This window comes from Nitrospirota bacterium (genome assembly GCA_040755395.1).
Lineage (GTDB): Bacteria > Nitrospirota > Nitrospiria > Nitrospirales > Nitrospiraceae > DATLZU01.
Map to the genome: position 1 here is coordinate 1 of JBFMAX010000010.1, position 57,671 is coordinate 57,671.

At 61.7% G+C, this 57,671-nt stretch carries 54 protein-coding genes (1 of these 54 running past the window's edge); 7 read left to right on the forward strand and 47 right to left on the reverse strand.

Annotated features, from left to right (window positions below; all coding sequences use genetic code 11):
* Positions 1–168: 168 nt before the first annotated feature.
* Together AB1555_13890 and AB1555_13895 are read right to left on the reverse strand one after the other, a co-directional pair.
* Positions 169–894 (reverse strand): methyltransferase domain-containing protein, encoded by a 726-nt coding sequence (locus AB1555_13890; protein MEW6247784.1) that lies wholly within the window; start codon positions 892–894, stop codon positions 169–171.
* Entirely contained in the window at positions 894–2,348 is a 1,455-nt protein-coding gene (locus AB1555_13895; GenBank protein ID MEW6247785.1) for a glycosyltransferase, read from the reverse strand. The genes AB1555_13890 and AB1555_13895 overlap by 1 nt, the downstream gene beginning before the upstream one ends.
* Before the next feature lie 202 nt (positions 2,349–2,550).
* On the opposite strand from AB1555_13895, the gene AB1555_13900 reads away from it, so the two are divergent.
* On the forward strand, positions 2,551–3,498 hold the full coding sequence (locus AB1555_13900) for a glycosyltransferase family A protein (GenBank protein ID MEW6247786.1): 948 nt from the start codon (positions 2,551–2,553) through the stop codon (positions 3,496–3,498).
* 76 nt (positions 3,499–3,574) lie between these two features.
* Here the strand turns inward: AB1555_13900 and AB1555_13905 are convergent, their stop codons facing one another.
* From AB1555_13905 to bamA, 35 genes are all read right to left on the reverse strand, one after another.
* On the reverse strand, positions 3,575–4,600 hold the full coding sequence (locus AB1555_13905; protein ID MEW6247787.1) for a class I SAM-dependent methyltransferase: 1,026 nt from the start codon (positions 4,598–4,600) through the stop codon (positions 3,575–3,577).
* Between the two features lie 2 nt (positions 4,601–4,602).
* Complete coding sequence (locus AB1555_13910) at positions 4,603–5,931, reverse strand: hypothetical protein (protein ID MEW6247788.1); 1,329 nt, start codon at positions 5,929–5,931, stop codon at positions 4,603–4,605.
* On the reverse strand, positions 5,931–7,781 hold the full coding sequence (locus tag AB1555_13915) for a carbamoyltransferase (protein MEW6247789.1): 1,851 nt from the start codon (positions 7,779–7,781) through the stop codon (positions 5,931–5,933). The genes AB1555_13910 and AB1555_13915 overlap by 1 nt, the downstream gene beginning before the upstream one ends.
* A gap of 84 nt (positions 7,782–7,865) precedes the next feature.
* Positions 7,866–8,528 (reverse strand): hypothetical protein, encoded by a 663-nt coding sequence (locus AB1555_13920; protein MEW6247790.1) that lies wholly within the window; start codon positions 8,526–8,528, stop codon positions 7,866–7,868.
* Between the two features lie 140 nt (positions 8,529–8,668).
* On the reverse strand, positions 8,669–9,484 hold the full coding sequence (locus AB1555_13925; GenBank protein MEW6247791.1) for a hypothetical protein: 816 nt from the start codon (positions 9,482–9,484) through the stop codon (positions 8,669–8,671).
* Between the two features lie 78 nt (positions 9,485–9,562).
* Positions 9,563–9,715 (reverse strand): DUF5989 family protein, encoded by a 153-nt coding sequence (locus AB1555_13930; GenBank protein MEW6247792.1) that lies wholly within the window; start codon positions 9,713–9,715, stop codon positions 9,563–9,565.
* Positions 9,716–9,829: 114 nt separating this feature from the next.
* The gene (locus AB1555_13935) at positions 9,830–10,237 is read right to left on the reverse strand and encodes an SxtJ family membrane protein (protein ID MEW6247793.1); all 408 of its coding nucleotides are present in this window, start codon (positions 10,235–10,237) and stop codon (positions 9,830–9,832) included.
* Positions 10,234–11,115 (reverse strand): glycosyltransferase, encoded by an 882-nt coding sequence (locus tag AB1555_13940; protein ID MEW6247794.1) that lies wholly within the window; start codon positions 11,113–11,115, stop codon positions 10,234–10,236. The genes AB1555_13935 and AB1555_13940 overlap by 4 nt, the downstream gene beginning before the upstream one ends.
* 87 nt (positions 11,116–11,202) lie before the next feature.
* A complete protein-coding gene (locus AB1555_13945) occupies positions 11,203–11,694 on the reverse strand; it encodes a methyltransferase domain-containing protein (protein ID MEW6247795.1) in 492 nt (163 codons plus the stop codon).
* The gene (locus AB1555_13950; protein MEW6247796.1) at positions 11,694–12,587 is read right to left on the reverse strand and encodes a glycosyltransferase family A protein; all 894 of its coding nucleotides are present in this window, start codon (positions 12,585–12,587) and stop codon (positions 11,694–11,696) included. The genes AB1555_13945 and AB1555_13950 overlap by 1 nt, the downstream gene beginning before the upstream one ends.
* Before the next feature lie 80 nt (positions 12,588–12,667).
* Positions 12,668–13,126, reverse strand: coding sequence for a hypothetical protein (locus tag AB1555_13955; protein MEW6247797.1), 459 nt, complete (start codon positions 13,124–13,126; stop codon positions 12,668–12,670).
* Positions 13,108–13,464, reverse strand: a complete 357-nt coding sequence (locus tag AB1555_13960) for a hypothetical protein (protein MEW6247798.1) — start codon at positions 13,462–13,464, stop codon at positions 13,108–13,110. Before AB1555_13960 ends, AB1555_13955 begins: the two co-directional genes overlap by 19 nt.
* Before the next feature lie 29 nt (positions 13,465–13,493).
* Positions 13,494–14,528, reverse strand: coding sequence for a putative lipopolysaccharide heptosyltransferase III (gene rfaQ, locus AB1555_13965; GenBank protein MEW6247799.1), 1,035 nt, complete (start codon positions 14,526–14,528; stop codon positions 13,494–13,496).
* A gap of 132 nt (positions 14,529–14,660) precedes the next feature.
* Positions 14,661–15,074 (reverse strand): HEPN domain-containing protein, encoded by a 414-nt coding sequence (locus AB1555_13970; protein ID MEW6247800.1) that lies wholly within the window; start codon positions 15,072–15,074, stop codon positions 14,661–14,663.
* Positions 15,071–15,562 (reverse strand): nucleotidyltransferase domain-containing protein, encoded by a 492-nt coding sequence (locus AB1555_13975; GenBank protein MEW6247801.1) that lies wholly within the window; start codon positions 15,560–15,562, stop codon positions 15,071–15,073. The genes AB1555_13970 and AB1555_13975 overlap by 4 nt, the downstream gene beginning before the upstream one ends.
* Positions 15,563–15,673: 111 nt before the next feature.
* Positions 15,674–16,777 carry a glycosyltransferase family 1 protein gene (locus AB1555_13980; protein MEW6247802.1) on the reverse strand — a complete coding sequence of 368 codons (1,104 nt, stop codon included), beginning with the start codon at positions 16,775–16,777 and terminating at the stop codon, positions 15,674–15,676.
* A 161-nt stretch (positions 16,778–16,938) separates the two neighbouring features.
* The gene (locus AB1555_13985) at positions 16,939–17,709 is read right to left on the reverse strand and encodes a glycosyltransferase family 2 protein (protein MEW6247803.1); all 771 of its coding nucleotides are present in this window, start codon (positions 17,707–17,709) and stop codon (positions 16,939–16,941) included.
* A gap of 79 nt (positions 17,710–17,788) precedes the next feature.
* Entirely contained in the window at positions 17,789–18,634 is an 846-nt protein-coding gene (locus AB1555_13990) for a hypothetical protein (GenBank protein MEW6247804.1), read from the reverse strand.
* A 60-nt stretch (positions 18,635–18,694) separates the two neighbouring features.
* Entirely contained in the window at positions 18,695–19,498 is an 804-nt protein-coding gene (locus AB1555_13995; GenBank protein ID MEW6247805.1) for a glycosyltransferase family 2 protein, read from the reverse strand.
* Positions 19,471–20,013, reverse strand: a complete 543-nt coding sequence (locus tag AB1555_14000; protein ID MEW6247806.1) for a sulfatase-like hydrolase/transferase — start codon at positions 20,011–20,013, stop codon at positions 19,471–19,473. The genes AB1555_13995 and AB1555_14000 overlap by 28 nt, the downstream gene beginning before the upstream one ends.
* 215 nt (positions 20,014–20,228) lie before the next feature.
* The gene (locus AB1555_14005) at positions 20,229–21,332 is read right to left on the reverse strand and encodes a glycosyltransferase (GenBank protein ID MEW6247807.1); all 1,104 of its coding nucleotides are present in this window, start codon (positions 21,330–21,332) and stop codon (positions 20,229–20,231) included.
* Positions 21,329–22,369, reverse strand: a complete 1,041-nt coding sequence (waaF, locus tag AB1555_14010) for a lipopolysaccharide heptosyltransferase II (GenBank protein MEW6247808.1) — start codon at positions 22,367–22,369, stop codon at positions 21,329–21,331. Before waaF (AB1555_14010) ends, AB1555_14005 begins: the two co-directional genes overlap by 4 nt.
* Before the next feature lie 236 nt (positions 22,370–22,605).
* Entirely contained in the window at positions 22,606–24,336 is a 1,731-nt protein-coding gene (gene waaF, locus AB1555_14015; GenBank protein ID MEW6247809.1) for a lipopolysaccharide heptosyltransferase II, read from the reverse strand.
* A gap of 27 nt (positions 24,337–24,363) precedes the next feature.
* Complete coding sequence (gene lpxK, locus AB1555_14020) at positions 24,364–25,482, reverse strand: tetraacyldisaccharide 4'-kinase (GenBank protein ID MEW6247810.1); 1,119 nt, start codon at positions 25,480–25,482, stop codon at positions 24,364–24,366.
* A 17-nt stretch (positions 25,483–25,499) separates the two neighbouring features.
* Positions 25,500–26,879 (reverse strand): 3-deoxy-D-manno-octulosonic acid transferase, encoded by a 1,380-nt coding sequence (locus AB1555_14025; GenBank protein ID MEW6247811.1) that lies wholly within the window; start codon positions 26,877–26,879, stop codon positions 25,500–25,502.
* A 147-nt stretch (positions 26,880–27,026) separates the two neighbouring features.
* Entirely contained in the window at positions 27,027–27,608 is a 582-nt protein-coding gene (locus AB1555_14030; GenBank protein ID MEW6247812.1) for a lysophospholipid acyltransferase family protein, read from the reverse strand.
* A 68-nt stretch (positions 27,609–27,676) separates the two neighbouring features.
* Positions 27,677–29,416, reverse strand: a complete 1,740-nt coding sequence (gene msbA, locus AB1555_14035) for a lipid A export permease/ATP-binding protein MsbA (protein ID MEW6247813.1) — start codon at positions 29,414–29,416, stop codon at positions 27,677–27,679.
* Complete coding sequence (lpxB, locus tag AB1555_14040; GenBank protein MEW6247814.1) at positions 29,413–30,543, reverse strand: lipid-A-disaccharide synthase; 1,131 nt, start codon at positions 30,541–30,543, stop codon at positions 29,413–29,415. The genes msbA and lpxB overlap by 4 nt, the downstream gene beginning before the upstream one ends.
* Before the next feature lie 98 nt (positions 30,544–30,641).
* A complete protein-coding gene (locus AB1555_14045; protein MEW6247815.1) occupies positions 30,642–31,595 on the reverse strand; it encodes a Gfo/Idh/MocA family oxidoreductase in 954 nt (317 codons plus the stop codon).
* 97 nt (positions 31,596–31,692) lie between these two features.
* On the reverse strand, positions 31,693–32,520 hold the full coding sequence (lpxI, locus tag AB1555_14050) for a UDP-2,3-diacylglucosamine diphosphatase LpxI (GenBank protein MEW6247816.1): 828 nt from the start codon (positions 32,518–32,520) through the stop codon (positions 31,693–31,695).
* A gap of 34 nt (positions 32,521–32,554) precedes the next feature.
* Complete coding sequence (gene lpxA / locus AB1555_14055; GenBank protein ID MEW6247817.1) at positions 32,555–33,364, reverse strand: acyl-ACP--UDP-N-acetylglucosamine O-acyltransferase; 810 nt, start codon at positions 33,362–33,364, stop codon at positions 32,555–32,557.
* A gap of 79 nt (positions 33,365–33,443) precedes the next feature.
* Positions 33,444–33,902: a 3-hydroxyacyl-ACP dehydratase FabZ gene (gene fabZ, locus AB1555_14060; protein MEW6247818.1), complete on the reverse strand. Its 459-nt coding sequence runs from the start codon at positions 33,900–33,902 to the stop codon at positions 33,444–33,446.
* A gap of 129 nt (positions 33,903–34,031) precedes the next feature.
* Complete coding sequence (locus AB1555_14065) at positions 34,032–34,574, reverse strand: OmpH family outer membrane protein (GenBank protein MEW6247819.1); 543 nt, start codon at positions 34,572–34,574, stop codon at positions 34,032–34,034.
* A 161-nt stretch (positions 34,575–34,735) separates the two neighbouring features.
* A complete protein-coding gene (locus tag AB1555_14070) occupies positions 34,736–35,335 on the reverse strand; it encodes an OmpH family outer membrane protein (protein ID MEW6247820.1) in 600 nt (199 codons plus the stop codon).
* A gap of 23 nt (positions 35,336–35,358) precedes the next feature.
* Positions 35,359–37,746: an outer membrane protein assembly factor BamA gene (bamA, locus tag AB1555_14075; protein MEW6247821.1), complete on the reverse strand. Its 2,388-nt coding sequence runs from the start codon at positions 37,744–37,746 to the stop codon at positions 35,359–35,361.
* A gap of 273 nt (positions 37,747–38,019) precedes the next feature.
* Between bamA and galU the strand changes: the two genes are divergently transcribed.
* The 6 genes from galU (at position 38,020) to AB1555_14105 (ending at position 45,215) form a co-directional block, all read left to right on the forward strand.
* The gene (gene galU / locus AB1555_14080; GenBank protein ID MEW6247822.1) at positions 38,020–38,913 is read left to right on the forward strand and encodes a UTP--glucose-1-phosphate uridylyltransferase GalU; all 894 of its coding nucleotides are present in this window, start codon (positions 38,020–38,022) and stop codon (positions 38,911–38,913) included.
* A gap of 138 nt (positions 38,914–39,051) precedes the next feature.
* Positions 39,052–41,556: an endopeptidase La gene (gene lon, locus AB1555_14085; GenBank protein MEW6247823.1), complete on the forward strand. Its 2,505-nt coding sequence runs from the start codon at positions 39,052–39,054 to the stop codon at positions 41,554–41,556.
* A gap of 5 nt (positions 41,557–41,561) precedes the next feature.
* Positions 41,562–42,614 carry a thiamine-phosphate kinase gene (gene thiL, locus AB1555_14090; GenBank protein ID MEW6247824.1) on the forward strand — a complete coding sequence of 351 codons (1,053 nt, stop codon included), beginning with the start codon at positions 41,562–41,564 and terminating at the stop codon, positions 42,612–42,614.
* 9 nt (positions 42,615–42,623) lie between these two features.
* Positions 42,624–43,118 carry a DUF2062 domain-containing protein gene (locus tag AB1555_14095; GenBank protein MEW6247825.1) on the forward strand — a complete coding sequence of 165 codons (495 nt, stop codon included), beginning with the start codon at positions 42,624–42,626 and terminating at the stop codon, positions 43,116–43,118.
* A gap of 20 nt (positions 43,119–43,138) precedes the next feature.
* On the forward strand, positions 43,139–44,563 hold the full coding sequence (locus tag AB1555_14100; GenBank protein MEW6247826.1) for an HD domain-containing protein: 1,425 nt from the start codon (positions 43,139–43,141) through the stop codon (positions 44,561–44,563).
* Between the two features lie 292 nt (positions 44,564–44,855).
* Complete coding sequence (locus AB1555_14105) at positions 44,856–45,215, forward strand: aspartyl protease family protein (protein MEW6247827.1); 360 nt, start codon at positions 44,856–44,858, stop codon at positions 45,213–45,215.
* A gap of 141 nt (positions 45,216–45,356) precedes the next feature.
* On the opposite strand, the gene AB1555_14110 is transcribed toward AB1555_14105, so the two are convergent.
* The 10 genes from AB1555_14110 to arc form a co-directional block, all read right to left on the reverse strand.
* Positions 45,357–45,743 (reverse strand): hypothetical protein, encoded by a 387-nt coding sequence (locus AB1555_14110; GenBank protein ID MEW6247828.1) that lies wholly within the window; start codon positions 45,741–45,743, stop codon positions 45,357–45,359.
* A gap of 1,158 nt (positions 45,744–46,901) precedes the next feature.
* A complete protein-coding gene (locus tag AB1555_14115) occupies positions 46,902–47,147 on the reverse strand; it encodes a DUF2442 domain-containing protein (GenBank protein ID MEW6247829.1) in 246 nt (81 codons plus the stop codon).
* A 208-nt stretch (positions 47,148–47,355) separates the two neighbouring features.
* Positions 47,356–47,922, reverse strand: coding sequence for a hypothetical protein (locus AB1555_14120; GenBank protein MEW6247830.1), 567 nt, complete (start codon positions 47,920–47,922; stop codon positions 47,356–47,358).
* Between the two features lie 542 nt (positions 47,923–48,464).
* On the reverse strand, positions 48,465–50,285 hold the full coding sequence (locus AB1555_14125; protein ID MEW6247831.1) for an ATP-binding protein: 1,821 nt from the start codon (positions 50,283–50,285) through the stop codon (positions 48,465–48,467).
* A 515-nt stretch (positions 50,286–50,800) separates the two neighbouring features.
* Complete coding sequence (locus tag AB1555_14130) at positions 50,801–51,751, reverse strand: M23 family metallopeptidase (protein ID MEW6247832.1); 951 nt, start codon at positions 51,749–51,751, stop codon at positions 50,801–50,803.
* A gap of 32 nt (positions 51,752–51,783) precedes the next feature.
* Positions 51,784–53,160, reverse strand: coding sequence for a Pup--protein ligase (gene pafA / locus AB1555_14135; protein ID MEW6247833.1), 1,377 nt, complete (start codon positions 53,158–53,160; stop codon positions 51,784–51,786).
* 95 nt (positions 53,161–53,255) lie between these two features.
* Positions 53,256–53,942 (reverse strand): proteasome subunit alpha, encoded by a 687-nt coding sequence (prcA, locus tag AB1555_14140; GenBank protein MEW6247834.1) that lies wholly within the window; start codon positions 53,940–53,942, stop codon positions 53,256–53,258.
* Positions 53,943–53,944: 2 nt separating this feature from the next.
* On the reverse strand, positions 53,945–54,763 hold the full coding sequence (gene prcB, locus AB1555_14145) for a proteasome subunit beta (protein ID MEW6247835.1): 819 nt from the start codon (positions 54,761–54,763) through the stop codon (positions 53,945–53,947).
* A gap of 70 nt (positions 54,764–54,833) precedes the next feature.
* Positions 54,834–56,309 carry a depupylase/deamidase Dop gene (gene dop, locus AB1555_14150; protein ID MEW6247836.1) on the reverse strand — a complete coding sequence of 492 codons (1,476 nt, stop codon included), beginning with the start codon at positions 56,307–56,309 and terminating at the stop codon, positions 54,834–54,836.
* Positions 56,310–56,348: 39 nt separating this feature from the next.
* Positions 56,349–57,671, reverse strand: partial view of a proteasome ATPase gene (arc, locus tag AB1555_14155; GenBank protein ID MEW6247837.1) — the 3' portion only. Its footprint extends 351 nt past the window's final position; the window shows 1,323 of its 1,674 coding nt (coding positions 352–1,674); its start codon lies off the right edge, out of view; its stop codon occupies positions 56,349–56,351.

The following is a 57,671-nucleotide window of genomic DNA, read 5'->3' on the forward strand; positions in this document are numbered from 1 at the left end:
TCTCGGCCCCGAAAAATCCTCAACGTATTCCAGCGAATACGCCTCCGGTTTTTCGCGGCCTGCGGCCTTGCATCTGCCGGCACCTCCTTCGCCTCGTCACGAACGGCAATGTCGGACAGGCTCCTAGGAAGCCATGCAGCTCGTCCGGCTCTCGACAACGCACACGGTTCAGATCCCCGCTTCCAATACGACAAGAATCCGAAACGCCAGAAACCTGGCGAATCTGTCCAATGCTCGCTCGAGCGCGAGCAACGGCTTGAGCAAACACAGTGGCAGCAAACAGGCATGGTCGAATCCTCCGCTCAGCGGATAGGCAAAGAATGCAAGCCTCCGAACGGTTAGCATCTTGAAATGCGGATACGCGTTTTGAAAGTCGCCGATCGACCGTTCAAACAGCATCGTGGCCACTGCTTGGTTGGCATCAAAAGGCTTGCGATCAGAATCGGGCGATCGGACGGAAAGCGGGTCCTGCGTGAAATCCACCGCCTCGGGATGAAGAAAGCGGTAAACCGGCCACGATAGCCATGAAATATATGGGTCCATGACGATAATCCGACCGCCAGGCCTGAGCACGCGCACCGCTTCGTCAAAGAAGAAACGAACATTTTCGATATGGTGGAGCGAATCAACGAGCACGATATTCGCCATGCTGCGAGAGATAAAAGGCAGGCGCTGAGCATCGACGACCGCGTCCAGCCACGGCAGTTTGACCACATCGGTGCAGAGCACACAGGGGAAACACTCCTTCAGGTTTCCGGTTCCACCGCCGACTTCCAAAGTACGCCCAGGCACAAGGTAAGACACGATCTCTTCATACCATTGTGCGTACAGGGTGCGAAGAATAGGCTTTTTCCTCCAGACCTCCTGGTGGTGACGAAGAACGGCATCGGACATCACACAGCCTTTAATCTGAAAAATCCGTAGACCGTCATTTTCAACAGTAGCCAACCATGCGCAAATCGCCGGATGTTCGTCGTGCCATAGCTGCGCTCCTGGTACCGAATCGGAACTTCCAGGATTTTCAGATTGAGTTTCGACGCACCGAATAACAGATCAAAATCTCCAAACGGATCGAATTCGCCGAAATAATAGCGATTCGCGGCGATGCGCAAATAATCCTCGCGAAACAGCACCTTGGTTCCACACAGGGTATCCTTGATACGCTGATTCAGCAGCCAAGAGAAGGCCATACTGAAAAATTTGTTTCCCAGGAGATTAAGGAATTGCATCGCCTGTTGTTCCAGCGGATAGATCAGCCGCGAGCCGTTGATGAATTCTCCCTTCCCCTGCGCAATCGCCTCATAGAATTTGTGAAGATCCTCCGGCGGCACCGTCAGGTCGGCGTCTAAAATCATCAAGACCTCGCCGGTTGCGTGGGCGAATCCCTTGCGCACGGCATCACCCTTCCCTTTTCCGTCCTGAATCAGTAGACGAATCCGGCGTTCCGGATGACAGGCAATCACGCGCTTGATTTCGTCTTCCGTTCCGTCCGTCGAATGTCCTTCGACAAAGATGATCTCCTGTTCTTTTCCGAACTTGGGGAGTCGTTGGACGGCAGCTTCGATGTTTCCTCGTTCGTTGCGGCAGGGGATCACAACCGTCGCCGAATATTCCCGCTCTTCTCGGCGCAGGAGGGGTCTGGCCACGATGTATTGGCATAAGCACGCGGCGCGGAAACCAGGGAGCGTGGCCAAAAGCCGATTCATGAACGTAGAGAGAAGAGGGATATGCTTCGGGAACAACAGCCGTTTCTCGATCTTGACGACATCAAAATCCGTCAGTCTGAGCAGATTCAGGAGATCCCCTGACGTCAGCCAATTCTGCTGCTGCTGAGGCATCTTTAAACCGACTCGCTCAGCAAGCTGTAACAAGGGCTCCCAGAGAAAGTTGTAGTAAGCGATGATCAGGCGTGTTCGCGCCGTGCAGGCGCGGCGTAGATTCCTTAACGCCACTTCAATGTCGAGCAGATGGCCGAGCACGTCGGCGAGGATGATCACGTCAAACGGCTCATCCAAGTCCAGCGATTCCGCATCATCGACTCGGAACTCCAGATGCGGATGCCGTTTGCGCGCTTCCTTGACCATTGCTTCGCTGAGATCGATACCCAGTCCACGAGCGGGCTTCACCGCGGCAAGAAGATCGCCGAGGCCGCATCCGATTTCCAATACGCGCAGGCCTTCGGGCACCAAGAACTGGAAATACCGCCGCTGGTCCTCGTAGTAGTAGCGGTTCTTTCGCTGCCAACGATCCCGATCCCTCGCTAAGCAGTCGAACCGCTTCCTCAAGGCAGCCTTCTTACCTTCGTCGCTGAAACCTTTCATGGCCGCACGCGGACCCGGTCCGTCCATCAACAGCTCAAGGTGAATACTGGGTTCGCACCTTCGCTCGAAAAGTCACAGTTATGATACATGCAAGACCTCAATCGACCAAGCTTCTCCTTAATGTGCATCGTCCGCACGTACGGCCCGGTCATTCCTCAGCATGAACCCAACCGATTGACACTTGCCTACCCTTGTGGTACCGCTTGGCACGATCTGCCCCGTATTCGTTATGCCCCTCATCACGGTTGTCATCCCCGCTTACAACGGCGTCTCCCGCTATCTGGAGCAGGCGATCCGGAGCGTGCTGGCGCAGACTTACAAAGACACCGAACTGATCGTCGTCGATGACGCCTCCACCGACGACACGGCCCGGCTGGTGCTCCGTTTCCCGAGCGCCCGGTATTACAAGCGAGCCACCAACGGCGGCCAAGCCGCGGCACGCAACGACGGCGCCCGCTTGGCCAAAGGCGAGTTTCTCGCGTTTCTCGACCAGGACGATCTCTGGGAGGCGACATTCCTGGAGGAGGCAATCGCGGCCTTTCCTCTCTCCCCCCCCTCTCCCGGGGTGCCCATTGTCCTTGGCGATGCAATGGGCCATGGAGAGGGACAGGGTGAGGGACGCCAGGTCGCCGTCGTGCACTGTGACGGCTACCAGGTCAACGAACGGAACGAAATCCTCGAATATGACAGCGCGATGAAGCACACGGCCAGCATCACCCAGATGCTGCGCGGCGGCCATGACGTGGCGACTTCAGGCTCGTTGTTCCGCAAGAGTTGTTTCGATGCGGTCGGCGGGTATGATGAGAGCCTTCCTGTCTGGGAGGATATCGACCTGGCGATCCGGCTGTACCAGCGCTTTCGTCTCGTTCACGTGCCCAAACCGCTGTACCGTCATCGCCTGTACGGACACAATGCGTCTCGAGAGATTCCTTCGGAACGAGCCTTGCTCGGTCGACGGCGCTTTCTCGAGAAGCACGGTCCGTCATGCCGGCCCGGCACGCCCGAAGCGCGCGCACTCGCCCGAGACTGGGCGCAGTATTACGGCGATCTGGGGAAATCGCTTCTGCAGGCCGGGCAAACCCGAGAAGCCCGCCACGCGTTGTGGCAAGCCGTTCGTTTCCACCCGACCAACCATAAAGTCATCCTCAGGTTGCTGCGCTCGTTCTTCCAGGGGTAAGGGGGGCAGCGGGGTAAGGGAAGGAAACGGGTCAGTGGGAGTGGTACTCCGTCACTCCTGTATCCCCTTATCCCCATTACCCCTGTACCCCGGTACCCTCTCTTTTTACCGCATGCACCGTGATCTCGGTTCCGTACCCGAGATGGCCCGCGATCAGGCAGAATGGCCGCGCGATCAGCTTTTCGACCAACCGACGCAACGGAAGGGCGCGGCCAAACCGGTGCATCCAGAACCGTTCGAGACTAGCCATGAAAAAGAGCGAGCCCACCGCGGTCCGCGCCCAGCACACCTGGAAGCCGGCTTTCTGCAGCAGCCTGGTCAGCGTGGCCTTGTCGAAGTGGTACAAATGCCTCGGAATCTCCCAAGGGAACCACCAGCGCCCGAAGATCCGCCTTTCCCAACTCTCGGCGTTGGGAGCCGCCACCATGAGCCTGCCGCCTGGTTTCAGCAATCGCCACGCGCGAGCGAGCGCGTCGCACGGGCTGCACATATGCTCCAACGAATGGCTGAACAGAACGACATCGAAGGACGACTCCGCGAACGGCGCCGTTTCCAGGGTGCCGGTGTGAATCCGATCGCCCACCCTCGCCCGCGCCTGCGCCGCCGCAGTGTCACTGAACTCGATGCCGTAGACGTCCCACCCCTGGCTCTGCAACGTGGCGAGATTGACACCCGGCCCGCAGCCCACATCGAGCAGGCAGCCTTCTCCGACCCAGGGGAGCACGTCGCGTCCGCTCAACACCCGGCGGGTCTTCTCCGGCCACAGCAGCGCCTTGCGGAGAAACCGGAGCGGTCCGTTCGGCGCCGAACCGGGATAGCCGTAAAAATCCTCCCTGATCCATCGCTTGGTGTTCTCGGACAGGCGCTTGAGCAGCCGCTCGACGCCGGTCCTAGACTTGGCCGGCGCAGACGAGAAGTATTGCGGGGGATAATACCTGCCGATTTCCTCCGGGCTCGGCCGGGGATGTGTGTACAGAAGGCCGCACTCCTCGCAGCGCACAATCGTGAACTCGTCCTCGGTGACATGATGGGTCATGTCCCGCAGACGCGTGACTTCACTCGCCCGGTGGGATCCGCAGAGCTCGCATGCGACGGTTTGCATGTTCACGACTTCCGACCAAGGGCCGGAATCCCCAGCGCGCCCGCCACGAAGTCCGCCACGGCCTCATGCCCGCGCTCGCCCAGATGGGAGTCGTCCCGCCACCACAGCAACTCGCCGGAGGCCTCGTACAGCCGGCGCGCCCGTTCGACGAGGAAGGGTTTAGCGTCCAGGCAACGGAACCGCGCCCGTCCGCAGGCCCTCAGGACCGCTTGCGCGAAGCCCGATGGGGCCGCGTCGCTCGGCGACGGCCGTCGCTGCTCGAACACCCATCGATAGACTTCCCCCTTGGTAGGCAGGAGCACGATCACGGCCTCGATCCCGCGGGCATCCAGCGCGGCTCGCATCGCGGCTAGCGTGCGCTCAAGCTTGGCAAAATTGGGATGCCGTTCGACCTCCTCCTTCGCGCGTAAGCCCCAGGCTTCGTGGCTCGCGTAGAAGAGCATCGGGCGGCCGTCCGGCAGCGCCCGCCGGAGCACAATGTTCGACTCGTCCCCGAACCGCAGCCGCACCCCCTCCATCAGCCGGTTGAGCGGAGAACGGTTGCGAAACGTCCGGTACGTCACAGCCCATTGGCCGACAGCCGACCGCCACGGCAACTCCGACAGATTCCATGTCTCTCCCCCAGCGTCGTCCAGATCGTTGCCCGCATAAAAGGTCCAGACCAGACGCGTGGCCGGCGACAAACCCAGTCGCGGGCTCTCAATCACGAAGTCGAGGTACTGGTTGTAAGGGCCGCCTGGGTAGGATAGGTTGTATACGCTCCGCCCGTACCTGCTTTCCAGCAGGCGCGCGTAGGTTTTGTCCTGCGTGGTTCCCCATCCCGCCCCGAAGGAGTCGCCCAGCACGAGCAGATCAATCTGCGGCGGGACACGTTCGTTGCGGAAGCCGGCCTCATCCGTGACGAACCTGATCCGGCGCGGTTCCCGGAGTGCCCGATCGCCGGCGAGGGCGGCTAGGTCGCCGTACAACTCGTCCTCCAAATCGAGGCGCGCATCCCATCGTCCGAGGATCGGCAGGCGCGGCAATTTGTGGGCGGAGACATTCAACGGCGTATAATTGAGCCGCCGCTCCATGACCGGACGCAGCGCCAGATCGAGCCCGGAGACCGCGAGACATGTAGCCGTCAGCACCACGAGCAGATTCTGCAACCGCACGACTTGGGTCTGGGCACGTAGATACAGCCCAACAGGCAACAATAGCAGTCCCTCGATCCAGCCGTTCTTCAGGACGCCTTCGGCATAGAGGGTGGCCGTGGATGCGGCCGCGACCAGCGCGAGTCCCCATCGACGGGCCAGCAGAGTTGGCCAAGGATCGGACGCGGGTACGCTCATCAGTCCAATTGAAATTCCGACCGCCAGTCGGTGTCGTCCGCCAATGCGGGCTGCCGCTCTTTGCGAAGGAGGCAGTTCCCGAGCACCAGCGCATCCATCTCGGTCCGCATGAAGCAGCGGTAGGCGTCTTCCGGCGTGCAGACGATCGGCTCGCCCCGCACGTTGAAGGAGGTGTTCACAAGAACCGCGCACCCCGTTTGGGCTTCGAACGCCGTAAGCAGCGCGTGGAACCTCGGGTTCGTCCGTTTCGAGACAGTCTGGATTCTGGCTGAATAGTCCAGATGGGTTACGGCCGGAATGTCCGAACGGGGGCGGTTCAGCCGTTCGATACCGAACAGATTACGGTCCTGCTCAGGAATCGGGAGCCGCCGCGACTCTTTCACAGGCGCCACCAGCAGCATGTAGGGCGACGGCTCGGTCAGTTCGAAGTAGTCCGCGACCCGCTCCTCGAGCACAGCCGGCGCGAAGGGCCGGAACGACTCCCGGTATTTGATCTTCAGATTCATCACCGATTGCATCTTGGGCGAGCGGGCGTCGCCGATGATGGATCGGTTGCCGAGCGCCCTCGGCCCGAACTCCATCCGGCCCTGCACCCACCCGACCACGGCTTCCCTCGCGAGCAACTCGGCTGTCATGTCGAACAGCGCGGCATCGGACAGGCGCTCATACGGATAGCCGTGGCGATTCAGGAAGGCTTCGATGTCTTCTTGCGAAAACTTTGGCCCTAGGTAGGAGCCCGCCATCCCGTCAGGCTCATCGGAATCGAGCCGGCGGATGCCGCCTGCGTGCAGATAATAGGCGGCGAGTGCCGCACCGACCGCGCCGCCGGCATCCCCCGCCGCCGGTTGGATCCACAGACGGTCGAACACGCGCTCGCGGAGCAGCCTGCCGTTGGCGACGCAATTGAGCGAAACGCCTCCGGCCATGCAGAGGTGTTTCATGCCGGTCTCGCGGCGCACGTGCCGCGCGATCTTGAGCACCGCCAACTCGATCACGTCCTGGATCGACCGGGCCAGATCCATGTCCCGTTGGGTCAGAGGCGATTCCGGCCTCCTCGGCTCGCCGCCGAACAGCCGGTGGAACCGGTCGTTGGTCATGCGCAAGCCGGTGCAATAGTCGAAATAGTCCAGGTTCAGCCGGAACGATCCGTCGTCTTTGAGATCAATCAAATGGGTCAAGATCAGATCCACATACTTGGGCTCGCCGTACGGCGCCAGTCCCATAACCTTGTACTCGCCTGAATTCACCTTGAAGCCGGTGTAGTAGGTGAAGGCGGAATACAGGAGCCCCAGCGAATGGGGAAAGGTGATGTCCCCTTGCAACGTGAGCGAGGAGCCGGAACCGACTCCGAAGCTGGTCGTGGCCCATTCCCCGACGCCATCCATGGTCAGCACCGCAGCCTCCTCGAAGGGAGAGGGGAAAAAGGCAGAGGCGGCGTGCGAGAAATGATGTTCGGGGTACAGGAACGGCCCGGACCAGAGTTCGCCGCCCAACTCAGCGGCGACTTGGGCAAGCTCGGACCGGAGCAGTCGCTCGAGAAAGAGTTTTTCCTTGAGCCAGACAGGCATGGCGGCGACGAACGAGCGCCAGCCCCGTGGCGCGAACGAGAGGTAGGTTTCCAGGAGCCTCTCGAATTTTAGGAGCGGCTTGTCGTAGAACACGACCCGGTCCAGATCCCGCAGCGTGAGACCAGCCTCGCGCAAACAGTAAGCCACGGCGTGGCGGGGGAATCGCGCATCGTGCTTCTTCCGGCTGAAGCGCTCTTCCTGTGCCGCCGCCACGATCCGCCCGTCCACCACCAGTGCGGCGGCGGAATCATGGTAGAAGGCTGAGAGGCCGAGAATACGCATGGCAGATAGCTTGCTTGCTTGCTTGTTCCTGTTGATCCAGTTGATTTCGTTTGTCTAATTCATCGTGGTTCGACCGGTCTCGCTTCAACTGCCCTTCGCCAACGCTCCCTCACTTTTCTCCCCTCCCACTGGAGGGTGGAGGGGGAGCGTAAGGGGACCTTGTCCGGCCCCCTCTATCTGCCTTTGGAGCGCCGGCAGGATGATCCTTGCGGCCAGCTCGTGGCCGGCCCGGCTCCAATGCGGATCGTCAGGATGATACAGCCGCCGGACATCCGTCTCTCTCCGGAATACCGTCAGTAAGTCCAGGCAGCGCACGTCGTGTTGCGCGCACCAGGCCAGCAGGAGCCGCTGCGGCTTCTCAAAATCATACCGGTCAAGGGGAAACCCGACCGCGACCAGGTAGTCGTGCATCAACGCCCCGTCATGCTGGACCTGGTCCGGAATCAGCACCACGAGGAGCGGAATCCCGCGCTCTTTCAGATACTCAACCGTCGCTGTCAGGACCTGCTGCGTGTGGCGCCAATGATACAGGAATGTGTCGGTCTCATCCTTCAAATAAATTTCGCTCCGCTCATCAATATCTCTCAGGTAGGCCGGATGCGTCCGCAGGACCGGGGCCGCGTCCGCATGGCCGGCTGTTCGGACCCGCAACGCCGCGGCGGGCCCGGCGCTGGTGAATCCACCGGCAGGCGGCCGCTCCAGCAGCCGTTCGATTCGCGCGCGGCCGACCCGCAGCAGGTAATTCAAATTGTGGTAGAGATACCACCTTCGCAGCCCAAATGGTCGTGCACCCAGTTGCCGTTGTGGTGGACGTAATAGCTCTGTCCGGCCACGACGACGGCTTCTTCCCCATCGGCTCCCCGCCGGCGCATGATGTCGTTGCCCACCTATAGGGCCAGCACGACCACGTCAGGCCGCAACCAGATGCCGTAGCGCTGCAACAGGTGGAAGTAATGGTCCGGCTCGAAGCCCGGCACTCCCAGGTTGATCACCTCCGCGCCGGGATGTGTCTGCTGCAGCGCCCGCTCGAGCAACGTGGTGAATGTTTCGTCGTAACTGACGCCGATCCCCCAGACGAACGAATCTCCGAGCACGATCACGCGCGGCGCTTGGCCGGTTCGCTCCATTGCCCGCTCCCGGTCCCGGAACCCCTGGGAATTGGAATGGCCGATAGAACCGGACACCTCACGGTACGGCTTCAGCGAGGCCGGCGTCTGCTTGGCGCCAAAAAGGCCGTGTCGGCCAAGGTAAGAGTCCATGCTCCGGGCGAGCGCCTCCCCGACGACGACGAACACCAGGAGGTTGGTCGCTGCAACCCGGAACCACTCGTACCCCCGACTCATCAGTATAGTCCCGACCAGGTTCGGACACGCTGCGACACAAACGGTCCATCCCAACAGAAGACCGAGGATCAGCAGCAGCTTGTCCATGTGATGCCTATGAGGAGGGAGCGGGTAATAGACGAGCAGGAGAAACGCGATGATACCGGCCCACAGTACAACCGCGAACGGCGACCACCGCGCCACGAGGTTACACTGCCCGGAGCACGGGCGCCCGGCTTGCCATACCAGAAGCGCCAGAATTCCGGCCAACAATCCAAAGAGCCCTCCGACGACGCCGACCTTGCCGAGCTGCAGCGGATCGGTGAGACGGCCGGCCGGCGACGCGGTCATCACGAACTCTGCGACATCCACAGCCGTCACGAGGGCCCCGCCGGCCCCGAGAAGACCACAGGCCCTGAACACCTCAACCGATACAGACCTTTCAGCACGCGCGTAGCGTCAGAACAGTGTATAGATGAACGGCGCCACCGCCGACCCTTCCGTGAGCACCAGCAGGGCTCCGAAGACCAGCAGGACCAGAATGATCGGCAGGAGCCAGAATTTTTTCCGTTCCCGCATGAACGCCCAGAGTTCTTTGAGAAATCCGCCCATATTTTCCTTCCTCTCATCCCGTTTGTTGCTCTTCGCCACGCCCTCAGAGACCGTCTCTCGTGAGACGCAGTTCCAGCAACTGCCCCGCGAGCGACGCCTCGCGCGTTCCGCTCATTAGAATTGCCTTTCCATCCGTCTGGCGGAGAACTCCCCCACCGTCCGCCGCCGCCAGTATGATGCCGCCCCGTCGCAGAAGCGCAACCCGATCGGCTGCCTGCCGAGCAGCTTCAACACCAGCGCCGTCGGTACGATCAGGACGATAAACAACACCGTGAGCAGGATCCTCGAATTCACGTGCCCCAGGCCGGCGGCCAGTTTCATCCACGCGGCGCGGACCGGCTCAAGCCATGCGGGCGCCAGCAGGCCAGCCACGAGACACACCGCCGCCGACACGATCAGCCACCAGGTGACCGACCCCGACAGCACGAAGCGAAGGAGGGCGACCCCGCCAAGCCCGCCAGCCATAACCAACCCGAACGTCCGGTTCCGGTCCGCCCAGAAGGAAACCGCTCGCTCGCTCATAGGTACGACCTCGTGAGCCTCGACAGACACCGCCAGGCCGTCGTCAGGCTGCGTCCGTCGCCAAGACTCAGGACCAGTCCCTGCCACAGAATCGAGCGGCCCTCGCGGCGGTGGCCATCCCGCACCAACTGCTTGCCCCGATCCGCCAGGTAACAGGCCTGTTCGCGGAGCAGGTAGCGCCGCCGGACGGGATCATGCCCGAAGCGCTCGAGCAATGTCGACAGCAGCAGCGGCCGGTGGCCGAGCGCGATCTGCGCCGGCTTGATTTCCCGATTGCGGTGATAGGTGAGCGGCTCGGCAATGTTCGCGATGTCGTACTGCGCGGCGATTCTCGTCCACAGTTCGTGGTCATCCAGGCCGGCCGAATGGAACCGTTCATCGAATCCGCCCACCGTCTGCAGCACCGATCGCCGGATCATGGCCGCCGAGGGGGTCGGCACATAGCCGCGCACGAAGAGGCGGGCGAACGTTTCGGAAGGGTTGTACCCGGCTCCGATGACGCCCATCGGCTTGCCATCGCGGTCGATATGGGCGACATCGGTGATGACTATGCCGACTTCCGGGCGCCGATCCAGCACCGCGACTTGTTTTTCGAGCTTTGCCGGATGCCAAAGGTCATCGTGATCCAGCAGCGCGATGTATTCGCCTATCGATTCGGCGATCCCGCGGTTCCGTGCGCGGGCCACGCCGCCGTTGTCCTGCCGGACGTAGTGCACGCGGTCTCCGAATTCCCGCACGATCGCTTCCGAGCCGTCTGTGGAGCCGTCGTCGACCACGACGATGTCATAGTCCTTCCAGCTTTGAGCCAACACGCTTTCGATTGTCTCGCGGATCACGTCACGGGCGTTGTACAAGGGAATGACGACGCTGACTTTCACAGAAGCCCTCTACCAAGAACCGGTTCAGAAAACAGCGAGCGAGCCAGCAGCGAATAGCTTCACTCCCACTCTCCCCCCCCTCAACCGTCAGGCCTTCACCGCTTCCAACACCACGGTCATTTCCTCGCACACGTTCCAGAGGTATCGGCGGCAGCGTTTTTGAAGATACTCCGGCAGGAACTTAAACGGCTTCCGCATGTTGTATTCGATGGACAAGGTCCGAAAATTCGTTTTCAAACCGTAGTAGTTGGGGGATTTGAAGTACTCGAAGCTTTCTTCGGTCATGAAGCGGACATGGGTGGGATCGACGAACGCTTTGCGCGACGTATAATACGGTGTCTTGATATAGACTTTCGCGCCCGGCGCGCAGATCCGATAGAGATCTTCCATAAAGGTGATCAGATCGCGCATGTGCTCGATCGAATGGATGGAATAGGCGCCGGCCACACTGTTGTCGCGGAAGGGCAGGCCATGCTCGAAATCGCAGACGACATCCACGCCCGGAAGCCGTCGTCGATCGACGCCGATCGTGCCGGGTTGTTTGTGCGCGCCGCAGCCGATGTCGAGTATGACGTCCATCACACGAAGGTGCGCAGCAGGCGAGAATACGCTCTGAATCGGAACGGAGCCTTGCGGATGGCGCTCGCATAGCATCGACGTGCCTCGGAGAGACTCCCCGACCGTTCGGCGAATCCGCCCCGCAACAAATAGTAGTTCGCCCATTCCCGGTTCAATGCAGTACGTTGTTCCGCGGTCAGTGGTCGCACCTGTTCGAGCCGGAGCAGAAATCGCTCGCGGCTGGTCAACACTCTCTCCTTGTGGGTGTTCTCGTCAAATGCCATGTCGCGGTAGCCGTGGCCGCGCTGGAGCTTTTTGACGAGCACGCGGTCGACGCAGTCGAATTCGGTCGCGCGATAGAGGCGGATCGTGAGATCCGAGTCTTCCGATCCGTACAGCTCAGGGTCCAACGCCCCGACCTTGTCCAACACGCTCTTCCGGATCAGGAGCGTGGACGGTAGCGCCGTATGTCCCCCGGCGAAGGCCCGGACCAAGGGTTCGCGGCTATGGCGGGCCTCGACCCGTTCTTCAACCGTTCCGTCTTCATAGACCACTTCGTAGTCCGTATGCACCACGCCCACCTGCGGCCTGGCCCGGAGAATGGCCAGTTGCGCCTCCAGTTTGTCCGGCAGCCAGATGTCGTCGCAGTCCAACAACGCCAGGAACTCTCCTCGCGCCGCTTCGATTCCCCGGTTCCGCGAGCGGGCCGGCCCTCCGTGAGCCTGTTGGAACCAGACGATCCCCTGCGTCCGCGCCAGTTCTTCCAGGATATGCTGCGTGCCGTCCGTCGATCCGTCGTCCACCACGAGAATTTCCACGTTCTTCACGGTCTGCGCCCGCACGCTCGCGACCGCTTGGGCCACAAACGACGCCCCGTTGAAGACGGGAATGACCACGCTGACCAGCGGTATCACATCGTCTCCGTGTCCTTTGGCCCCGGCTTGCTCCTCGCTCTCGTTTCGCTCTCCTGCATGTCCAACGCCGATGAGCTTGATCACTCTTCCAGAGCCAGCAGGAACCGATCGAGGTCCCTCCGGTAGAGATCTTTCAGTTGCAGTGCGTCGTCCAGGACGAGCCAGACCTTCCTCTCGTCAAGCTCAAAGGAATACGCGTGCCGAAAGAAATGACGGAAGGCTCGTAGGTTGTCGAGAAGACGGTAGCACTCCGGCGAAAGCAAGGCCGGTCGAACCCCTTCGATCGCCACGGTGAGCCGCCGCAAGAGTTCGATATGATAGCGTCCCTCCTCAGCAATCTGGTTCTCGAACGTGCCGGCAACGACCTCAAACAGATCTTCAAAGGCGCAATACAAGTTGTGCAGTTGATAGCCGAGGCTTTCCAACTCAGCCTGGCCTTGACTCCGCCGCCGCTCCTCGATCTTGTTGTAAATCGCCTCAATCTGACGCATCTGGGCGGCAAGCTCCGCCCGAAGGAGCGCTAGCTTCGCTTTGTCCATCGGAGTCCTTCCTTCCTGATCTTGTCCGCCAAACGGTGACCCTCAAGCTGGATCACGTCCACCTCCCGGCCGAGCTCCCGCGAGAGCCACGCCATGGCCGGGAAGAAGTCCTCATCTTGAAGCCCCGCGAACGCCACATCGACATCCGAATCGTCTTGGAACCGCTTGCTGCTGAGCACCGACCCAAACACATAGGCCTCTTGAAACCGGATGATGGCGGCCAGCCGAGGCAATAGTTCCCACATCCGCTTGAGCACCGCCTGCCGCTGCGCTTCTCGCCTTGTCCGGCGAGCATGCTGCACTTCATTGAGAAGGACACAGGAGAAGGCCCGTGCCATGTGGCGTGACTCCCGATCCCGCTACCCCGTTACCCTGCTCTCCCCTTACCCCTCAGTTCCAAGAGCCTCGTCGCTGCCTCGAACACCTCGTCCACGGAAATCAGCCGCATGCAGTTGTCTTCCCCGCGCCGGCAGGTGGGATGAAAGCAGATGCGGCAATCCAGTCCCTTGTAGATGACTTCGCTCGGCCCGCCGCGCGGCCCCCACTCCTGCGGATTGGACGGCCCGAACAGCCCCACGACCGGCACCCCGAGCGCCGCTGCCATGTGCATCGCGCCGTTGTCGTTCCCGACGTACAGGGCGCAGCGTTTCAGAATGGCGGCAAACTGTCCCAGGGTCGCGCGGCCGGCCAGCACGGTCGGCGCAGAGCGAGCGTGCGATCGAATCCCCTCCGCCGTCTCTCGGTCGCGGTCGTCCCCTCCGATCAGCACGCGACAGTCCCATGCCTTGGTCAATCGGTCCGCCAGGTCGGCGAACCGTTCGGCCGGCCAGGCTTTGAACCAGTAGCGCGCGCCCGGATGGAGCATGATGAGTCGCATCGAAGCCGACGGCGCAACTCCGGCTTCCTTCAGGATTCGATCCGCCGCTTCTTCGTCTTGAGACGGCACGTTCAGCGCCAACGGCCGAGCTTTCGGCTCAAGGCCCAGACACCTCAAGGCCGACAGGTCCCGCTCGACGCGATGAATATCCTCCACTCTCGGCTTCGCCACGGCCGTGTAGAGCAATCCACGCCAGCGATGCTCTTCATTGAACCCGATCCGGACCGGCGCGCCGGAGAGCCGGCTCAGGATCGCCGCCCGATCCCCGTCCGTGAGATCGATCACACAGTCGAACCGGCGGCGACGCAGCTCGGACACGAACCGAAGCTGCTCGCCGAGCGTTTCCTTCGGCACCGCCAGCACATCATCCAGATCCGGGTTCCACTTCACGATGTCTTCCGTCCCGCGATTGACAGCCATCGCAAGCCTGGCGCCGGGAAAGGCCTCCCGCAACGCGCGCACCGCCGGCGTCGCCAGCAGGACGTCGCCGATGTACCGGAGTTTGATGACAAGGATGCGGCGCATGTTCGTTAATCGTGAATCGTTCACCGTTAAACGAGGTCCCGCGCGGTTTACTTAGCTACCGTTGAACGTTTAACAGTTCTCGTCTCACAGACTCCCCGATCCCATGCCGGCCTCAGTTTCGTGGCCACGCCATTACGGCCGCTCGATCACGCGGCGCGCTGCATCGAGCACTTTGACGGCACCGTCAGATGCCTGTTGGGCATCAGCCGGCGAATATTCTTCGGTCGGGATAAAATCTACGTCTCCGTAAAACGCCAGCTCTCGATCCTCCCGGAGCTTTTTGGAAATCGCGGCGAGTTCTTCCAGCCGACCCGCGACATCGTCGGGGAAACGTTCTCGATGCTCCAGGAGCAAATCGCCCACATCGTGCAGCTTCGGCGGCTCGATACCGACCGCCCTGAGCATGCCTTTGAGGGCCAATTCCACGATTTCCTGCGCCTCTCGCACGACGTCGGAGTACGCACCTTTCTTCGTCAGCACATCCAAGATATCCAGACGGTCGGAGGCCTTTTTCAGATAGCTCCGCGCGAGAGACTCGTTCGTCACAGCTCGAAGACCTCGCCTGGTTGATAGTCCGGTTTCAGGTCCCAATACCACACGTTGCCTCGCCAGATACGTCGAGCGCCGAGTTCTTTCAGCCGTTTTCGCAAGCGGTCCAGTCGCCGTGCAAAAAACCCGTCCCGATCATAGAGAATCCTGGCATCTTCGACCATGTCGAGAAAGAGCGGCGACCCGATCTCCGCCTCCTCGGGCGTTTTTATGACGGGCGTCAACTCGGTATTGATCCCGCGACTCATAAGCGCTCGGAATGTGCCGCTCAATGCGTCCTCTATCGCGCAAAACTCCTCACGTCGCTTGCGCCGCCCTTGCGGCAGATCGCGCACGATCAACAGCAGATCGACGTCAGAATCGAAACGCATCGTCCCTCTGCCGACCGATCCGTACACGGCGACAGTGACCAACCGATCGCCATAATGACGCTGAATGGCGTTCAGCGTCTCCTGCAGCAGATCCTCAAATGCTTCTTTTAGCACGTCTTTAGTCCGTTCACCGTTCCCCGTTATCCGTTTTCCGTGATCTGCCCATCTCATTTCCCTCTCTGCAGGAGGGGTAACGGATAACGGGCAACGGACAACGGGCACCCGTTACCGGCACGCGTCCCGATAGACTGCCAAAGTCTGCCGTGCCGCCCGCTCCCAGGTGAATTGTTTTGCCCGCTGGAATCCTTTTTCCCGCAGGGTGACGTGCAGAACCTGGTCGTCCAGCAGGCGGACCATCGCGTCCGCCAACTCGGCCGGGTCTCCCGGATTGACCAGCAGGGCCGCATCGCCGGCGACTTCCGGCAAAGCCGTCGTATTGGAGGTGATCACCGGCGCGCCGCAGGCCATGGCTTCCAGCACCGGCATCCCGAACCCCTCGTACAAAGACGGAAAGACGAACAGATCCGCATGCGAATACAGAAGCCGCATCTCCTCGATCGCCAGCCGTCCCGTGCAGACGACCCGGTGCTCAAGGCCGAGCGCCTTCGCCGTCTCAGCGTAATTTCCAAAGCGGTGGATCGGATCGCCGACCAGCACCAACATGCGGTTTCCAAGACGATCCAGCCGCCGAGCCGCCGCCTGGAGGAACGCGCGGTGGTTCTTCCGCGGGTCGGCGCCTCCGACGAACAGGATGAACCCGCCGGCCGGCAACCCGAGGCGCCCCCGCAATTCCTTCATCGCCGCGCCGTCGCGTATCGGATGAAAATCGCCGGACACACCGTTATGGATGACGGCGATCCGCTCCGCCGGCAGGCCATAGAGCGCACGGATCTCGCGGGCGGAAAACTCCGAGACCGTGACCACTTTCCGCGCACGCCACGCCGTCCGCCTTGTCCGCCGGAACGACAGGCGTTGTCCGAAGAACTTCGGAGAATATTCGGGATGCCTGTCGAGCCAAAGGTCATGAATCGTGACAACCCCGCCGCATCGGCCCTCGGTCTGCAGACGGAAGTTCGGTCCATGATACAGATCCAACCTGTCGCGGCTGCCACGCCATCGCATCCACAGGCGCCCCGCTTCGACCCAGCGGATTCGCGGATCGGCCATCCAGGCTTCCTGTCGCAGCGATGCCAGAGCCCCGGGCCGGACGTAGCAGACGAACTCCACGTCTTCCTTCAACTCGACCAGCGTACGGAGCAGGTGGTAGAGGTGCCACCCCACGCCGCCCCGATCTCCGACGATGGGATTCGCATCGATCCCGATCCTCATCTTTCACCAAGAACGGGGTAAGGGGGTACAGGGGTAGCGGGGTAGCGAACGGAGCCGAGCCGGAACGGCGACGCCAACCTGATGGTCCGTTATCCCCTCATCCCTCGCTCCGTCTTCATTCCTTACCCCGTGCCTCTATACGCCTTATCTCTTTACCCCGGTTACCCCGTTACCCCTTTACCCCGTTCCTGCAACGCTTCCCACGCCTTCGCGTATTTGACGAACGTGTGCAGGCCCGCGAACAGCGCGACGATGAGGCCGTGAACCCCGTCGCGATAGCCCCGGCGCAACAGATAGGTCTTGAGAATCGTGCCGAGGTGGTGCGCGCCGATCTCCCAGGCCGTCACGCGCGCGGTGTCTTTGAGCTTCTCCTGCGCGCCGAGCGTGGTGTACCGCATCATCTTGCGGACATGGCGCCCGATCGTCGGCATGCTGTCATGGTTCAGCGGGCTTGCCAACTGCTCGACATGCCCGCTAAGACGAAGATGCTCGTGCAGCAACACGTCGTCGTAGCGCCCGGCCATACGCCTGAACAGCCGCAACTGGTAATCGGGATAATAGCCGCTGCCGCTTATCCATGTTCCGTAGAAGAAGTTCCGCCGAGGGATTTCGTATCCGGCCACATCGGCGGGAGGTCCCTGTCGCAGCGTCCGCAGAATCTCTTCCCGCAACTCCTCGGTCACCCGCTCGTCGGCATCCACAACGAGAATCCAGTCGGCGCTTGTCTGATCGATGCCGAAATTTTTCTGCGGCCCGTAGCCGGGCCAGGGCCTCACGAACACCCGATCCGTGTAGCTCCTGGCGATGTCCACGGTCCGGTCGAGACTGCAGGCATCCACCACGATGATCTCATCCGCCCACCGCAGCGACTCCAGACAGGCCGCGATGTTCCGCTCCTCGTCCTTGGTGATGATGACCGCCGCGATCTTCATATAAAGACGGGTTAACGGTGTAAGGGGTATCTGTCCCTTTACCGCTCTACCCCGTTACCCCTCTATCCCTTTACCCCGATCAGCCCCGGAACCCTCTTTTCAGAACGGCCCGATAGAACGCCGGATTCAGCCAGCGATTACGTCCCGGCTTCAGTATCGGATACTTGCGCACGCGTTCCACCATCACCGCCGGGTGGCTGCCGGAAAAGGTTTTCATGATGTCGTAGTCCTCGAACTCATAGGCGGCTCGCGCGAGCATATGCGCCTGTTCGGGACCGGGTTGTTCCCCGTGGTGACGGGCCACCTGATAGCGGAACTTCTCCAGCAGCACCTTCGCCGGTTTGACCCAGCCGTAATGGTAGATCGTCGCCCCGGACGGCCGCACCCGGTCCTTGTGCACGCTCTGGAGATACCCCCGGTCCGCCTTGAGCTGGAATCCCACCGCATCACCGCAGGATTCGACCCGGCCGTCGTTGCGGATGATGCGCACCGCGCGATGATAGAACCACGGATTGACCGAACGATAGTCTCCGTAAAAGTGGAGATAGCGAAAGGTGAACCCCAGCACGACCGGGTCGGCGAGGTGATCCCGAAGCGCACGCCGGATCGTGTCGTAGTCCCGCTCATGCAACACTTCGTCGGCCTGCAGGTAGAGCGCCCAGTCGCCGGTACAGCGGGACAGCGCCTTGTTGGTCTCGTGCGAAAACAACAGGCCGTCCTTCTTCATCGAATCGTCCCAAATCGACTCCACGATCCGGATCTTGTCCGAGCCGATCGAACGGATGAGGTCCAGGGTGCCGTCGTCCGACTGGCCGACGTTCACGACGAACTCATCCACGATCGGCAAGGCGGATCGGATCACTTCGACGATCGGATAGTCGAACTTGACCGCGTTGCGACAGATGGTGAAGCCGCTGATCTTCATCGTCAGCCTGCAGCAAGCAGCAACCAGCTTGTAGCATAAAGCATTGGATCCCCCTCTTAGCTATTCGCTACCGGCTACTCGCTTCCCGCTCATTTCCCAAAACTTCGCGTACTTGATGAAGGTGTAGTAGGCGTACAGTCCGGACAGAATGAGCCCCGGCATGCCGTCCAGAACTCCCGCTCGGCCGATATACATTTTCAGGAACGTGAACACCGGATGGGTCACCAACTGGTGAGGACGGAATCGCCGGCCCTGCTCGGCCATACGGCGCGCCATCAAGTCGGAGTAGCGGTCCTGCTTGAGCAGATAATGGTCGATATCCCGGAAGGGGTATTGGAGCACGTGCTCCTTGAGATAGCCGATGCGGCCGTTCAGGTCGAAACTTTCGTGGACGGCCTCCTCCCGATAGCGCAACCGGTCCTTGCGGAAGAGCTGCGGTTGGCGGTAATCGGGGTACCAGCCGCCATGCCGGATCCAGCGGCCGAGAAAATAATTCTTGCGCGGCACGAAGTAGGCGTCGGCCTCTGGGCCTCGGGCGAGCAAGGCCCGAATTTCGTCCCGGATCTCCGGCGTGGCGCGTTCGTCGGTGTCGAGGCTGAACACCCACTCATGCGAGGCGTGCGCGACCGCCTCGTTGCGCAGCCGCCCGAATCCCGTGAACTCATGCTGATAGACCTTGTCGGTGAACTCCCGGCTGATCTTTTCGGTCGCGTCGGTGCTGTGGGAATCGACGACGACGAGTTCATCCGCCCACCGCACGCTTTCCAAACAGGCGCGCATATTCGGCTCGTCGTTATAGGCGATGATGACCGCCGAGACCTTGGCGCCTCCGGTCGTCACAGCTTGTCCCCCAACTCGCTCCATGACCAGATCCGGTTCTGATCCAGCAGCCGGTTCGTGCTTTCGTACAGGCCCATGAGCCGCCGGTATTTGGCCGCGATGGCGGGATCGTCCGCTGCACGGCGCGCCTCGTATTTGTTCAAGGCGACATCGGTTGAGATGAGCGCTTCGGTCCGCAGCGAATAGAACAGGATGCCTTCCCGGTCGGCGAGGCCGATCATATCATCATAGACGCTGCTGAGGAACGCGAAGTTCTCGGCGAGACAGTCGATCACCAGGGCGCAACTGAGGTCTCTGCCGAGGAACGGCGCGACCGCCGGCGTCAAGCCGTTCAGCGCCAGGATCGTCGGAGCGAGATCCACTTGACTGGCTACGGACGATACCGTTCTGGGGCGATACCGATCCGGACTTCGCAGCGAGTCCTCCATCCAGATGAAGAGCGGCGCGGCAAAGTGGCCGCCTTGTTTTTCGAGCTCGGTTCGTCCGACCGCCTCGTGACGCCCGTGGTCGCCGAGCAGGAAGACTACCGTGTTGCGCAAGAGCTTGTCTTTCAGCAGCCCGTGAAAAAGCGTTCCAGCTCGACATCCGTATAGCGCAGCGCCGCCACGTACTGATCCGGTTCCTCCCACAGCCCCCGCACCTCCGGATGGGTCTGGGGCACTGTGAAGGGATGATGGTGCGTTCCGAGCGTAGAGCAACCACCAAAACAGCAGCGTCAGGCGAAGGGAAGCGAACAGGTGATGAGCGGGCCCGGTCATCGGCGCAGCACTTTTTGATAGACCTGTTCTAATTGGTCCAACATACGATCCAGTGAATACGTCCGCTCGACCAGCGCCCGCCCCTGTTTTCCCATCCGCTTGCGCAGCGCGGAGTCCTTCAGCAGGAGTTCGATGCGGTCCGCCAAGGCGCGGGCATCGCGCGGAGGCACGACAAAACCCGTCTCCCCGTCCACCACGACGTCGGGAATCGAGCCGACCGTCGTGGACACGACCGGCAGCCCCATCGCGAGGGCCTGCATCAAGACCTGGGGAATCGTATCCCCTTCGACCGACGGAATCACGAACAGGTCGAGCGACCGGAAGACGTTCAAAAGGTCGTCGCGGAACCCCAACATCTTCACCGCGCCGGTCAACCCCCGAGACTCGATGCGCGCCCGGATCGCCTGCTCCTCCGGTCCTTCGCCCACGATCAAAAACGTCGCGTCTGAATGGCGCGGGAGGACACGGGCAGCCGCGTCGATGAAATAGTCATGGCCCTTGTAGGTGCGCAAGTAGGAGATGAGCCCGACGAGCTTTTGGCCGCCGGGCAGGCCCAACTCGCGTCGCAAATCGCGATCCGGCGGCGCCGGCCTGAAATACTCCACATCCAACCCGATCGGAAAGGCCGCCACCCGGTCGGCGGCGAGCCCGTCCCGCTCGATCAACGCCCGCCGCGTCCGCTCCCCGCCCGTCACGATCACCATGTCGATCAGGCGGCGGTACAAGAGGCGTGTCGTGAAGTTGTTGTTCAACGGCGTGGAAATGTGGCGGATCCGGATGACCTTCGGCCTGCGATGGACCAGCCTGGCCGCCAGCCCGCCGATCCAACTGTCGCGCGAGCTGTTCACTTGCAGGACCGCCGGACGCTCCCGCAGGATGAGCCGCCGGAACGCAAGCATCGCCGCCGGGTAGTGTGACCGCTTCATGGTCACCGGCTCGACCGGCAGCCCCTTCCGGCCGGCCATCCCGGCGATCGGGCTGCCCGGTTCCAGGATGAGCCGCAGATCGTGCCCGCGTTTCCGCAGGCCCTCCGCGTGGAGCAGCACCGCCGATTCCTGCCCACCCACGGCCGTGCTGGATTCTGCAACCAGGATCTTCACGACGTTGAGTGTGCCGGCCTAACCAGTACGCGTTCGCGCACAGCGGCCAGGACCTGATGAGGAGCAATGCCGGTGAGACACTCCAGATGAACCCGATTGCGGCAAACCCGACTGAAACAGGGACTGCAGGGGACCGCTTGCGTCAACACGGCGTGTCCGGTCCCGTATGGTCCCGTCCGCACAGGACTGGTCGGGCCGAACAGCGCCACGACCGGCGTGCCGACAGCCGCCGCCACGTGCATGGGCCCGGAGTCGTTCGTGACCAGCAATGCGGCCGCCTCGAGCAGCGCCGGCAAGAGGCCCGGATCAGTCTGCCCGGTCAGATCGACCGGAGCGGTCTGCATCAGGGCTTTCAGCGATTCCGCATCGGTCCGCTCGTCCGGCCCGCCGATCAACACCACTCGCCCGGCTCCTTCGCGCTGCAGTTCATCGGCCACGGCCGCGAAGCGATCCAGAGGCCAACGCTTGGTCGGCCACCTGGCCGAGACGTTCATCGCAATCCAGCTCTCACCGGGCACGAAGCCGTGCGGACGCAGGAGCCGGTTCACCGCTTCCTTGTCTTCAGGTCGAATCCGAAACCGAGCCGGCGGAACCGGTCGGACCGTCGCGCCCAGTGCCGCCGCCGCCAGGAGATAGCGGTCTACCGCATGCATGTCGGGCGTCGGGACCGGCACACGAATCGAGTAGAAGAGGGGACTGCCCTCGCGTCCGTTGGCGAAGCCGATCCTCGTCGAACATCCGGTCAGCCGAGCCATCGCCGCGCTCCGAAAGAGCCCTTGGAGATCCACCACCAGATCGAACGCGGCCGCTCGCAGGGCCGACACCTGCGAGAGCCAACCCGCAAGCCCGCCCTCCACCGGCCACACCTGATCGACCCCTTCCGCTCGTTCCACGATACCCTCCCATTGTCGCTTCACCAGCCAGGCGATGTGGGCCTGAGGGTATCGGGCCCGCAGCGCGGCCACCGTCGGCAGCGCATGGACGATATCACCCAGCGAGCTCGGCTTGATGATCAGGATGCGACGGTACTCTTGCATGACGTTCATCGTGAACGGGACCCGTTGCTCCGCAGAATGCAATGGGTGCCCTCGTGAATCGTGAACTTCCTTGTAAATAGCCAACAGCTCGCAGCAAGCAGCGAACAGCTTCACTCCCACCTTGCCCCTCCTCCTTCAAGGGGGAAGGCCTTGGGGAGGGGGATTTTCATTCTGCAGGGTGGCCCGAAGGACCGTGACGACTGTGAAGGAATTGAGCATATAATTGTGTCAGACGGTTAACGATTAACGGTTAACGAATAACGGGCCTTGGCATCTTCGAAAATCCAGTCAGCCGCTTCTGCCAACGAGGACGCAACGTGATCAGGTGAGATTCCTTCTCGTTCAAGCTGACTCAGGGCCTCCCGGCCGGTCGGACCGCTGGTCACCAGGACGCTGCGCGCGCGGACCCGCCGCGCCAACTCGATGTCCCGTTGCTGGTCTCCAACCACATAGGCGCGCGAAAGGTCCAGCCCCAACTCGCGCACAGCCCGTTCGACCATCGCCGTGTTGGGTTTCCGGCAGGCGCACCCGTCATCCGGATGGTGGGGGCAGAAATAGAGGGCGTCCACTGCGACCCCCTCGGCTCGGAGCAATGCTTGCAGCTTGGCGTGAACCCCGTCCAAGTCCGCCAACGTAAAGATTCCCCTCGCCACCCCCGATTGATTGGTAACAATGACCAGACGGGCGCCGGCTCGCTTGAGACGCGCCAAGGCGGATCCGACGCCCGGCAGCAGTTCGACCTCTTCCGGCGACTTGAGATACCCGGTGTCCTTGTTCAGCGTTCCGTCGCGGTCGAGGAAGACGGTGAAGCCGGAAAGAACGTTTGTTTGGTTGCCTTGGCTTCCAGACGAACCAGATAAACCAAATAAACCGGATAAACGTTTCAACTGTTGCGCTGCTGCGTTGTAGACCGTCTCTGCCGTCACGCCCGTCATGCAGCGGTGGTCGATCGGACATTCGCGGAGCAGACAGGGCGCGCAGTCCACCGGATGTCGAAGGAGACTATGTCCGGTTCCGAAGGGCGCCGTCGTCCGCCAGTCAGTGGGACCGAAGATCGCCACCACGGGCACGTTGAAGGCCGCGGCGATGTGCATCGGCCCCGTGTCATTGGTCAGGAAGAGCCCGCAACGTTTCGTCACCGCCATCAGTTCTCTCACGGTCGTCCGGCCGGACAGGACGACCGTGGTCGCGCGGATCAGGCCGGCGATCGTCCGCCCCAACGCTTCCTCTCCCTTTGCCCCGACGATGGCCGCTTTCATCGGTCTTCCGATCCCCGGACCCTGTTCCTCGATCAGCCGATTCACCGTCTCGGCGAAGCGCTCCGGCAGCCACCGTTTGGCGCCTCCGTACGTCGAACCGGGGTTCACACCGATCAGAAAGTCCGACGGCAAGATGCCGCCGGCCGCCAACCGCTCGGCCATCGCCGACTCTTCTTCGCGCGACAGAAATACGCGCGGCGCGTCCGGCTGTCCCCAACATCCCAACGGTCGGAGGAGGTCCCAGTAATACTCGACTTGGTGCTTCACCTTGGCCCGGGGCGTGGGGGTGATCGGATCCGAGAGTAAAAATCCCCGGCCGTCCGTCGCGTAGCCGTAGCGACGGGGAATCCCGGCCAGAAAGCTGAGCAGCGCAGCCTCGAAGGCGTTCTGAAACAGAATCGCCAGGTCGAACCGGTGACGGCGCAAGACGCCAGCCAGCGTCCATTTGCCTGACAAGCCGGCATGGCGCCCGCGGTCATCATAGACCAGCACTTGGTTCACGGCCGGATGTCCCTTCAGCAGCTCCGCGATCGCCGGCTTGACCAGCAGGCTGATCGTCGCCTCGGGGAACAGGTTCCTAACCGCACGGAGCGCCGGTTCGCACATGACGGCGTCGCCGATCCAGTTGGGACCGCGGACCAAAATTCGCCTGACGGCGACGTGAGGCGTGACGCATGAGGCGTGACGCGTGACAGGATACGTTGTCATGACCCGTGTCCCCCTCCCGTTACCCCGCTACCCCGTTCCCCCTAACAGGAGCCGCTCCAGCCGTTCCTGTCCATCGACAATCTCGGTCCGCAGCCGCACCGCCCAGCAGTGATCATCCCGCCTGAGCAGGGGCGCCACTTTTCCTGCATCTTTCTCGGTGGTGATCAGCATCTCGACGCCGGACTGCCGGGCGCGTCGGCGAAGGTCTTCTAAATCGGTCCGGCTGTAGGCATGATGGTCCGGAAAGACGACCGTTTCGGCCAACTTAAGACCCAGCCTTTCCAGCAATGCGTGAAAAGAGGCCGGGTGTGCAATGCCGCTGAACGCGACGGCGGACGTTCCGGCAAAGCGACCCGGTTCCTCCAGCTTGCCGGTCGCCACATTGACCAGCTTGTCGGGTTTGAACGACACCCGGATCGGCTTTTCGGCCGGCCCGCCGGCCCGGCTGATACGCTGCAAGGCCTCTTCAGCACCGGCGCCCTCATCCGCTCGCGTCAGCAGCAGCGCGGTGGCGCGGGCCGCGGCTGTGAGCGGTTCGCGCAGCCGGCCGGCCGGAAACACGGCCCGCAGCCCTTCGGCATCCGTGGCATCGATCAGCAGGAGGTTGACGTCCCGATGCAAAGTCAGATGTTGAAACCCGTCATCCAGCACAAAGCAGTCGATGGGGCACTGCTCCAGCACCCATCGACCCAGCGCATATCGATCCGCGCCTACCGCCACAATCGCGGTCGGGCACCGTTTCGCAATCAAGTAAGGTTCGTCTCCGGCTTCCGCCGGGCCGGCCAAGAGATGTCGGCCGTCCGACACCAGCACCTGCGACGATCGGCTCCTTCGCCGGTAGCCGCGGCTGAGCACCCCTACTCGCTGCCCCTGTGCCAACAACCATTCGACAAGGAAGATCACGACCGGCGTCTTCCCGGTTCCCCCGACAGTCAGGTTGCCTACGCTGATGACCCGGCACGGGAGTTTGCGTGTGGGAAGCCAGCCGTATCGATAGAGGGATGCGCGGATCGCGGAGACTGCGCCGTATGGCAGGGCCAAGGTCTGTAGCAGGAAGTTCGAGGTTCGAAGTTCCAGGTTCGAGGTTGTCGAATTGGCGGCCGATGGATTCCATCCCCTGAAATCGAACCTTCGGTGAAACTTCATCCCCAGCATCTCGGCCCTCACAGGGAAACCCCGACTTGCTTCTCTGTTGAACTTCGAACCTCGAACCTCGAACGTTCTTCATTCCCGTCGAGAAGAGTCCCTATCAGGTCGAGGCTGCGGTCAAGGGCCCCGCGGTTCGCGAGGACCGCGCGCTGCGCCGCTTCGCCCATACGCACCAGACTCGTTCGGTCATCGAGCTGCGCGGCCAGCTCGGCGGCGAGTTGTTCCCCGTCGCGCACCTGCCGTCCTCCGCCAGCCTCTATCAGCAGATCGGCCACTTCCTGGCAATGATCCGTGTAAGGACCGAACCACACCGGCTTCCCCCAGACCGCCGGCTCGAGGAGGTTGTGCCCTCCGACATGGATCAACGTGCCGCCGACAAACGCCAGGGTGGCGAACCGATAGACGGTCGCCAGTTCCCCGCGGGTGTCCAGCAGGATCACGCGCGGTCCGGCTGTGGTCGTGTTAAATGGGCTCGCCGGATCGGCGCCGAGCCGGCTTCGCCTGATGACCTCCAGACCCTTGCCCCGGATCATCGTTTCCACCTGCGGCGCCCGTTCGATGTGACGCGGCGCCAAGAGAAGCACGAGCGAAGGGAACCGGCGAAGCAACGTCTGATAGCAGGCGATGAGCTGTTCTTCCTCGCCGGGATGCGTGCTCCCGGCCACGAAAAGTTCCTCGCCTTCGGCGAGGCGCAAGACATCGCGGGAGAGGGAGCCGTTCGCCGGCACCTCCGGCAGGGGTTGGTCGAACTTGATGTTGCCGGTACGGCGCACCCGGGCCGGATCGGCTCCCAGGGCGATGATGCGTTCGGCGTCCCGATCGGACTGCATGAGACAGAGGGTGACGGACTCCAGCATGCGGCGATACAACGGGCGGACCAAGCCTATCCGTTGCCGTTCGAATGAACGGGACGACACTCGGCCGTTGACGAGCACCGTCGGCACGCCGCGCCGCCGGAGCGCCCGCAACAGATTCGGCCACAGCTCGGTCTCGATAAACAGGTAGAGGCAAGGATCGAGGCGATTCACGAAGGCCGACACCACCCAGGGAAAGTCGAGCGGGGCATAGCGATGCTCAGCGATGCCCGCCAACCGCTGCTCCACCGCTTCGCGTCCCGTCTCGGTCACGGTGGAAACAAGAAGCCGATGTTCCGGATAGCGGCGAGCCAACTCACGGACGAGGGGCACAGCCGCCGTCACCTCGCCCAACGACACGGCATGGAGCCAGATGACTGGTTTGTTTGGTTGGCCTGGTTGAGAACCCATTGCACCAAATGAACCAAACCAACCGAGTCGTTGCGGCAATCCTCTCCGGCATCGCTTCTTGGCCAGCAGAATGAGCAGGATCACCGGAGAGGCGAGGATCAGGAGGACCTTGTAGAGGAGATACCACATTGTCAGATGTGATGCGTGACGCGTGACGCGTCGAGTTCGTGCCTATCACGCCTCACGCATTACGTTTCACGCATCACGCCTTCCGCTGTACGTCTTCATCCGCTTCCGCGGTGAGCCGGTTCAGCGCCGCTTCCAGTTCGGCACGCTTCACTTCCAGGTCGGAATCGGTCGCATCAGCCGCCACCCAGATGGGCTGTCCCCACCGAAACAGCCCGCGCCCGAATGGAAGCGGGAGTTCGAAGCGATCCCAGCTTGCGAAGACTTTTTTTTTGAGCAGCTAAAGGCCACCGGCACGATCGGCAGGCCGGTCGCCTTGGCCAGTTGTACCACGCCGAGCTTGGCCACATACCTCGGCCCTTTCGGCCCGTCCGGCGTGACGGCGAGATCGGCGCCCGAGCGCCCCACCCGGATCAATTCACGCAAGGCCGCCGCCCCACCCCTTGTGCTGGATCCCCTCACGAAGCGTGCGCCGAACCGCTCGACAATCCGCGCGATGAGCTCGCCGTCGCGATGCCGACTGACCAGGGCGTACACGCCGGAACCTCGGTACGCGAGGGGCATCATGAGCTGGCGGTTGTGCCAGAACGCAAAGATGACGTGACGGCCCTCTCGGTGCAGCTTCTCGACGACCTCAGCTCCCTCATACCTGATCCTGATGAGAACACCCAGTGTCCGGATCAGCCAGGCGCCGATCGGCGGGAAGAGCGCGAGCTTGAGCCAGTTGAACATCGTGAATCGTGAACCGTTATTCGTTAATCGCAAAAGCGCCCTGGATTTCCGTCTCTCATGTTTTTCGTTTAACGAATCACGTCTTCACTCTGGAACTGCATCGCGTGGAGCCGTTTGTACAGCCCGTTTTGGCGGAGCAGGGTCTCGTGCGGGCCGATCTCGACGATCCGGCCCCGGTCCAACACGACGATCCGATCCGCATTTTGGATCGTCGAGAGCCGGTGGGCGATCACCAGCGTCGTGCGGTTCTTCATCAGGTTGGAGAGCGCCATCTGGACCACGCGTTCCGACTCCGTATCGAGCGCCGACGTGGCTTCGTCCAGAATCAGGATCGCGGGATCGCGCAAAATCGCCCGCGCGATCGCCAATCGCTGGCGTTCGCCACCGGACAGCTTGACACCGCGTTCGCCGATCAGGGTCTCGTAGCCGGAGGGCAGCCGCTCGATGAACTCGTGGGCATAGGCCAGCTTGGCGGCCTGAACGATCTCATCCTTCGTCGCATCCGGCCGGCCGTAGGCGATGTTCTGGGCGACGGACTCGTCGAACAGCACCACGTCCTGCGACACGATTCCGATCTGCGCCCGCAGCGATCGGAGCGTGCAGTCTCGGATGTCCACTCCGTCGATCAGAATCCGACCTTCGGTCGGCTCGTAAAAGCGAGGCACCAAGCTCACGAGCGTGGTTTTGCCGCTGCCGCTGCTGCCGACAAAGGCGACCGTCTCGCCGGCCCGAATCGAAAGGTCGATATCGGACAGCGCGTCCAAGCCGTGCCGCTCGTAGCGAAAGGTGACGCCTTTGAATTCCAACGCGCGCGCGATGGGAGACAGCTCGACATGTCCGCGGTCCCGATCCTGTTCGGTGTCCAGATCCAGCACTTCGAACACGCGTTCGGCCGCGGACAGCGCCTGCTGGATGGTGTTGTTCGCCCCGGAGAGCCGCCGGATCGGCGCATAGGCCATGAACATCGCCGCGAGAAACGAGAAGAAGGCCCCGGGCGTCATGGCGTCATGAATCACCAAGTACCCTCCGTACCACACGATACCGGCCACTCCGATAACGCCGATGACCTCCATGTGGGAGGATCCGAGGGATGAGACCTGGATCGCCTTCATCGTCGTCTGCAAGAACGCTTTATTGCTGGCTCTAAAGCGAAGCGTTTCGGTCTCCTCCCGCCCGAACGCCTTCACCATCCGGATACCCGCCAAGGATTCCTGCAGCAATGACGCCATGTCGCCGATCCGCTCCTGTCCCCTCGTCGCCAGATTCCGCAGCCGCTGGCCCATGCGAACCATCGTGTAGGCGGAGAGAGGGATGACGACGATCGAGAGGGCGGCGAGTTCCCAGTTCTGATAAAAGATCACGCCCAGCATCGCGACGAAGGTCAGGCCTTGCTGGAAGACATCCTTCAGCACCCCCGCCACCGCGTTGGCCATCAGGTTCACGTCGTTGATGACGCGCGACACGAGCCGGCCGGACGTATTGGCGTCGTGAAATCCGACGGGCAGGCGCAGCAGTTGCCCGAAGAGCGCCTGGCGGATATCCGTGATCACCTGATTGCCGACGTAATTCATGAGATAGTTTTGCCCGTAACTGAAGACGCCCTTCAGCACGGCCACGGCCAGAATGGCGAGCGGCAGGACGATCAGCAACGTCTCGTCCTTGTTGATGAAGATGCCGTCCAGGACCGGCCGCACCAGCCAGGCATAGGCGCCGGAAAGTCCGGCCACCAGCGCGGCGCAGACGAACGCCGCCGCGAGCCGGACCCGGTAGGGCTTGAGATAGCCGATCAGCCGGAGAAACTGCTTCATACGCGACACTCCGACAGCACCACTTCGGCGGCGCGGCGCGACGCCCCCGGCTCACCCAGCGACTGCCTGACCGCGCGCAGCGCGGCCTTCATCTCATCATACGCGGTCATGTCGGTCAGCAGGCGGACCGCTTCCCGGTTCAGCCGTTCAGGCGTTGCATCCTGTTGAATCAGTTCCGGCACGATCTTTCGTCCCGCGACGAGATTCACCAGTCCGATGCAATCGACCTGGATCAGGGCGCGCGCGATCCAATACGTCAGCCGGGGAACCCGGTACAGGAGGATCATCGGCGCGCCGATCACCGCCGCCTGGAGCGTCGCCGTTCCGGAGGCGACGAACAACAGATCCGACGCCGCCATCACCTCGTTGGCCTGATCGCGCCGGACCCGTACGGTCACCGCCGCGTTGGTTAAGAGTTCCCGAATCAAATTATCCTGGATCGAGGACGCCTGAGCCAGCAGAAACTCGACTCCGGGCCGCTCGGACGCCAGACGCCGGGCCGCCTCCAGCATGACCGGCAACAGCGACCGGACCTCTCCCTCCCGGCTTCCCGGCAGCAACCCGATCACCGTTCCCGCCCGATCGACGCCGAACCGTTTGCGGAGCTCCGCCTGATCCAGGGCGGGGGCCACGGCATCCAGCAGGGGATGCCCGACGAAGGTACAGCGGACTCCGGCCCGGTGATACAGCGGCTCTTCGAACGGCAGAATGACCACCACATGGTCCACCCGTCGCTGCATCCATTTGATTCGGCGGGGCCGCCAGGCCCAGATCTGCGGCGCGATGTAGTACAGGACCCGCAGCCCCGCCGCCTTGGCCACGCGCGCGAAATGCAGATTCAGGCCCGGGTTGTCGATCAACACGACGAGATCGAAGGATTCCGTGCGAAGCACGCGCCGGACGGCCAGGATCCGCCGGAGCATGACCGCGACGGCCGACGGACCGATCAGACCGATGATGTCGAGATGCGGAACGCCGGGCACCAGTTCCACCCCGGCTGCCCGCATGGACTCCCCGCCGATGCCCAGAATCGACAGGCCGGGGTCCAGCGCTTTCAGCGCCCGAGCCAGATTGGCCCCGTGCAGATCGCCGGAGGCTTCGCCGGCAATGATGAGGATGCGCGGCATGACAGAGCCGTTATTCGTTAATCGTTACACGTTAAACGGGAAGAAAAGAGGAATGAATGCTGATCGTCTTTCACGGTTAACGAATAACGTTTCACGCTTCACGCGTTCTCGTGGCGCCGCATGAATTCGCCGATCGCCTCCAGAATCTTATGGGCCAGCTCCAGCGCGGCGGCCCCGTCCTCGCCGGACACGACGGGGCGTGACCCGGTCGAAACGGCCTGCAGAAAGGCCTCGAGCTGTAGTTTGAGCGGTTCCTCATCGCTCCCCTGGACGTTCTGGATGTCGAGCGTCGGCCGTTCACCCGGCTTCGTCACCCGCCGGCAGATCATCCCCTGGCGTGAGGAGAAATCGACGGAGACATACCTGTCGCGCTGAAAGACCCGCAGACGCCGCATCCGGTTCATCGACACCCGGCTGGACGTCAAATTGGCCACACAGCCGCTGCCGAACACGATCCTGGCGTTGGCGATATCGATGTTGGGCGAAAGCACCGGCACGCCGGCGGCCCGTATCTCTTCCACCGGACCAGGTTCGAATGAAAGGACCAAATCCAGATCATGGATCATCAGATCCAGAACAACGTCGACGTCCGTGCCCCGTTCGCCGAACGGGCTCAACCGGTGACATTCGATGAACCCCGGCCGGCCGATCGAGGATTGCACGGCCTGCATGACCGGATTGAACCGCTCGATGTGGCCGACCTGCAGGAGACAGCCGTGCTTCCGCGCCAGCTCCACGAGGTCGCGGGCCTCGCCCGGCGTGACGGCGATCGGTTTCTCGACGAGCACATGCTTGCCCGCTTCAAGACAGGCCTTCACCACGGCGTAATGCGCCGACGTCGGCACGGCCACGCTGACCGCATCCACTTCCTTGAGCAACCGCTCACGATCGAGGAACGCCCGCACGCCATAGCGCTCCGCGATCACTCGGGCCCGTTCCGGATTCACATCCATGACGCCCGCGAGCGTCGAGCCGGCCAGGCTCGCATACAGGCGGGCATGATGCTGGCCCAGATGGCCGACTCCGATGACGCCGGTGCGTAGCTTCCGCATAAACCCCGTTACTCGTGAAGCGTCAACCGTTAACCGTGAAGGCGAAGTGTGTCTTAGTGTGTCTTTATGGAGTGTCATCCCGGTTAACGAATAACGTTTAACGATGAACGTCTCCGTACAGCCCGACGATCGCGATGCCCGCTTGCTCGGCCATGCGCACCGTGTCCTCCCGGTCCAGGAGCACGCTCTTGCCCGCCTCCAGCGCGAGCACCGCGGCTTTCACCGACTCCATGACCTCGATCGTCCTGGGGCCGACCGCCGGCAGGTCGAAGCGAAGATCCTGCTGCGGCTTCGAGCGCTTGACCACCACCGCGCCCTCCTTGGCCAGTTCGCCTCCACGGCGGATGGCGCCGTCGGTCCCCTCGATCGCTTCGACCGCTACGACCACCCGGTCCTTCACGACGACGCACTGGCCGATGTCGAGTCGGCCGATCTCCCGCGCCACCTCCCAGCCGTAGCGCACGTCCTCCCATTCCTTTGTGCTGGGCTTCCGTTTGGTCACCGAGCCTTCTTCGACCAGGATGCCCTGCAGGCCGAACGTCGATTCCCGGATCGTGATCCCTTCGCTCTCCAACTCGGCCGCGATGCCTCGGAGGATGTCGTCGTCCTTCCATCGCGCCAACCGGGTGGCCAGCGCCAACGCGCGGAAATCCGGCCGCACCGCGGTGAAGACGTGCGTCTTGCTGATGCCTCCCAGCATGACGGCCTGCCGCACGCCGTCTCCCTTCAGCGCGTTGATCAGCTTGTTGAACTGGCCGATCTTGATCCAATGGATCCGATCCACATGCTTCGCCAGTTCAGGGTCCGTCTCGCCCTCGTGCGCCACGGCCGAGACGGCGTAGCCCTGCTTCCTGGCGTTCTCGGCGAAAATGATCGGAAACCGGCCGTTGCCGGCGATCAATCCGATGCGTTCCCCGTGTCCCATGATGTCCTGTTCAACGGCGGGACGATCCCCGCCCCTATTCGTCCTCGTGCTCGTGCTCGACGTCGACCGAGCGGCAGATGCCGCGCTTGGTACCTTCCATGAACGCGACGACCTCCATCACATCCTTGCTGTCCTTGAACTGCTCGCGCGCCAGCTTGACGGCTTCGGCCATGCGATGGCCGGTGCGGAACAGCAGGTCGTATGCACGCTTGAGAGTCGCGATCCGGTCGCTGGAGAACCCGTGGCGTTTGAGCCCGATGTAGTTGATGCCGTACATCCGCGCCCGGTAGCCGCCGGCCGCCCGCATGAACGGCGGCAGATCCTGGCCCAGCGCCGAACACCCGCCGACCATCGCGTAGGCGCCGATCCGCACGTATTGATGAATGCCGGACAGGCCGCCGATGATGGCATGGTCCCCGATGGTGATGTGGCCGGCCAGGCTGGCGGCGTTCGCCAGGATCAGATGGCTGCCCAGATGGCAATCATGGGCGACATGGACGTAGGCCATCAGGAAATTGTGATGGCCGATCGACGTGAGGCCGCCGCCCTGGGCCGTCGCGCGATTGACCGTGACGTATTCGCGCAGGATATTGTCGTTCCCGATGACGACGCGGGTCGGCTCGCCCTTGTACTGCAGATGTTGCGGGGGACCGCCGATCGAGGCGAACGGAAACAGCTCGCACCGCTCGCCGATCTCCGTCCACCCTTCCACGCACACGTGCGACATCAGCCGCGTGCCGCGCCCGATCTTGACGTGCTCGCCGACGACGCAAAACGGTCCCACGACGACATCCTCGGCCAGCTCGGCCTTGGGATGCACAACTGCGGTCGGATGAATGTTCACTCGTGTACCTCCCGTTAATCGTTAACCGTTATTCGTTAACCGCCTTGGGTGCGCAGACCTTGCGCTTCACGTTTAACGTTTAACGATTCACGTCCTCCGTTTTCTCTTCCGTCACCATCGCGGTCAATTCCGCCTCGCAGACCAGGTCCTCTTCCACGTAGGCCTTGGCCCGCATCTTCCAGAACGGCGGCCGCTTCTTGAGCACTTCGACCTCGAATCGCAGTTGATCGCCGGGAATGACCGGCTTGCGGAACTTGGCGTGATCCACCCCCGTCAGATAGACCACCGGGCGCCCGGTTTGCGCCAGGGATTTGAAAGCCAGCACGCCGCCCACTTGGGCCATCGCTTCGAGAATGAGCACGCCGGGCATGACCGGGCGGTTCGGGAAATGCCCCTGAAAGAACTGTTCGTTGATCGTGACGTTCTTGATTCCGACGACCCGCCGGTCCAATTCCAACTCGCGAATCCGGTCCACCAGCAGAAACGGATACCGGTGCGGGAGCAAGGTTTGGATGTCCACGTTCTCCATCGCTGCCATTTCCGCTGCCTCCTCAGCTCGGTTCAAGAAGGTTTATTTGGTCTATCGTGTGTCTTTGGTGCGGAAGCATCTCGATCCGGCCGACCCAATAAACCAAACGAACTACATGAACCAAACAAACCGGTGTTGCTACCGGTTCTGCCGGTCGAACTCCTTGACCACTTTGTCCGTCAGATCGAGCCCCGGCTGATGATAGATGACGATTTTGATGTTGGCTTCGTTGCCCTTATCCAGCACGGCGGCGTACCCTTCCCGCTCCGCGACGGCCAGCGCGGCCTTCTGGATCTTCTTCGAATATTCCGCCACCATCTCGCGCTGCTTCTCCTGCACCTCGCGATTGAACTCCTGCACGCGACGCTGATAGGCCTCGAATTTCGCGCGCAGCAGTTCCTGCTTTTCCCGTCTGGCAGCCTCGCTGAGCGTGTTGTTCGGGTCCTGGAGGGATCGTTCGATCGACTTCAATTCTTGATCGTCGGAGTCGACGATTTTCTGGCGGGTTGCGGAAAAGCTCCGCAGTTCTTCCAGGGCCCGTTTCCCCGTTTTGGACTTTTCCATGACGACCTGCTGGTCGATCACCGCCACTTTGAACGACTCCGCCGCCGACGAACAGCCCGACCAATGTTCCAGCAACGCGATGCAGACCACTACCGGCAGAAGAGGTCCCGGCTTCATCCTCCGCCCCTCATCGATTCCGTTCACGCTTACTCGCACACCATGTCCCCGTTTCATCCTGGAGCTTGATCGTGGAAGAGCGAGAGGCAAGGGGCTCGGGGCGAGGGGGAAGAGACTCCGACCTCTAGCCTCGGGCCTCGGGCCTATCGGTTCAGAACAGCTTACGGAAATTCTTTATTGAACTCCTGGATGACACGGTCCGAGATATCGACGGACGCGTCGCTGTACACCGTCGGCCCGCCCCGCCCCTTTTCGATCACCACCTGCAAGCCCAACTGCTTGGCGACTTTGGCCGTCACCGTCTCGATTTTCTCGCGGAACCCGTCCAGGACATCCTTCTGTTTCTCCTGCACTTCCCGGTTCAACTCGGCGGCCTTTTGCTGATATTCGGCCATGCGACGACGAAACTGCTCTTCGCGTTCCCGCTTCGCCGCCGCGCTCAGGACACTGGCCTGTTTGACGAAATCCTCTTCCATCCGCCGGAGCTCTTTCTCGTCCAATTCGATGAGCGCCTGCCGATTTTTCGTGAACGTCTCCAGGGATTCCTTGGCTTTCTTGCCCGCGGACGTCTCGTTCAGGATCCGTTGCGGATCGATGACGCCCACGCGGCCTTCCGGCTGCGTCCCCGCTGCCGCGCACCCGACGAGCGCCGCAAGCGCGACCGTCGTGACTGCAAGTCCCGCGGCCCGGCGACAGCTCGCCCGCACCGCCGGCTTGCCGTCCCCCGCCGGACTTTCCCGCCGATCTCTTTCAACGTTCACGCTCACCTCCCTATGGACACGCATCAGAAGAGTGACCCGATGGTGAACTCGAAGACGCCTTTTCGCTCGAACGGTTTCGGATCCAGGTTGATCCCGTAGGCGGCCCGCAGCGGACCAAACGGCGAAATCCATCGGGCTTCGATCCCTGCCGCCGGCCGCAGATTGAACGAGAGCCGCTCGTCCTCGCCGGTGTTTGGGTCGCCGAAGCCCTTGCCGTAATCGAAGAAGATGACGCCGTTCAGCTTGGCTTCCGACGAAATCGGGAAAATGAAGTCCACGTTGAAAATGAGCTCCTTTGAAGCGCCCAGCAGAAATCCGTCCGGAGTCACCGGGCCGGCCCGGCCGAAAAAGAATCCTCTCACGGTGTTGATGCCGCCGACGAAGAATCGCTCCGTCAACGGAATGGGCTTTCCCCCGAGCCCTTCGACGATTCCGAACCGCGCCCGAAGCGAAATCCGCGTGTCGAACGGCAGCGGCGTGTATTTCAGGGTATCCAAGGCGAATTTGTAAAAGTTGTTGGTCCCACCCAGGTAGGGCGTGCCGAGGGACACATCGACGCTGTGGCGCCAGCCGGTGCGCGGATCCAAATAATAATCGCGCGTGTCGCGGGAAAGCCCGAAGCGAAATCCCGTGGTGCTCTGAGTCCCAAACTGGTCCCTGATGAACTGCGGGATATTCGTCGTGAAACCGAAGATGGACCCGGCGCTGGCGGTTCCTCCGAACGGGTTCAACGTATTTTGAAACGTGTTCGGATCGTCGTAGCGAATGATCTCCGCCACGGGGGTGAAATACCCCGAGATGTATTCGGAAAACCACCGTCCGAACGTCGCGGAGACCCCGCGTTTCTCCTCGAAGAACGTGCCGAACAGCGTTTGGGTTGAATACACATCCAACTGGAGCGAGGTCAGCGAATCCTGGATGTAGGGATTCCGGAAGCTGATCAGGCCGATGGAGCGGAGCTGTCCCAACTGGCCGCGGATTCGGCCGGTATATCCCCGGCCGCCGAGATTCCCCTCGGTGATGTCAGCGATCAGGACGAACCGGTCCAACGTGCTGAAGCCGCCGCCGATACTGAACATGCCGGTCGATTTCTCTTTCACTTTGACATCCAAGTCGACTTTGTCCGGTTCCACCTGCGTCGGCAGAATTTCGACGGTCTCGAAGTAGTTCAAATTGTTCAACCGCTGAAAGCTCCGTTTGATCGAGACGGTGTCGATGACGTCCTGTTCGTCCAGGCGCAATTCCCGCCGAATGACGTTGTCGCGTGTCTTGTCGTTGCCGGTGATGTTGATCCGCCTGATCCGCATCATCTCCCCTTCCTTGATATGGAACAGGATCGTGGCGGTCTTCTCTTGATTGTCGGGCGTCACCGACGGGCTCACGTCGGCGAACGCGTACCCTTTCGCCCCGTACATGTCCGTGATCCGCGTGATTTCGTCCCGAATCTTCGCCCGCTGAAAAATCTCACCGGGCGTAATTTTCAGACCCGCGCGCAACTCCGGATCCTCGAAGACGGTGTTGCCGCGGAAGCCGACCTCTTTCACCGTAAACGGCTCGCCTTCGACGATCCCATAAGTGACCGTAAACCACTTCTTGTCCTCCGACAACTCGACGGTCGGCATCCCGATCTGGACGTTCAGATAGCCCTTGTTCAGATAGACCTCTCGTATGCGCTCGATGTCGTTCGCGAGTTCCTCGCGCTTGAGAATGCCGGCATCCGACAAGAACGAGGGGAGCTTGAATTGCGTGAACAGGCCGTACCACGGAACCCATTCACGGGTGGCCATGACCTTGAAGAGTTCGTCTTTCGACACGGCCCTCATGCCGTCGAAGACGACCGTCTTGATGCGGGCCTTTTCCCCCTCTTTGATAAAGAACGTCAGGCGCTTGCGGTCTTCATCCAGCGTCTGAATGACGGGAATCACTTCGGCTTTATAATAGCCGTCCTCTTGGTAGGTCTGCCTGATCTTCTCCGCGCTTTCTTTTGCCTGCTGTTGATCCAGAAACGACTGGCTCTTGATGGTGATTTTTTCTCTCAGCTTGTCTTCGCTCAGATTCTCGTTGCCGTCGAACACGATCTCGGTGATGAAGGGTTTCTCCCGGACCACGAAGACCACCAAGAACCCGCCCGGGACCGATTCGGTCTCCACCTGAACGTCTTCGAAAAATCCGGTCTCATACAGGATTCTGACCTGATTGCGGATCGCTTCCGGGGTATAGGGGTCGTCGACCTTCAGCGTAATCCGACCGCTGATCGCCGCCGCCTCGATCCGCTTGTTGCCCCGCACCTCGATGGATTTGACCAGCGGGATCGCCTCCTGGGCCGCTCCGTTCGTCGCGAAGACCAGGAGGCAGAAGACCGGCAGCAGAGGACCGGCTGCGCTCCACTGAGGTCGTTTCCTTTCGATCACCGGAGCCCTTCCCGATCATCCGGGTGCTCCGGCATCCACGCAACGCCCGCCGCATGCCGAGCGGCTCCGCGGAGTTGAGCGCCGGACGCGTAGACGCTTGCGGCGGCGAGCAAACTCCTCTTCAATCGTCCCTCCATCGACGCCAGACCTCAAAGGCGTTGAAAAACTTGTGAATTATATTGATCGACGTGCGCAATGTAAAGAAGTTTCCTGCAGGGGCGGCCTCGCGCGCTCGCCTTGACTTCCCGTACCCCATCACATACTATCGGCCGCATGTCCCGTTCGGAGATCCGCAAAGCCGTCATCCCCGCCGCCGGCCTCGGCACGCGGTTCCTTCCGGCCACCAAAGCCTCGCCCAAGGAAATGTTGCCGCTCGTCGATAAACCGCTGATCCAGTACGTCGTCGAGGAGGCGGTCGCATCCGGCATTCAAGACATCATCGTGATCACCGGACGCGGCAAGCGTGCGATCGAAGACCACTTCGACCGCTCGTTCGAACTCGAAGAAAATCTGAAAGGGAGCGGCAAGGCTCAGGTGCTCAGCCAGATCCGACGCATTTCCAACCTGGCGAACTTCTGCTACGTCCGCCAGTCGGAGGCGCTGGGTTTGGGCCACGCCGTGCTGTGCGCGCAACATCTGATCGGCGACGAGCCCTTCGCCGTCATCCTGGGCGATGAGATCATCGACGCTCCGACGCCGGCGCTGGCTCAACTCATCCATGTCTACAAGAAGCGGAAAGGCGCCGTCTTGGGAGTGCAGGAAGTGCCCCGGAGCGAGGTCAGCCGCTACGGCATCATCGCGCCGCGGCGTCTGGCGCCCGGACTGCATCGCGTCGAGGACCTCGTCGAGAAGCCCGCGCCGGCCGACGCGCCGTCCCTCTACGCGGTGATCGGGCGCTATGTGCTGCCGCCCGAGATCTTCCCGATCCTGCGCAAAACGCAGCCGGGCAAGAACGGAGAGATCCAGCTCACCGACGCGCTGCGCCAATTGGCCAAGCAATCGCCCATGTTCGCCCATGAGGTGCAAGGGCAACGCCACGACGCCGGAGACAAATTGGGATTTCTCATTGCGACCGTCGAGTTCGCGCTCAAGAACCCGTCACTCGGACCTCCGTTTTCCGACTACCTCAAACGGTTGCGACTCCACGCCGGCGGGCCGCGTGCGTGAGCCGCGACCTCGCCGGATTTTGCGCAAGACGGCCCGGCGTCGGTTCCGGAACCGCGGCGATCTCCCGCGCGTCCGGCCCGGCGCGCATGGTATGATGCATCGGACCGGACAACGACTCGACCTCAAGGACTTCGCCCGATGAACGAACCGACCGAACAAGACCTTCAGAATCCCCAGAACATCGACATCCCCGACCAGTTGCCGCTGCTGCCGGTCCGGGACATCGTCGTCTTCCCTTATATGGTGTTGCCGCTGTTCGTCGGCCGCGAGATGTCCATCAAGGCCATCGAAGCCGCGCTGGCCGGCAATCGCATGATTTTCCTCGCCACGCAAAAAGCCCTCGACGTGGAAAATCCCAAACCGGACGACATCCACAGCGTCGGCACCGTCGGCATCATCATGCGGATGCTGAAGCTGCCCGACGAACGCATCAAGATCCTGGTGCAGGGCCTCGCCAAGGGAAAGGTCGAAGAATACATCCAAACGGAGCCCTACTATTCCGTCCGCATCTCCAAAGTCGCCGAAGCCAAGCCGCCGATGCCCTCGCTCGAAACCGAAGCGGTCATGCGCACGGTCAAGGAGCAGATCGAGCGAATCGTGAGCCTGGGCAAGGTGCTCATTCCCGACGTCATGGTCGTCATCGAGAACCTCGAGGACCCGGGCCGCTTGGCGGACATGGTGGTCTCCAACCTCGGCCTCAAGGTGGACATCACCCAGCGCGTCCTGGAGATCACGGACCCGATCCAACGGCTGCGGCAAGTCAGCGACATCCTCGGCCAGGAGATCGAGGTCCTGTCCATGCAGCAGAAGATCCAGGCCCAGGCCAAGGGCGAAATGGACAAGACCCAGCGCGAGTATTTCCTGCGCGAGCAGCTCAAGGCGATTCAGAAAGAACTGGGCGAGCTGGACGAGCGGGCCGAGGAGATCGCGGAGTTCCGCAAGCGCATCAAAGACGCCAAGATGCCGGAGAAGGTGTTGAAGGAGTGCGAGAAGCAGTTGAAGCGGCTCGAAAAGATGCATCCGGACACGGCGGAATCGGCGACGGTGCGGACGTACCTGGAATGGATGGTCGAGTTGCCGTGGAGCAAAAAATCCAAGGACAACCTCGACATCAAGGCGGCGGCCAAAGTCCTCAACGAGGACCACTACGATCTCGAGAAGGTCAAGGAGCGCATCCTCGAATACCTGGCCGTCCGCAAACTGAAAGACAAGATGAAGGGCCCGATTCTTTGCTTCGTCGGGCCTCCCGGCGTCGGCAAGACGTCGCTCGGTAAGTCCATCGCGCGGGCGTTGGGCCGCGAGTTCGTGCGGGTGAGCCTGGGCGGCGTGCGGGACGAGGCGGAAATCCGCGGGCATCGCCGGACGTACGTCGGCGCTCTGCCGGGCCGGATCATCCAGGGCATCAAACAGGCGGGCACGAACAATCCCGTCTTCATGATGGACGAGGTCGACAAAGTCGGGATGGATTTCCGCGGCGATCCCTCCGCGGCCCTGCTCGAAGTGCTGGATCCGGAGCAGAACCATGCCTTCACGGACCACTACCTGGGCGTGCCGTTCGACTTGAGCGAGGTGATGTTTATTACGACCGCGAACTTGATGGATCCCATCCTGCCGGCGCTGCGGGACCGGATGGAGATCATCGAGATTCCCGGCTACACCGAAGAGGAGAAGTTGGGCATCACGCAGAAGTACCTGATCCCCCGGCAACTCTCCGAGCACGGCATCACGGAGAAGCACATCCGGATCGCCGAGCCGGCCATCCGCCAGATCATCTCCCACTACACCAGGGAAGCCGGCGTCCGGAACTTGGAACGGGAAGTCGCCAACGTCATGCGGAAGGTGGCGAAAAAGGTCGCCGAGGGGAAGGGTCAATGTTACACGATCACACCGGCCAACCTCCACAAGTATCTCGGCGTCCCGAAATTCCTGCCCGAGTCTGAGTTGGACAAGGATGAAATCGGGGTGGCGACGGGGCTGGCTTGGACCGAATCCGGCGGCGACGTGCTCTACATCGAGGCGACGGTGATGAAAGGGAAGGGACAGCTCACGTTGACCGGCCATCTCGGCGACGTGATGAAGGAGTCGGCTCAGGCCGCGCTCAGCTACGTCCGCTCGCGCGAGAAATCGCTGGGCATCAACCCGGACATGTTCTCGAAGAACGATCTCCACATCCATGTGCCGGCCGGCGCCATCCCCAAAGACGGGCCGTCCGCCGGCATCACCATGGCCACCGCGATCGCCTCCGCCCTCGCGAACATTCCCGCCCGCCGTGACATCGCCATGACCGGTGAGATCACGTTGCGCGGACGCGTGCTGCCGATCGGCGGGCTCAAGGAGAAGATCCTGGCCGCCAAGCGGGCCAAGCTTTCCGCGGTCATCCTGCCCAAGCGCAACAAGAAGGACCTGGAAGAGATCCCCAAGCACTTGCTGAAAGGCATTCAGTTCATCTTTGCGGACACGATGGATGACGTGATCAAGGCGGCGTTGCGGCGGGACCACTCCGGTAAGCCGGCCGCGAACGCCAAGCCCGTCCAGCGGCGAGCCGGCCGGGAGAAATCCGACCGCGCCAAGACGCCGCGGGCGGCCCGAGCCGTCCGGCCCGCTTCACGAGCCCGCGTATCCGTGCCGCCGGCCTCGCCTTAACCCACATGCCGCCCGGCCCGTCGAGCCAACAGGCTCCGCTCCTCAGTGAGTTCGCGCTGATCCGCTCTCTGCGCCGGCGCTTCGGCCGGACCGGCCCCTCCGTCGTGCGCGGCATCGGCGAAGACGCGGCGATCATCAGGATGCCGGCGGGATCCCGGCTCCTCCTGACCACCGATCTGCTCGCCGAAGGCGTCCATTTCGACCTGGCGACGACCACGCTCGAAGATGTCGGATACCGGGCGGCTGTCGCCAATCTGAGCGACATCGCGGCCATGGGCGGCGTTCCCCGGCATCTCCTCGTGTCGCTCGCTATTCCTCCCAAGCGGACGGCCGCTGAGATCGACCGGCTGTACCGGGGATTCATGCGGGCCTGCCGCGGATACGGCGTGCAACTCGTCGGCGGCGATACCTCCGCGTCGCGGGACGGACTCTTCATCAACATCACGTTGACCGGCTCCGTGCGCCCCGACCGCGTGCTCACGCGAGCCGGGGCGCGGGTGGGCGACTTGATTTACGTCACGGGGACGCTCGGCGACTCGCAGGCCGGCCTGGCCCTGTTGCAGACCGGCGACCGCGCGCCGGCTTCGCTCCTCGACAAAGCGGCCGATCATGTTCGGCGGTTCCTGATCCGCCGTCACCTCCGTCCTTCAGCCCGCGTTCGGGAAGGCCGGCTGCTTGCCGAGCGGCGGCTGGCTTCCGCGGCGATCGACCTCTCGGACGGTTTGTCCGGCGACCTCGCTCACTTGTGCGAGGAAAGCCGCGTCGGCGCGGAACTCGATCTCCGCGCCATTCCTGTGTCGAGCGCATGCCGGTCATATGCCGACGCCCGTCGCCTGAACCCGGTGGACGTGGCCCTGAGCGGCGGGGAAGACTATGAGTTACTTTTCACCGTGCCGCCGGCCAACCGCCGCAAGGTGGAAGCTCTGGCGCATCGCGCGCGTTTTCGAGTGTCCTGTATCGGCTTGATCACCGCCCGCCGATCCGGGATTCGAGTCAAGCGGGATGATGGTTCCCGGCAACCGCTGACCGTCACGAGTTACGAACATTTTCGTCGCTGAGCCCATTCCATGATCAACGGGCAACTTTCGCGCATCCGGTCGGCCCTCAATCAAGTTCTTCACCTGCACGAACCGCCCCACCGGACGGCTCTGGCCTTCGCCATCGGGGTCTTCATCGCCTTCTCGCCGACCTACGGGCTTCACACCGTCATGGTGTTGTTCTGCACCTGGGCGTTCCGGCTGAACTTCCTGGCGCTCTTTGTCGGCGCCGGCATCAACAACCCGTGGACGCTGGTGCCGATTTTGGGCGCGACCTACTGGACAGGTGCCGTCCTGCTCGGCCTGCCGGATGGCCCGTCCTTCAATTGGAACGATCTCAGCTTCATGTCGATCTATCGGCAGGTCATGCCGTACGCCGTCCCGTTCTTTCTCGGAGGGACCGTGTTGAGCGTGCTGGGAGCCGCGATCGGCTACCCGATCGCCTACTATGTCATTTCGAAACATCGCCGCGCCCGCGCACCGCGGCGAGAGGAACCGTTGCCCCGCAGTCCCCAGGTCGGCTAAGATGAGCCCGGACCCTCGCCATGAAGTCCGCCGGTCGCTATCCCGCCAAGTTTCCCTATGATGGATCGGCGCTGATCGCCGACCCGATTCACGAGTACATCTCCTTCACAGTCCCCTACTCGACCCCGGATCCGGCGGAACGAACGGAGAAGGACCTGATCGATTCCCCCTGGGTCCAGCGACTCCGGTACATCTATCAACTGCAAAGCGCGCGTTGGGTCTATCCGTCGGCCGAGCACAGCCGGTTCGTCCACTCGCTGGGCACCATGCACGTCGCCGGCCGGTTCGCGAAACACCTCTACCCGTTCCTGCGCGAGGTCGCCAAAGATGCGCCGTCGGCCAACTATGTCGAAGAACTGCTCCGCATCACGGCCCTGGTCCACGACATCGGCCACGGGCCGTTCTGCCATTTCTTCGACGACAACTTCCTGAAGGCCTTCCACCTGACCCACGAGAAACTGGGGCAGATCATCATCCGGGACTATCTGGGCCCGATCATCCGCAAGATTCGCCGCAGTCCGTCCGGCCCGTTCGCCAAAGGCGAGGAACTGAACCCCGATCAGATCGCCCACCTGATTCTGAAGGACAAAGGCAAAGATTTCTCCCGGATGCCGCGCTGGCTGACCTTCCTCCAGCCGGTCATCTCCGGCAGCTACACTGCGGACAATCTGGACTATGTCCTCCGCGACTCCTACATGTGCGGCGTGGCGGTCGGGCCGGTCGATCTCAGCCGGCTCATCCACTACACGATCGTCACCGAGAAAGGCTTCACCATCCACAAGACCGGCCTACCGGCCCTCCAGATGTTCCTGAACACGCGGATGTACCTCTATTCTAACGTGTACTACCACCGGACCACCAGAGCGATCGACATCCACCTGCGCGACATCTTCGGCGAGACGATGCGGCTGATCTTCCCCGGCGATCCGCGCAAACGGATGGAGGACTACCTGACTCTGACCGATTGGTCCTTGCTGGAAGAGGTGCGTGAGTGGAGGAAATCCCGGCAGGCGCCACGCCGGCGACTCGGCGAAGAATGGGGACGGATCCTCGAACGCGACGTCAAGTGGAAGATGGCGTACAGCACGGTGTTGAAAGAGAAGGGGCAGGAGCGCGGCATGGATTTCCCGAGTCGCGAGCACTTCGAGCGGGTCATCCAGAAGGAACTGCCGGCCAAGCTGCAGAAAATCCCGTTCCGGGTCGATATGGCGCCGTTGGACCCGCGACCCGACCCGAAAGACACGCGCGGCATCCCGCTCTACGTATACGATCCGGGCACACGCTTGGTGTCCACCGAACCGCTGGAGGAGTTTCTGGACCTCCTGCCCACCCGCCTCGTGCAATTCCGCATTTACACCCCCTCCCATGAGCACGATGCGGCTCTCTCCCAAGCCGCGGGGACTGTCCTCAATAAAGCCCCGTCGAGCATCGAGACGAATGTGTGAAGATCTGTCGTAAGAGTCTATCTCGGCTGATGAGCGAAGAAAGATGGCCGGGCTGATCGCTTCCACTCACACCCATTGCACGAAGCCCGACTGGACAATGGGTACCCGGCCGTGTTGGTCCGCCGTAAGCCTCTGCTCCACTTGGCTGCGCAACTCGTTCCGTTCTGATCTTCGCTCGAATGGAGCTTCGAAACGTGCTCGCCGTTCTGCATCCGTTGCCCTTCCTCGTTTGCCAGTTGTAAGCCCTTGCGAGACATCCGCCGCGGTGATAGGCTGGGCGACCGAGGGCGCAATGGGAGTGTTCTCCGTACATATCCGTGTCGCGAATCCTGCGGATCAAACTCGCTGGCGCGAGCTTGAGTTGATCGTGGACACCGGCGCCACCCTGACTAAACTTCCCGGCGAGCTGTTGCAGGAGCTTCGCATTGCACCCCAGTTCTCCGTTCCCGCTGTCACGTCCGAGAATCGAACGGTCACGCGCCAGGTCGGCCAAGCCTGGGTCAGTCTTGATGGACGAGCGGGAATTGTACCGGTGGCTTATGGCGATCGTGGCGAACCCATCTTACTGGGAGCCACCACCTTGGAAATCCTTGGATTCACTGTCGACCCGATTGAGCAGAAACTCGTGCCCCGTCCCCTCCGCGAAAAATAATCAGAGACAGCCATTTTTCCACTGCTCATCCGTTGCGCTCACCTGCCGAGCTTGGCCATGCTGAAAAGGGGCGGGAGTCTTTTATCGGCTGTCGTAGCCTTCACGCTTTGTAGGCATAACTACAATTGGGCATGGCGTGATTCACCACGGCTGAACGCCGCCTCCCTCCGAGACCCAATAGACCGCGATCTTCTGCCGGGCGCAGAAGGCCTGAAGCCCATCCATGCGCTCACGGTAGTTGCGAGTGTCGGGCAAAGCGACCGCGACGTCGTCGCGGTTTTGGGGATTCTCTGTCTGCTTGATCGCGTTGAACAGCGCGTACGAGACATTGCGCCAGGCGCGATCCCATTGGTTGGCTGCCTCAGTCTCACCCTTGCACTCCACGACGAGGCGCTTACCTGGTTTCGAGTTAAGGGCTTCAACATCAAAGCCCCTTCGCATGCCTAGGCGCGGCGGCGCGACATCGAAATCGCCGTGCTTGAGCCATGTCGCGATCGCGTTCTTCACCTGGTCTTCCGTGATCGGCATCGCGAGCCTCCTATTCGAACAAGGGGTGAGTATGAAGCCCACAGGGACGGTCAGCAGCGTGAAAATGACGCTCAAAAGGCCACGGGATGATTCTGCATGACATTCCTCCTCTGTGGAGCCTAACGCTCCGCATGAACGGCCGAGCAGTAGCGAGGTTCGGCGCCACCTAGTGGCGCGAATTCGATGCGGTTGTTGGGCTGTCGTCTACTCATGAACAATAGAGTCCAAAGAGAAGACATCTCCGCTCTCGCGTACCCAGTACTCTCTGCCACGGCGGATGGTCATGTCTGGCACAGGCACAAGCGCTCTTGGATTGTGAATCAGGATGAAGTCGTCGCCCAACCGACGCGCCGGATTACCCGCATCTACATGCGAATAGAGAACCGCACTTAGGCGCCGATAACGGTCCTGAAAGAATACGTCCGTTTCGATTTCGGCGCCTTTCTTTCGCTCCACCGCGCGGCGATACTGATAGCTCGTTTCCGTGGGGACGCTAGGGTCACGATGGAAGGTGACTTGCATGTCGCCGATAGGAAGAACAGCCCGTATGATTCGCGGAACCTCTCTCTAACCGTGCGTGCGGTATCTGACAACCGTTTACCGCGACAATCCATGCGGAGTCGTTCGAAACGATCCCCTGGGCGGTGTACTTATCGAAGGCTCTAACCTTCGTCTCGATCGCGTGCCGTAGTCGCATGATGACCTCGTCGTCCGGAACACGTGTTGCCACCGGGGCACCAAAGTTGTAATCAGGTACGCGGTCAGGATTCTCATCAGAGCCCTGTGTGGGGCAAATGGCTTCGACCCAGATCGTTGTTTCTCCTAGGGACAGAAGGACGTCCGGCCCCGGTTTCGGGCAGGACACCGGGAGGCCAAGATCGAGTAAGGCGCACGTGAGGTACATCTCCCAGAAGCGCTCGTCGAAAGCGCTCTGGATCTCCGTACGGAAGTGCCGGTCAGCATAGGGTCGATACGTTCGCCAGAGGCCCTCAGTCAGCTCCCGGGCAGCCATGGCAGGTTCAGATTCGCCGACACGAATATTGACGTAAGCCGGATCAGAGGCATCTGCGTCGGAGATGAAGAGTGGCTCAGTCATGAACCAGCCTAACACTGAAGCTCAGCCGTGCCCTGTCTTTGCGCGTCGGCTGCAGCGTTAGGTTAGGCAGTCACACGGACAGTGTCGTGCAGGAACTCGTGGGCAAAGTCCGCTCCGTTCGGCCAGACCAGGGTGTGAAACTCGGGATCCACACGAAACCGTTTGAACTGTTCGAGATCCCTGAGCGGCTCAAACACTGGTCCTGTGAGTTCGGGTCCTAAATCGATTTCCCCCTCGGTTCCATCACGAAATTTCAACTTGACGACATAGCCTGATACGTACCGAGCTTCTATGACGTGGTAGTCCATGGCTTTCTCCTACTCCAGCGGCGGAATCCTCTTCAAGGGGTGGTGCTGCCGAGCAAGCTCCCAGTTTTCCAGCAGTTCACTTTTGCGAAGCTCATGCCGCTCTCGGACCAGCGCCAGCGCACGCCTGGGAAGCTGGCCTGGGGGAACAAAAGGGGGCAGACCTCCGCGCGCGGGACGCGACCGCTGCACGCCGAGGTTCGGCGCGTCGTCACTTGCACCCGCCCCAGCCCTGGATCGTCGTGAACGTTCTGCGCTCCCCCACCAGACCAAAGCTCACCTGATAATAGAAGGGCGGCACATACAGCGGGCTAGGCCGATCGGCGTAGAACACGAGCGTCTCCCGGTTGCCGTCTCGCTCGCGCCGAACGAGGACCTTCTCGATAAAGGTGGTCATCAAGCGTTCCGGGAACCAGCGGAGCCCAGCGACTACCTCCCGCTCCGGCGTGCCCTTCCGGAGCACCGCGTCAAGCTCGATTCGGCGCGGTGGATTGCAACCCCGGGCGAACCAGGCATCGGCCTGCGCCAGCGTTTCGCGGACTGGCAGCCGGGTGCCGGTGACTGGGTGGACGAAACTCCAGTCATCGAGCCGCGCGGTATCGTCGAGCCAGACCTTCAGCATCACCGCGGGGATATCCAGACCATGAGCCCCTGCACGGATCGGATACCACCAGTCCACCGAGACTCGACTCTCGGCGGTAAATGGCGGCTGCCCGAGGCGCCCTTCGACCTCCTCCGGGGTGCTCGTGGCGGTGATCCAGCCCACGTCCAGCCGCATCCGATCGACCTCCGGCAGGGGAGCGACGCTACGGTCAGTGCACGTGCCAGTTACGGAGGCGACGGCGACTACTAGCGGTATGACGACCAGCGCAACGCCCCGAACGGCCCTCAAGGTCGGGCCCTCCCGAAGCCCATATCCTACGCCAAATTTATCGCTCATCAGCCGAACTATTAAGTCTGCTGCAGGCTACCCGCGCAGCATAGCATGGGAACCTCAGCGCTCCACTGGAAGGCAAGTCTACTGAACAATCAAACGCTTCTTCAAGATTTCATCCTGCTTCGCCCACCGGGATAGACTGCGAATCCCGCAGACATAGAAACAGGGACAGGCTACTTTTCGCGAGCAGTTGTATCAACTCGGAGTCGGCGGGAAAGGATGGGAAAGGACACCAAGACGGTCGGGAAGGGGCTTCCGCGATGATGACGCTGTTGTCGTAGCGAGGACGGCGCCTCGCTCGTTTAGTAAAAAACATGCCTGGAATGCCCCATGTTTGTCGAGGCGCTTTGTACGTGGACATGGTGGTGAGCGTGAGTTGACGCTTACATGCGAGCCAACACTTCTCGGACCTTGCCCGCCAAGGTTCTGGACGTAAAGGGTTTCTGAAGAAAGTTCACGTCCGACGAGATCACCCCTCGAGGCCCCAGCACATCATCCGGGTAGCCCGACATATAAAGCACCCTGATCTCTGGTCGAAGCGACTTGACGTGCCGGCCCAGCTCCGGACCGTGCATCCCGGGCATGATCACGTCGCTGAGCAGCAGATGGAGCGGGCCTCGATAGGTGTCGAGGATCTGCAACGCCTCAAGGCCGTTGGCGGCTTCAAGCACGCGATAACCATGGCGTTCCAGAGACTCACGCGCAATCGCTCTGATCGTCGCTTCGTCTTCCACGAGGAGGACGGTTTCCGTGCCTCGGTCTGGAACGGCAGCCAGTTGGTCTCTTGCAGGCGTTTCCTGTGCCGTCTTGCTCGATTGTGGAAAATAGATCTTGAAGGTCGTCCCTTGACCGAGCGCGGTCTCCACCGCCACGTAGCCCTTGTTCTGTTTCACGATCCCGTACACTGTCGAAAGACCCAATCCAGTGCCCTTTCCGGGTCGTTTGGTGGTGAAAAAGGGCTCGAAGAGACGGACTTGGGTCTCGGAATCCATTCCCATTCCGGTGTCTTGTATCGACAGCATGACATGCGGGCCGACCTGACTCCCGGGGTGACTTTGAGCGAACGCCGCATCCATGAGGACATTGGCGGTCGCAATGGTGAGTACGCCGCCCTGCGGCATAGCGTCCTGCGCATTAAGAACGAGGTTCATAATAAGTTGATGCAATTGAGCGGGGTCCATTTGCACCTGCTGAAGATCCGGAGTGAGGTCCAGTCGCAATTCGATGTGTTCCCCTATCACCCGCCTGAGCATCTCGGCCATCTCTGTGACAACCGTGTTCAAATCGATGACGACGGGTTGAATGGTCTGTCGCCTACTGAAGGTGAGAAGACGACGAGTCAAAGCTGTAGCCCGCTCCCCCGCGCGTCGAATCTGGACGATTTTCGCCAGACGGGGATCGTCCGGATCGAACTCTATTTCCAAATCATCAGCGTATCCGTTGATGACCGTGAGAAGATTATTAAAGTCATGGGCGATGCCGCCTGCCAATTGACCGATGCCTTCCATTTTCTGCATGTGGCGAAGCTGTGCTTCCAATGCGCTTTCACGCTGGTGGCGGCGGTAACTATCATAAAGGGCCCCGACGGCCTGAGTCAGGAGCTCAAGCTGGGACAACTCCGTCCCCGTATATCCACCGGGCCGGTTGGCGACTCCGATCAGCCCCACGACTTCCGAGCCTCGCAACGTGGGCACGCCCAGGAAATGACGGAGAGGCGGATGACCGGGCGGAAGCCCGCCGGCCCGAGGATCGGCAGCCGGATCATTGGCAAGCACAGGCTGACCGCTTGTGATGGCCAAGCCAAACAAATTATCAAAGCGGGTGAATTCCAAATACCCGACCGCTTGATACGCGCGCAGAGCCGTCTCATAGAATTCCCTGTTGACGGTCTGATCCCAGACGATCCCTTCGTGGGCAAGGATCCGTAACACCGGACCCTCCACAACGACCCCTATAAATCCGTACTCACTGGCGGTCTGTTCCAACACCACGCGCAGGAGGCAGGCGCTCGCCTCTCGCCAGTTTCCACTGCCGAGAAAGGTCAGCATAGTCCTATGGATCGCTTCCAGTTGTGTGGTTTTACTCTGAAGCGCCTCCTCTGCTTGCCGATGCGCCGCTTCCGCTCGTTCGAGTTGGCGACAACGTTCACGCAAGCGAGTCAGTTCCTCGATCAACGCTTCTCTTGTTAACTCGTCATCGACCATGGGCCTCCCTCTGAAGTTGAAGCGACCGGCAGCTTGTTGCCGTACAATTGCCGACTCTTGAGTAGAATGAGTTCTTTTCCAACCATCGGAGCATACGTTATCTCGTTCGTGAAATCGAGAGGGAGGGGTTGCGAGCGCTTCCGCCGAGCGGCTTCTGAGGCCGCGAAACAGGGACAGGCTACTTTTTGTAAGTAGTTGTGTCAACTCGGTATCGACTGGAAAGTATTTTCATGCACTCCACAAAAGGGTTGGTGGGGCCTGCGTCGCGAATTGTGCGGATTCACCCGTTGCTCTACGCGATGCAACGGGTGCCCGGCTCCGTACTTGCCGAGTAAATGCTGTCCGCTCAAGCGGACGCCGAGGACTGTTCGCAGTTCCATTCGAGCCGGGGACCCGTTGCGTTCAAATTTGCGACGGGTGGACGGAATGGAACAAGTTCCGCAGGCGAGCAGATAGGAGGCTTAGTACGGTTGCCCCGGAGCACTGAGCAGCACGGAACCCGCCAGCCTTTTTGGTTATTCTTTCGCCGGAACGGCTACGGAGGCGGGTGTCGCTTCGGGAGCGGCGCCGTTGCGGGGGAACGGGAGATCGAGGAGGGCGTAGGGATTGACCCGCGCGCCGTTGAGCTTGACGCCCCAATGGAGATGCGGTCCGGTCGCGCGGCCGGTGGCGCCGACCTTCCCGATCACCTGGCCGGCTCTTACCAGATCGCCGTCACGCACGAGCACTTCCGAGAGGTGGAAGTACATGGAATACAGCCCCAGTCCATGATCGAGAAAGATGCCCTTGCCGGAAAAGAAATGATCGACCGTAAGGCGAACGACCCCGTCATTGCTTGCCACGACCTCCGTGCCCAGCGGCGCGCCGATGTCTTCGCCGTTGTGCGGACTGCGCGGTTGCCCGTTGAGCACCCGCACGCTGCCGAACACCCCGGTCTTCGATCCCCGCACCGGCTCAATGAAAGAGGCCTGCCACAGCCGGAGCCGGGAATCCTGGGCCAACGCGGTTCGAATCTGCTCCTGCTCGGCCTTCCAGCGGGCCAAGGCCTTTTCATCCAGGTCCACCTTGTCCTTGGGCAACTTCAGATACTCGACCGAGAATTTTTCCTTGATGACCAGGACGTTGTAGCTTAATCGGCGCGCCTGCTCGCCGGATCGAACCTCCACCGCCAGTTCATGCGTCCCCGGTTCATCCTGCATGTCGATGCCCAGCAATCCCACATAACCGGGAGGCTCGCCCGGCCGCGGTTCGAGGAAGAAGGGAACGCGGCGCCCGAGGAACGTTCCTTCCACGTCGGTGATTCCTTCTCCCGCAGGCACCTTCACGACGATGACTTGCCCCTGCTTACCGCTGTACTGGCCGTCCGATCCTTTCTGCGGCGCGGGCGTGTTCGGCAACAACTCCACCGGAAACACGCTGGCCAGCAGGATAATAGAGGTCACGGCCAGGCGGTCGGCCCGCGACATGCCTTTCGCATGTTGCCGTGACGTATCGGTAGTCATCGATAGAACCGCAATCCGGCGACTTGCGAAACCAGTTCTTCCACACGGCGGTTCACCGCGCTGAAGGGGTCCATGCAGAGGATCGTTTCTTCCCAGTAGCCGTTCAGCTTCAGGTAGGTCCAGTCCACCGTGTAGGACCGATTCTTGGCCCGCGCAAAGCGGATGAAGTCCCCGCGCACTTTGGCGCGGGTCGTCTGGGGCGGCACGGACATGGCCCGCTGGACTGACTCTTCGTCCACGACCCGCTCGATCATGCCGCGCGACTCCATCAGATAGTACAACCCGCGCGTGCGCTTCACATCGTGGTACTGCAGGTCCATCAGAAACACGCGGGGATCGTCCCAGCCGCACCCCCTCTTGTCCACGTAGGATTGAATGAGGAGCTTCTTGCTCACCCAATCCACCTCGCGGGTCAACTGCATCGGGTCTTCTTCCAATCGATCCAGCACGTTGCCCCAGCGGGCCAACACGTCGTCCATGGTCGCGTCGTGCGATTGTTCCTTCAGGTAATCGTGCGCTCGCTCCCAATAGACCCGCTGGATTTCCACGGCGGTCATCTGCCGTCCGTCGTCCAGCTTGACCTTTTTCTTGAGCGTCGGATCGCGCGAGATTTCCCGGATCGCCTTGACCGGGTCTTCCAATTCCATGCCGCTCACCGCATAGCCGTCCTCCACCATCGACAGCACCAGCGCCGCGGTGCCCACCTTCAGGTAGGTCGTATATTCGGACATGTTGGAATCGCCGACGATGATGTGCAACCGGCGATACTTTTCGGCGTCCGCATGCGGTTCATCGCGCGTGTTGATGATGCTGCGAGACGAGGTCGTCGATGACGAGGTCTTCTCATGGATATGCTGCGCGCGCTGGGAGATGAAGAACTGGGGCTTGCCGGACACCTTGAGCACCTTGCCGGCGCCCGAGTAGATCTGGCGCGTGACGAAAAACGGGATCAACTGCTCGGTGACCTTCCAGAAATCGACGTCGCGCCGCATCAGGTAATTTTCATGGCAACCGTAGGTGTTGCCGAGCGAGTCGGTGTTGTTTTTGAAAATGTAGATTTCCCCGGACAGGCCCTCCTCTCTCAGCCGTTCCTCCGCCGCCGGGAGACAGGCTTCCAGCAGCCGTTCCCCTGCCTTGTCGTGCACCACCAGGTCCAGGATGTTGTCGCATTCGGGGGTGGAGTACTCGGGATGGCAGCCGGTGTCCTGGTAGAAGCGGGCGCCGTTCACCAGAAAGGCGTTGGAGGGCCAGCTGTTGGGAATAAGGCCCTCGAAGATATAGCCGAGGACCTTTTCCATCGGAAGATAGATCCGGCCGTTCGGCGAGAAAATCAGCCCGTATTCGTTCTCGAGACCGAAGATCCGTTGTCTCATGGCCGCCGCCCTGTCGGAACCCTCGCACACAGGATACACTGGCGGTCGGCCTTCTTCAACAGAAGGCGCTCATCGGGCCATCCGGGGAAGGCTCGTCAGGCGGAGATCAGTTGGCGGATTTCGGACGACGGGATGCGGCGGAATTTGCGGCCCTGGCGGGTACGGTCCAAGACGGCGACTTCCAGCCCTTCCGGCATGAACTTCTGGTTGGCCCCGTGTTCGAGCGCCGCGACACACAGGGAGAGGGCCGCCTTGAGCGTCGGCACCCGGGCGGGAAACCGCTCTTTCAGGAAATTCTGTAGCGCCTCCGCCCGTCCTCCGATGACGGCGTAGTTGTGTTCGTCGAAGATGCTGCCGTCGAACGAGATGCGGTAGATTTCGTTCGGACTCTCGGCCGCGCCGACCTGCACGACGAGGATTTCCACTTCCAACGGCTTCAACTCCTGGCTGAAGATCGTTCCCAAGCTCTGCGAATAGCCGTTGGCGAGGGAGCGGGCCGTGACGTCCTCCCGGCTGTACATGTAGCCCTTGAGGTCCGCGTGACGAATGCCCGCCTTCCGCAGGTTTTCGAACTCGCTGTATTTGCCGGCGCCGGCGAAGGCGATGCTGTCGTAGACTTCGGACACCTTGTGCAGCGACGCGCTCGGATTGTCGGCCGCCAGCAACACCCCATCGACATATTCCATCGCGATGATCGACCGGCCTTTGGCGATGCCCTTCTTGGCATACTCCGCCTTGTCCTGCATCATCTGTTCGGGCGAGACGTAGTACGGTAGCGGCACGGCTACACTCCACGATTTGCGATCAACTCGTCGTACAGGCCCCGAATCCTCTGCTCCGGCACGTCGGCGATGCCCGCGGCGCTGACGGTCTTGACCGTCGGGAAAATCCCCCGGATGAGATCCGGCCCGCCGGTTCCCACGTCTTCATCCGCCGCGTTGTACAGGGCCAGGAGCGCCAGCTTGATGGCTTCGTCCTCGGAGAGGTTCTTGCGAAAATGCTCCCGCATCGTGTTGCGCGCATCCTTGCCGCCCGAGCCGACGGCGTGATAGTCGGATTCTTCATATCGCCCGCCGGTAATGTCGTACTTGAAGATCCGCCCCTCCTCCCTGGCGAAGTCGTAGCCGGCGTAGAGCGGCACCACGACGAGGCCCTGGAACACCATCGGCAGGTTGGCCTTGACCATCTGCCCCAGCTTGTTGGCCTTGCCTTCGCACGAGAGGGGGACGCCCTCCAACTTCTCGTAATGTTCCAGCTCGGTCTGAAACAGCTTGGCCATCTCGATGCACGGACCGGCGGCGCCCGCGATGGCCATGGCGCTGTGTTCGTCGATCCGGAAGACTTTTTCGATGCGGCGGTCCGCGATCTGAAATCCCTCGGTGGCCCGCCGATCCCCGGCCATGACGACGCCCTCCCGGTACTTGAGCGCCAGCACCGTCGTGCCCTGAGGGACGGGCAGTGCGGGGCCGCCGCCCGATGACTCGGGCGCCCGCTCTGTCGCCCGACTACGGCCGTAGATACCGGAGGCGAACTCCGGCCGCTGTTTCATCAACAGGTCGAAGAAACTGGAGTTATCGTGGTCAGGGAAAAACGGCAGGTTCATCGCGACGAACGACGCTCACTCTTGTCGGGATCGGCGGACAGGGGCCGTGGCAACGGCTTCGTCCGGATCATCACGCGGTCAACTTGGCCAGGAGAGACTCCGCCGACCCGCAGCTTTCCAGCAATTCGTACGTCAGAGACTCCGTGCCGCGCAACGGATCCATCAAGGGGATCTTTTTGATGGTCGTGTTGCCGACGTCGAAAAGGACCGACGTCCAACTCGCCCCGTAGACGGCCCTGGCATACTTGGTCACGCAGCGGCCCCGGAAGTAGGCTCTCGTCCCGGTCGGCGGGGTCGACTCCGCTTTGACGATCTCGCTGTCCGGCACCAACCGATCGATCATGTTGCTGCGCTCGAGCGTGTAGTACAGACCCTTCTCCCGGCGGATGTCGTGATACTGGAGATCCATGAGACGCACGCGGGGGTCATCCCAGCCGCAACCCTTCCGCTCCATGTAGGAACGGATCATCTGCCGTTTGGCCACCCAGTCCAGTTCACGGACGAGCAGCATAGGATCGCGCTCCAGCTTATCCAGGACTTCTTCCCAGCGCACGAGGATGTCCTTGGTCACCTGGGACAGCTCATGACAGGCGAAAAAGTCCATCGCGGCCTTCAGATAGATCCGTTGGATGCCGATCGCCGAGGTCACCCGGCCGTCGGCCAGTTTCAAGGGTTCTTTCATGTCCAGATCGCGCGAGACTTGCTTGACGGCCTGAACCGGGTCATCGAGTTCCATCGTCGGCAGCTCGGCCCCTCCTTCGATCAGATCCAGCACGATCGCCGTGGTCCCGACCTTCAGGTAGGTCGGGAGTTCGGCCATGTTGGCGTCGCCGACAATGACGTGTAGGCGGCGATACTTGGCCGGATCGGCGTGCGGTTCGTCCCGGGTATTGATGATCGGGCGCTTGACCATCGTATTGAGATCGACCAGACATTCGAAGAAATCGGCCCGTTGAGAGATCTGATACTCCGCCGGCGCGGTCTGATTCTCGGCGCCGACCTTGCCGGAACCCGCGAAGATTTGTCTGGTGACGAGAAACGGGGTCAACACCCGGACGATCCGATCGAACGGCACCGACCGCGACAGCAGATAGTTCTCATGGTACCCGTAACTGTTTCCTTTGCCGTCGGAGTTGTTTTTGTAGAGGACGAACTGCTCCTTGCCGCGCGCCTGCGCCATCTCCCGCAGACATTGCTCCATGATGCGTTCGCCCACCCGTTCGAACGCGACCAGTTCCCGGGGATTGGTACACTCGGGTGTGGAATACTCGGGATGCGCGCCGTCCACATACAGGCGGCCGCCGTTGGCGAGCACCTTGTTCAACTGGCGGTTGTAATCCGGGCTGGGCCGCTCGCGCTCGCCCTCGACCTCGAAGCCCCGAACGTCGAGCAGCGGATTCTCGTTCTCGTAATCCCAAATCGCCTGGGGCGCGGGTAGCGAGGGATAATGGCCGATCAGATGGAGTGAATTGGAAACGGGGTCGAGTGCATTCGCATCCCTGGCGGCGATCCCGAATTCTGTTTCTGTACCCAGAACGCGCGGCAAAATCGTCTTTCCTGATCCCTGCATGGAGTCAAGCAGAACTCAGAGGTAGTGCCCCGTGCTGATGGTTTCAATTTGCCGGGACTCCGCGGGACCTCCGCTGATAGTCCGGACATGGACGATCTTTTCGCCTTTCTTGCCGGCGATCTTGGCCCAATCGTCGGGGTTGGTCGTGTTGGGAAGATCCTCGTGTTCCTTGAACTCTTCGCGGATCGCCCGTATGAGATCCTCCGACCGGATTCCCCTTCCCTCCTGAGCGATGGCCCGCTTCACCGCGTACTTCTTGGCTCGGGAGACGATCCCCTCGATCAGGGCGCCGCTCGCAAAGTCCTTGAAATAGAGAATTTCTTTCTCGCCGTTGGCATAAGTCACTTCGATGAATTTGTTCTCTTCGGATGTGGCGTACATCGCGTCCACCGTCGTACCGATCAACGATTCCACGAGCGCACGGGCGTCGCCGCCGTGACGCTGTAACTCGTCCTGGTCGAACGGCAGATCGGGAGTGACATACTTCGAAAAGATGTCGCGGGCGGCCGTGGCGTCAGGGCGCGAGACCTTCACCTTCACATCCAACCGGCCGGCGCGCAGGACCGCCGGATCGATGAGATCCTGCCGGTTGCTGGCTCCGATCACGATGACGTTGCGCAGCCGCTCCACGCCGTCGATTTCGGAGAGGAACTGCGGCACGATCGTCGATTCGACATCCGACGAGATGCCGGTGCCGCGGGTGCGGAACAGCGCGTCCATTTCATCGAAGAAGACGATGACCGGGTGACCTTCCGAGGCCCGTTCCTTCGCCTTCTTAAACACCTCCCGGACCTGCCGCTCCGACTCGCCGACGTACTTGTTCAGCAGCTCCGGTCCCTTCACATGCAGGAAGTAGCTGCGGATCTGCTTGCCGGTGAGGTGTCCCAGTTTCTTGGCGATGGAGTTCGCGACCGCTTTCGCGATGAGCGTCTTGCCGCACCCGGGAGGCCCGTAGAGCAGCACCCCCTTCGGCGCGCTGAGCTTGTATTCGGCGAACAACTGCGGGTGCAAGAACGGCAACTCGACCGCGTCCCGAACCTGTTCAATTTCCTTCTGGAGCCCGCCGATGTGGCTGTAGTCCACATCCGGCACTTCCTCCAGCACCAACTCCTCCGCCTCGGACTTGGGGAGTTTCTCGATCACATACCCGGAGCGCGGGTCATAGAGCAGATGATCGCCGACGCTGAGCCGTTCGTTCGTGAGCGGATCGCCCAGCTCCGCGACTTTCTCCTCGTCGAAATGCAGCGTGACGAGCGCACGGTTGCCCTCGATGACGTCCTTTAGCCGCACCACTTCCCCCTGGCCGTCGAACCCGCGTGCTTCGATGACGTTCAGCGC

What these genes read in the sequence shown, in the direction of transcription:
- AB1555_13960 (MEW6247798.1), bottom strand. Translation starts at nt 13,464, where the DNA reads ATGGCACGGGCCTTCTCCTGTGTCCTTCTCAATGAAGTGCAGCATGCT.
- AB1555_13945 (MEW6247795.1), bottom strand. Translation starts at nt 11,694, where the DNA reads ATGGACGTCATACTCGACATCGGCTGCGGCGCGCACAAACAACCCGGC.
- galU (MEW6247822.1), top strand. Translation starts at nt 38,020, where the DNA reads ATGTCCCGTTCGGAGATCCGCAAAGCCGTCATCCCCGCCGCCGGCCTC.
- fabZ (MEW6247818.1), bottom strand. Translation starts at nt 33,902, where the DNA reads ATGGCAGCGATGGAGAACGTGGACATCCAAACCTTGCTCCCGCACCGG.
- AB1555_14030 (MEW6247812.1), bottom strand. Translation starts at nt 27,608, where the DNA reads ATGTTCAACTGGCTCAAGCTCGCGCTCTTCCCGCCGATCGGCGCCTGG.
- lpxK (MEW6247810.1), bottom strand. Translation starts at nt 25,482, where the DNA reads ATGAAGTTTCACCGAAGGTTCGATTTCAGGGGATGGAATCCATCGGCC.
- AB1555_13910 (MEW6247788.1), bottom strand. Translation starts at nt 5,931, where the DNA reads ATGAGCGTACCCGCGTCCGATCCTTGGCCAACTCTGCTGGCCCGTCGA.
- AB1555_14130 (MEW6247832.1), bottom strand. Translation starts at nt 51,751, where the DNA reads ATGTCGCGGGCCGACCGCCTGGCCGTGACCTCTATTATCCTGCTGGCC.
- AB1555_14110 (MEW6247828.1), bottom strand. Translation starts at nt 45,743, where the DNA reads ATGCCGATCACGGAAGACCAGGTGAAGAACGCGATCGCGACATGGCTC.
- AB1555_13890 (MEW6247784.1), bottom strand. Translation starts at nt 894, where the DNA reads ATGTCCGATGCCGTTCTTCGTCACCACCAGGAGGTCTGGAGGAAAAAG.
- pafA (MEW6247833.1), bottom strand. Translation starts at nt 53,160, where the DNA reads ATGAGACAACGGATCTTCGGTCTCGAGAACGAATACGGGCTGATTTTC.
- AB1555_13930 (MEW6247792.1), bottom strand. Translation starts at nt 9,715, where the DNA reads ATGGGCGGATTTCTCAAAGAACTCTGGGCGTTCATGCGGGAACGGAAA.
- waaF (MEW6247808.1), bottom strand. Translation starts at nt 22,369, where the DNA reads ATGCAAGAGTACCGTCGCATCCTGATCATCAAGCCGAGCTCGCTGGGT.
- prcB (MEW6247835.1), bottom strand. Translation starts at nt 54,763, where the DNA reads ATGAACCTGCCGTTTTTCCCTGACCACGATAACTCCAGTTTCTTCGAC.
- AB1555_14105 (MEW6247827.1), top strand. Translation starts at nt 44,856, where the DNA reads ATGGGAGTGTTCTCCGTACATATCCGTGTCGCGAATCCTGCGGATCAA.
- AB1555_14115 (MEW6247829.1), bottom strand. Translation starts at nt 47,147, where the DNA reads ATGGACTACCACGTCATAGAAGCTCGGTACGTATCAGGCTATGTCGTC.
- msbA (MEW6247813.1), bottom strand. Translation starts at nt 29,416, where the DNA reads ATGAAGCAGTTTCTCCGGCTGATCGGCTATCTCAAGCCCTACCGGGTC.
- lpxB (MEW6247814.1), bottom strand. Translation starts at nt 30,543, where the DNA reads ATGCCGCGCATCCTCATCATTGCCGGCGAAGCCTCCGGCGATCTGCAC.
- lon (MEW6247823.1), top strand. Translation starts at nt 39,052, where the DNA reads ATGAACGAACCGACCGAACAAGACCTTCAGAATCCCCAGAACATCGAC.
- AB1555_13980 (MEW6247802.1), bottom strand. Translation starts at nt 16,777, where the DNA reads ATGAGGATCGGGATCGATGCGAATCCCATCGTCGGAGATCGGGGCGGC.
- AB1555_14125 (MEW6247831.1), bottom strand. Translation starts at nt 50,285, where the DNA reads ATGGTCGATGACGAGTTAACAAGAGAAGCGTTGATCGAGGAACTGACT.
- AB1555_14065 (MEW6247819.1), bottom strand. Translation starts at nt 34,574, where the DNA reads ATGAAGCCGGGACCTCTTCTGCCGGTAGTGGTCTGCATCGCGTTGCTG.
- AB1555_13935 (MEW6247793.1), bottom strand. Translation starts at nt 10,237, where the DNA reads ATGAGCGAGCGAGCGGTTTCCTTCTGGGCGGACCGGAACCGGACGTTC.
- AB1555_13990 (MEW6247804.1), bottom strand. Translation starts at nt 18,634, where the DNA reads ATGAAGATCAGCGGCTTCACCATCTGTCGCAACGCGGTCAAGTTCGAC.
- AB1555_13915 (MEW6247789.1), bottom strand. Translation starts at nt 7,781, where the DNA reads ATGCGTATTCTCGGCCTCTCAGCCTTCTACCATGATTCCGCCGCCGCA.
- AB1555_13995 (MEW6247805.1), bottom strand. Translation starts at nt 19,498, where the DNA reads ATGGAGCGAGTTGGGGGACAAGCTGTGACGACCGGAGGCGCCAAGGTC.
- AB1555_13895 (MEW6247785.1), bottom strand. Translation starts at nt 2,348, where the DNA reads ATGGACGGACCGGGTCCGCGTGCGGCCATGAAAGGTTTCAGCGACGAA.
- lpxI (MEW6247816.1), bottom strand. Translation starts at nt 32,520, where the DNA reads ATGGGACACGGGGAACGCATCGGATTGATCGCCGGCAACGGCCGGTTT.
- AB1555_13955 (MEW6247797.1), bottom strand. Translation starts at nt 13,126, where the DNA reads ATGGACAAAGCGAAGCTAGCGCTCCTTCGGGCGGAGCTTGCCGCCCAG.
- AB1555_14100 (MEW6247826.1), top strand. Translation starts at nt 43,139, where the DNA reads ATGAAGTCCGCCGGTCGCTATCCCGCCAAGTTTCCCTATGATGGATCG.
- AB1555_14045 (MEW6247815.1), bottom strand. Translation starts at nt 31,595, where the DNA reads ATGCGGAAGCTACGCACCGGCGTCATCGGAGTCGGCCATCTGGGCCAG.
- AB1555_14095 (MEW6247825.1), top strand. Translation starts at nt 42,624, where the DNA reads ATGATCAACGGGCAACTTTCGCGCATCCGGTCGGCCCTCAATCAAGTT.
- AB1555_13900 (MEW6247786.1), top strand. Translation starts at nt 2,551, where the DNA reads ATGCCCCTCATCACGGTTGTCATCCCCGCTTACAACGGCGTCTCCCGC.
- AB1555_14025 (MEW6247811.1), bottom strand. Translation starts at nt 26,879, where the DNA reads ATGTGGTATCTCCTCTACAAGGTCCTCCTGATCCTCGCCTCTCCGGTG.
- AB1555_13985 (MEW6247803.1), bottom strand. Translation starts at nt 17,709, where the DNA reads ATGAAGATCGCGGCGGTCATCATCACCAAGGACGAGGAGCGGAACATC.
- thiL (MEW6247824.1), top strand. Translation starts at nt 41,562, where the DNA reads ATGCCGCCCGGCCCGTCGAGCCAACAGGCTCCGCTCCTCAGTGAGTTC.
- AB1555_14120 (MEW6247830.1), bottom strand. Translation starts at nt 47,922, where the DNA reads ATGCGGCTGGACGTGGGCTGGATCACCGCCACGAGCACCCCGGAGGAG.
- waaF (MEW6247809.1), bottom strand. Translation starts at nt 24,336, where the DNA reads ATGACAACGTATCCTGTCACGCGTCACGCCTCATGCGTCACGCCTCAC.
- AB1555_13905 (MEW6247787.1), bottom strand. Translation starts at nt 4,600, where the DNA reads ATGCAAACCGTCGCATGCGAGCTCTGCGGATCCCACCGGGCGAGTGAA.
- rfaQ (MEW6247799.1), bottom strand. Translation starts at nt 14,528, where the DNA reads ATGCGCCGCATCCTTGTCATCAAACTCCGGTACATCGGCGACGTCCTG.